Annotated in this window: 41 protein-coding genes (1 of these 41 running past the window's edge); 22 read left to right on the forward strand and 19 right to left on the reverse strand. The window is 65.1% G+C overall.

The features are described from left to right. The coding region (locus H977_RS0124165; RefSeq protein ID WP_029110278.1) for a non-ribosomal peptide synthetase at nucleotides 1-8906 on the forward strand (8906 nt) is incomplete at its 5' end. Between the two features lie 9 nt (nucleotides 8907-8915). Here the strand turns inward: H977_RS0124165 and H977_RS0124170 are convergent. From H977_RS0124170 to pks2, 3 genes are all read right to left on the reverse strand, one after another. Then, nucleotides 8916-9581, reverse strand: a complete 666-nt coding sequence (locus H977_RS0124170) for a methyltransferase family protein (RefSeq protein ID WP_029110279.1) — start codon at nucleotides 9579-9581, stop codon at nucleotides 8916-8918. A gap of 94 nt (nucleotides 9582-9675) precedes the next feature. Further along, nucleotides 9676-10497, reverse strand: a complete 822-nt coding sequence (locus tag H977_RS0124175; RefSeq protein ID WP_029110280.1) for a GAP family protein — start codon at nucleotides 10495-10497, stop codon at nucleotides 9676-9678. A 461-nt stretch (nucleotides 10498-10958) separates the two neighbouring features. Further along, nucleotides 10959-17246, reverse strand: coding sequence for a sulfolipid-1 biosynthesis phthioceranic/hydroxyphthioceranic acid synthase (gene pks2 / locus H977_RS0124180; protein WP_286162742.1), 6288 nt, complete (start codon nucleotides 17244-17246; stop codon nucleotides 10959-10961). Nucleotides 17247-17706: 460 nt separating this feature from the next. Here pks2 and H977_RS0124185 point away from each other — a divergent pair, with 460 nt between their 5' ends. The 6 genes from H977_RS0124185 (at nucleotide 17707) to H977_RS0124210 (ending at nucleotide 27186) form a co-directional block, all read left to right on the forward strand. Next, complete coding sequence (locus tag H977_RS0124185; RefSeq protein ID WP_029110282.1) at nucleotides 17707-19443, forward strand: AMP-binding protein; 1737 nt, start codon at nucleotides 17707-17709, stop codon at nucleotides 19441-19443. Nucleotides 19444-19466: 23 nt separating this feature from the next. Then, nucleotides 19467-20261, forward strand: a complete 795-nt coding sequence (locus H977_RS0124190; RefSeq protein WP_029110283.1) for an alpha/beta fold hydrolase — start codon at nucleotides 19467-19469, stop codon at nucleotides 20259-20261. Nucleotides 20262-20578: 317 nt separating this feature from the next. Further along, on the forward strand, nucleotides 20579-20989 hold the full coding sequence (locus H977_RS0124195; protein ID WP_029110284.1) for an MmpS family transport accessory protein: 411 nt from the start codon (nucleotides 20579-20581) through the stop codon (nucleotides 20987-20989). Next, entirely contained in the window at nucleotides 20986-23868 is a 2883-nt protein-coding gene (locus H977_RS0124200; protein WP_051289043.1) for an MMPL/RND family transporter, read from the forward strand. Before H977_RS0124195 ends, H977_RS0124200 begins: the two co-directional genes overlap by 4 nt. A 35-nt stretch (nucleotides 23869-23903) precedes the next feature. After that, on the forward strand, nucleotides 23904-26738 hold the full coding sequence (locus H977_RS0124205; protein ID WP_051289044.1) for an MMPL/RND family transporter: 2835 nt from the start codon (nucleotides 23904-23906) through the stop codon (nucleotides 26736-26738). A gap of 121 nt (nucleotides 26739-26859) precedes the next feature. Continuing rightward, nucleotides 26860-27186 (forward strand): hemophore-related protein, encoded by a 327-nt coding sequence (locus H977_RS0124210; RefSeq protein ID WP_029110287.1) that lies wholly within the window; start codon nucleotides 26860-26862, stop codon nucleotides 27184-27186. Nucleotides 27187-27197: 11 nt separating this feature from the next. Here the strand turns inward: H977_RS0124210 and H977_RS0124215 are convergent, their stop codons facing one another. Then, on the reverse strand, nucleotides 27198-28127 hold the full coding sequence (locus tag H977_RS0124215; protein ID WP_029110288.1) for an IclR family transcriptional regulator: 930 nt from the start codon (nucleotides 28125-28127) through the stop codon (nucleotides 27198-27200). Nucleotides 28128-28228: 101 nt separating this feature from the next. Here H977_RS0124215 and H977_RS0124220 point away from each other — a divergent pair, with 101 nt between their 5' ends. Genes H977_RS0124220 through H977_RS0124235 form a run of 4 tightly spaced genes read left to right on the forward strand, consistent with a single transcriptional unit; the run spans nucleotide 28229 to nucleotide 32375 of the window. Next, nucleotides 28229-29356 carry a hypothetical protein gene (locus H977_RS0124220; RefSeq protein WP_029110289.1) on the forward strand — a complete coding sequence of 376 codons (1128 nt, stop codon included), beginning with the start codon at nucleotides 28229-28231 and terminating at the stop codon, nucleotides 29354-29356. 3 nt (nucleotides 29357-29359) lie between these two features. Then, the gene (locus H977_RS0124225; RefSeq protein ID WP_029110290.1) at nucleotides 29360-30142 is read left to right on the forward strand and encodes an SDR family oxidoreductase; all 783 of its coding nucleotides are present in this window, start codon (nucleotides 29360-29362) and stop codon (nucleotides 30140-30142) included. Between the two features lie 31 nt (nucleotides 30143-30173). After that, nucleotides 30174-31319, forward strand: a complete 1146-nt coding sequence (locus tag H977_RS0124230) for a sulfotransferase family protein (RefSeq protein ID WP_029110291.1) — start codon at nucleotides 30174-30176, stop codon at nucleotides 31317-31319. A 15-nt stretch (nucleotides 31320-31334) separates the two neighbouring features. Beyond that, the gene (locus H977_RS0124235) at nucleotides 31335-32375 is read left to right on the forward strand and encodes a TIGR03617 family F420-dependent LLM class oxidoreductase (RefSeq protein WP_029110292.1); all 1041 of its coding nucleotides are present in this window, start codon (nucleotides 31335-31337) and stop codon (nucleotides 32373-32375) included. Between the two features lie 49 nt (nucleotides 32376-32424). Here H977_RS0124235 and H977_RS0124240 read toward each other — a convergent pair whose 3' ends face one another. The 3 genes from H977_RS0124240 to H977_RS0124250 form a co-directional block, all read right to left on the reverse strand. Then, the gene (locus H977_RS0124240) at nucleotides 32425-32904 is read right to left on the reverse strand and encodes a hypothetical protein (RefSeq protein ID WP_029110293.1); all 480 of its coding nucleotides are present in this window, start codon (nucleotides 32902-32904) and stop codon (nucleotides 32425-32427) included. After that, on the reverse strand, nucleotides 32904-34085 hold the full coding sequence (locus H977_RS0124245) for a 3-ketosteroid-9-alpha-monooxygenase, oxygenase component (RefSeq protein ID WP_029110294.1): 1182 nt from the start codon (nucleotides 34083-34085) through the stop codon (nucleotides 32904-32906). Before H977_RS0124245 ends, H977_RS0124240 begins: the two co-directional genes overlap by 1 nt. Before the next feature lie 108 nt (nucleotides 34086-34193). Then, nucleotides 34194-34829, reverse strand: coding sequence for a hypothetical protein (locus tag H977_RS0124250; RefSeq protein WP_036477053.1), 636 nt, complete (start codon nucleotides 34827-34829; stop codon nucleotides 34194-34196). A gap of 61 nt (nucleotides 34830-34890) precedes the next feature. Between H977_RS0124250 and H977_RS0124255 the strand changes: the two genes are divergently transcribed. After that, entirely contained in the window at nucleotides 34891-35415 is a 525-nt protein-coding gene (locus H977_RS0124255; RefSeq protein WP_029110296.1) for a gamma carbonic anhydrase family protein, read from the forward strand. Nucleotides 35416-35494: 79 nt separating this feature from the next. Here H977_RS0124255 and H977_RS0124260 read toward each other — a convergent pair whose 3' ends face one another. From H977_RS0124260 to H977_RS0124280, 5 genes are read right to left on the reverse strand one after another with little or no spacing between them, the layout of a single operon-like run. Next, complete coding sequence (locus H977_RS0124260) at nucleotides 35495-35914, reverse strand: nuclear transport factor 2 family protein (RefSeq protein ID WP_029110297.1); 420 nt, start codon at nucleotides 35912-35914, stop codon at nucleotides 35495-35497. A 1-nt stretch (nucleotide 35915) separates the two neighbouring features. Beyond that, nucleotides 35916-36794 carry a TIGR03619 family F420-dependent LLM class oxidoreductase gene (locus tag H977_RS0124265; RefSeq protein WP_029110298.1) on the reverse strand — a complete coding sequence of 293 codons (879 nt, stop codon included), beginning with the start codon at nucleotides 36792-36794 and terminating at the stop codon, nucleotides 35916-35918. 2 nt (nucleotides 36795-36796) lie between these two features. Further along, nucleotides 36797-37987 carry a thiolase family protein gene (locus tag H977_RS0124270; RefSeq protein ID WP_029110299.1) on the reverse strand — a complete coding sequence of 397 codons (1191 nt, stop codon included), beginning with the start codon at nucleotides 37985-37987 and terminating at the stop codon, nucleotides 36797-36799. A gap of 4 nt (nucleotides 37988-37991) precedes the next feature. After that, complete coding sequence (locus H977_RS0124275) at nucleotides 37992-39053, reverse strand: thiolase family protein (RefSeq protein ID WP_196808315.1); 1062 nt, start codon at nucleotides 39051-39053, stop codon at nucleotides 37992-37994. 39 nt (nucleotides 39054-39092) lie between these two features. Beyond that, nucleotides 39093-40103 (reverse strand): Zn-ribbon domain-containing OB-fold protein, encoded by a 1011-nt coding sequence (locus H977_RS0124280; protein ID WP_029110301.1) that lies wholly within the window; start codon nucleotides 40101-40103, stop codon nucleotides 39093-39095. Nucleotides 40104-40161: 58 nt separating this feature from the next. Here H977_RS0124280 and H977_RS0124285 point away from each other — a divergent pair, with 58 nt between their 5' ends. From H977_RS0124285 to H977_RS34975, 4 genes are all read left to right on the forward strand, one after another. Next, nucleotides 40162-41193: an LLM class F420-dependent oxidoreductase gene (locus H977_RS0124285; protein WP_029110302.1), complete on the forward strand. Its 1032-nt coding sequence runs from the start codon at nucleotides 40162-40164 to the stop codon at nucleotides 41191-41193. A 117-nt stretch (nucleotides 41194-41310) separates the two neighbouring features. Continuing rightward, on the forward strand, nucleotides 41311-41991 hold the full coding sequence (locus H977_RS0124290; RefSeq protein ID WP_051289055.1) for an acetoacetate decarboxylase family protein: 681 nt from the start codon (nucleotides 41311-41313) through the stop codon (nucleotides 41989-41991). Beyond that, entirely contained in the window at nucleotides 41988-43193 is a 1206-nt protein-coding gene (locus H977_RS0124295) for a cytochrome P450 (RefSeq protein WP_029110304.1), read from the forward strand. Before H977_RS0124290 ends, H977_RS0124295 begins: the two co-directional genes overlap by 4 nt. Before the next feature lie 148 nt (nucleotides 43194-43341). Continuing rightward, entirely contained in the window at nucleotides 43342-43680 is a 339-nt protein-coding gene (locus H977_RS34975) for a hypothetical protein (RefSeq protein WP_231396057.1), read from the forward strand. A gap of 132 nt (nucleotides 43681-43812) precedes the next feature. Here the strand turns inward: H977_RS34975 and H977_RS0124305 are convergent, their stop codons facing one another. Continuing rightward, nucleotides 43813-44613, reverse strand: coding sequence for a crotonase/enoyl-CoA hydratase family protein (locus tag H977_RS0124305; protein WP_029110305.1), 801 nt, complete (start codon nucleotides 44611-44613; stop codon nucleotides 43813-43815). A gap of 33 nt (nucleotides 44614-44646) precedes the next feature. Here H977_RS0124305 and H977_RS0124310 point away from each other — a divergent pair, with 33 nt between their 5' ends. The 4 genes from H977_RS0124310 (at nucleotide 44647) to H977_RS0124325 (ending at nucleotide 49267) form a co-directional block, all read left to right on the forward strand. Continuing rightward, complete coding sequence (locus H977_RS0124310) at nucleotides 44647-46335, forward strand: acyl-CoA synthetase (RefSeq protein ID WP_196808316.1); 1689 nt, start codon at nucleotides 44647-44649, stop codon at nucleotides 46333-46335. Next, a complete protein-coding gene (locus H977_RS0124315) occupies nucleotides 46332-47453 on the forward strand; it encodes an NAD(P)H-dependent flavin oxidoreductase (protein WP_029110307.1) in 1122 nt (373 codons plus the stop codon). Before H977_RS0124310 ends, H977_RS0124315 begins: the two co-directional genes overlap by 4 nt. Before the next feature lie 88 nt (nucleotides 47454-47541). After that, nucleotides 47542-48375, forward strand: a complete 834-nt coding sequence (locus H977_RS0124320) for an amidohydrolase family protein (RefSeq protein WP_029110308.1) — start codon at nucleotides 47542-47544, stop codon at nucleotides 48373-48375. Nucleotides 48376-48430: 55 nt separating this feature from the next. After that, entirely contained in the window at nucleotides 48431-49267 is an 837-nt protein-coding gene (locus tag H977_RS0124325) for a class I SAM-dependent methyltransferase (protein WP_029110309.1), read from the forward strand. An 81-nt stretch (nucleotides 49268-49348) separates the two neighbouring features. Here H977_RS0124325 and H977_RS0124330 read toward each other — a convergent pair whose 3' ends face one another. Next, a complete protein-coding gene (locus tag H977_RS0124330; RefSeq protein WP_029110310.1) occupies nucleotides 49349-50902 on the reverse strand; it encodes a succinic semialdehyde dehydrogenase in 1554 nt (517 codons plus the stop codon). Between the two features lie 127 nt (nucleotides 50903-51029). On the opposite strand from H977_RS0124330, the gene H977_RS0124335 reads away from it, so the two are divergent. Then, nucleotides 51030-51425, forward strand: coding sequence for a VOC family protein (locus tag H977_RS0124335; protein WP_029110311.1), 396 nt, complete (start codon nucleotides 51030-51032; stop codon nucleotides 51423-51425). Here H977_RS0124335 and H977_RS0124340 read toward each other — a convergent pair. After that, on the reverse strand, nucleotides 51362-52087 hold the full coding sequence (locus H977_RS0124340) for a helix-turn-helix domain-containing protein (RefSeq protein ID WP_029110312.1): 726 nt from the start codon (nucleotides 52085-52087) through the stop codon (nucleotides 51362-51364). The two genes, H977_RS0124335 and H977_RS0124340, sit on opposite strands and share 64 nt — an antisense overlap. Nucleotides 52088-52111: 24 nt before the next feature. Between H977_RS0124340 and H977_RS0124345 the strand changes: the two genes are divergently transcribed. Further along, nucleotides 52112-52684 carry a TetR/AcrR family transcriptional regulator gene (locus tag H977_RS0124345; protein ID WP_231396054.1) on the forward strand — a complete coding sequence of 191 codons (573 nt, stop codon included), beginning with the start codon at nucleotides 52112-52114 and terminating at the stop codon, nucleotides 52682-52684. On the opposite strand, the gene H977_RS0124350 is transcribed toward H977_RS0124345, so the two are convergent. From H977_RS0124350 to H977_RS0124365, 4 genes are all read right to left on the reverse strand, one after another. After that, on the reverse strand, nucleotides 52670-53644 hold the full coding sequence (locus H977_RS0124350; RefSeq protein ID WP_029110314.1) for an NAD-dependent epimerase/dehydratase family protein: 975 nt from the start codon (nucleotides 53642-53644) through the stop codon (nucleotides 52670-52672). The two genes, H977_RS0124345 and H977_RS0124350, sit on opposite strands and share 15 nt — an antisense overlap. A 329-nt stretch (nucleotides 53645-53973) precedes the next feature. Then, nucleotides 53974-55485 carry a long-chain-fatty-acid--CoA ligase FadD17 gene (gene fadD17, locus H977_RS0124355; RefSeq protein WP_029110315.1) on the reverse strand — a complete coding sequence of 504 codons (1512 nt, stop codon included), beginning with the start codon at nucleotides 55483-55485 and terminating at the stop codon, nucleotides 53974-53976. A 2-nt stretch (nucleotides 55486-55487) separates the two neighbouring features. Then, entirely contained in the window at nucleotides 55488-56585 is a 1098-nt protein-coding gene (locus H977_RS0124360; protein WP_029110316.1) for an acyl-CoA dehydrogenase family protein, read from the reverse strand. Nucleotides 56586-56598: 13 nt separating this feature from the next. Then, nucleotides 56599-57671, reverse strand: the 3' portion of a protein-coding gene (locus H977_RS0124365; RefSeq protein WP_029110317.1) for an acyl-CoA dehydrogenase family protein. It continues 106 nt past the right edge of the window; only the last 1073 of its 1179 coding nucleotides appear in the window; its start codon lies beyond the right edge, outside the window — the gene reads right to left on this strand; it ends in the stop codon at nucleotides 56599-56601.

Below are 57671 nucleotides of genomic sequence, written 5' to 3' on the forward strand. Positions count from 1 at the left end.
AACTGTCGCAGCGGTTGCCGGGTTATATGGTGCCCGCCGTAGTGATGGTGGTTGAGGCGATTCCGTTGACGGTAAACGGGAAGCTGGATCGGCGGGCCCTGCCGGCCCCGGATTACGCCGACACCGACAGCTACCGCGCCCCGTCCACCACGGTCGAGGAGATCCTTGCCGGCATTTACGGCAAAGTTCTGGGGTTGGAGCGGGTCGGGGTTGATGACTCGTTCTTCGACCTGGGCGGCGACTCCCTCTCTGCCATGAGGTTGATCGCTTCGATCAATGCCGGCCTGGATGTTGATATCGCCGTGCGTACGTTGTTCGATGCACCCACGGTGGCACTGCTGGCTCCACGCATCGACATGGCTACCAGCGGGCTTCCCGCTCTGACAGTCCAACAGCGGCCCGCCCTTATCCCGCTGTCCTACGCGCAGAACCGGATGTGGTTCCTCAACCGGTTCGACAGTGGCGCAGCCACATACAACATGCCGACCGCGTATCGGATCAGTGGACGACTCGACACCGACGCCCTCGCAGCGGCGTTGGCTGACGTGGTGGGCCGCCACGAGAGCCTGCGGACATTGTTCCCCGCGGTTGACGGTGTACCGCGGCAGGTTGTAGTGCCCGCAGACCAGACCGACATCGGGTGGGAGGTCGTTGACGCCTCCGGCTGGTCCACGGAGCGGCTGCGGGAGGTGATCCACGAGATCATCGGGTACAACTTCGACTTGTCCGCTGAAACACCGCTGAGGGCAACCCTTTTCCGGGTGGCCGCGGACGAGCACGTGCTGGTGGCGGTGGTCCATCACATCGCCGGCGATGGCTGGTCGATCGGGCCTCTGGTACGTGACCTGGGCATGGCGTATGCATGCCGGTGCGCGGGACAGGCACCCGGCTGGGCACCGTTGCCCGTGCAGTACGTCGACTACACCCTATGGCAGCGCGAGCATCTGGGCGATCTGACCGACCCGGACAGCCGCATCGCCGGGCAACTGGCCTACTGGGAGGAGGCGCTGGCCGGGCTGCCCGAGCGGTTGGAGTTGCCGACCGACCGGCCCTATCCGCCGGTGGCGGACCACCGCGGCGCCACCGTGATGGTCGATTGGCCGGCCGAGTTGCAGCAGCAGGTCGCGCGAGTGGCCCACGAGCGCAACGCCACCAGCTTCATGGTGGTCCAGGCCGCACTGGCCGTGTTGCTTGCCCAATTGAGTGCCAGTTCCGATGTGGCAGTCGGGTTCCCGATCGCTGGGCGCCGCGATCCGGCGCTCGACGAGTTGGTCGGGTTCTTCGTCAACACGCTGGTGCTGCGGGTGGATCTGGGTGGTGACCCCACGGTCGCAGAGGTGCTCGAGCAGGTGCGTCAGCGTGCGTTGGCAGCCTTCGAACACCAGGACGTGCCGTTCGAGGTGCTGGTCGAGCGGCTCAACCCGACCCGCAGCCTGGCCCATGAGCCTGTGATCCAGGTGATCTTCGCCTGGCAGAATCTGCCCGGCCTGGACAATGATGCGGCGACCGCGCTCAGTCTGGGTGATGTGCAGGCCGCCCCGCTGGAGGCTGATACCCAGACTGCCCGCATGGATCTGGTGCTTTTCCTCCGAGAACACTGGACCGACGCCGGTGAGCCTGCTGGAATCTGGGGCTCGGTGGAATTCCGGACCGATGTGTTCGATGCGGCGAGCATCGAGACCCTGATCGAGCGGTTGCGCCGGGTGTTGGTGGCGATGACGTCTGATCCGGGTCGTCGGCTGTCGTCGGTGGACCTGCTCGATGCGTTTGAGCAGGCGCGTTTGGACGAAGTCGGTCACCGGCGTGTGTTGGCCCGCTATGGCACGGAATCATCGATTCCTGAGCTGTTTGCCGGCCAGGTGGTGCGGGCTCCTGATGCGGTGGCGGTGCGGTTCGACGACCGGTCGTTGACTTACCGTGAGCTTGATGAGGCATCGAACCGGTTGGCACACTCGCTGGTTGGGGTTGGTGCCGGCCCGGGGCGCTGTGTCGGTTTGTTGACAGGCCGGTCGGCCGATGCGGTCGTCGCGATTATGGCTGTGCTGAAGTCGGGGGCGGCGTATCTGCCGATCGACCCGGCCCATCCGGAAGCGCGTGTGCAGTTCATGCTGGCCGATGCTGCGCCGGTGGCGGTCCTGACCACGGCTGGTTTGGTTGATCGGATGGCAGGCTGTGGTGTCCCGGTCCTGCGGATTGATGATCCCCGCATCGACTCCTTGCTCGGCACGCCTGTGGCGTCGGCTCCGGCGGCTGACGACGTGGCCCACATTATCTACACCTCGGGCACCACGGGCGTGCCCAAAGGTGTTGCCGTCACTCATCAGAACGTGACGCGACTCTTCGATGGTCTGGACGTGGGTCTCGAGATGGGCCCGGGGCAGGTGTGGGCTGCGTGTTCGTCGTTGGCTTTCGACTATTCGGTATGGGAGATCTGGGGCGCCCTACTGCACGGTGGGCGTTTGGTGGTGGTGCCCGAACAGCTGACGCGGTCACCGCGCGAGCTGCAGGCGTTGCTTGTCGACGAGCGGGTGACGGTGTTGAGTCAAACTCCGTCCGCGGTGGGGATGCTCTCGCCGGAAGGACTGGAATCGGTGTCGGCGTTGATGGTGGCCGCCGAACCGTGCCCGCAGAAAGTGGTGGAGCGGTGGGCGCCGGGCCGGGTGATGATCAACGGCTACGGCCCGACCGAGACAACGGTGTACGCCACGATCAGCGCTCCGCTACAGGCCGGGGCGGGTGTCGTCCCGATCGGTGTGCCGGTCCCGGGCGCCGGGTTGTTCGTGTTGGACCAATGGTTACGCGAAGTCCCGCCAGGTGTGGTGGGGGAGCTGTATGTAGCCGGTCGGGGCGTCGGCCTCGGTTATGTGCGCCGGCCGGGGTTGACCGGGTCACGTTTTGTCCCTTGCCCGTTCGGGATGCCGGGGACCCGGATGTACCGCACCGGGGATCGGGTTTCCTGGGGAGCCGATGGGCAGCTGCGGTATGCCGGTCGCGCGGACGAGCAGGTCAAGATCCGCGGCTACCGCATCGAACTCGGCGAAATCCAGTCGGTGTTGGCGTCCCATCCCCGCGTCTCCCAAGCGGTGGTCGTCGCCCACACCACCACGTCCAACGCGAGCCAGGGTGAGCCGACCGCCGACAAGCGGTTGGTGGCCTATGTCGTCCTGGACCCGGAGATGATGCTGGTCCGCGAGTCTGCCCGCGAAGCGGAACTCGTAGACCAGTGGCAGGGCGTGTATGAGGGCCTGTACTCGGGGGAGTCGTTCACCACGGGCACGCCCACCGAACTGGGCGAGGACTTCGGGGGCTGGAACAGCAGTTACACCGGCGATCCAATTCCATTGCCGCAGATGACCGAATGGCGTTCGGCTGCGGTAGACCGAATCCTGGCGCTGCGACCGCGCCGAGTGCTGGAGATCGGTGTGGGCTCGGGGCTGCTGCTTGCGCACGTGGCCCCGGAGTGCGTCGAGTATTGGGCAACGGACTTCTCGCCACCGACGATCCAGACATTGCGGACGAAAGTGGCCGGGCAGCCCTGGGCGGACCGGGTACGGTTGCGGGCGCAGCCGGCCGACGCCCCCGATGGGATTCCACAGGGCCACTTCGATGTAGTGGTCCTCAATTCAGTCATCCAGTATTTCCCGAGTGCGGGCTATCTGCTCGATGTTCTGGCCCTGGCGATGCGGTCATTGGCGCCCGGCGGAGCCCTGTTCCTCGGCGATGTGCGCAACCTGTCGTTGTTGCGGGCGTTCACTACCGGGGTGGTATGCGCCGGCGGTCAGGACGGGCGTGACAGTGAGGACACCGCTGCGGCAGTAGGTGAGCGGGTGCGTCGCGAGATTCTTGCCGAACAGGAGCTCCTGGTGGCTCCCGAGTTCTTTGCCACACTGCCACAACATCTCGGCGACATCGCCGCCGTCGAGGTGCGACTCAAGGACATGCAGGCGGTCAACGAACTCAGCGGCTATCGGTATGAGGTGGTGCTACGCAAGGGGCCGATCCCTGTGCGCTCGGTTGCGAACCTACCGTGCGAACCATGGCAGCGGTTCGGGGGCCTGGCGAGGTTGGGCGAGTATCTGCGGTCCGAAGGGTTACCGGAGCTTCGCATCTCCGGGGTTCCTCATGCCGGAATCTGGCAGGACGTCGAGCTGGTACGCGAGCTGGACAAGGCGGGTGACCGCGAGTATGTCAGCGAATTACGTTCCGGCATTTCGGCTTCCGAGGCAGTGTTACCGCATGACTGCTTACAGCTGGGCCGGGAGCTCGGGTACGCCGCGGCCGTGACCTGGTCGCCGTGTGATGGTCTGGTCGACCTCATCTACACGCGTGCCGCCGCGTCATCGGGCGACGGTGCCGTGCTGGCGCTGTCGGATCTTTACCTGCCCGGCACTGCAGCGGGCTCGCTGGCCGCATACGTCAATGACCCGTCTGCGATCGAACGAGCCGGGGAACTGCGTCGTTTCGCGGGGGACAAGCTGCCCGAATACATGGTGCCCACGGCGATCATGGTGTTGGACGCCCTGCCGCTCACCGTCAACGGCAAACTCGATCGCCGGGCACTGCCGAACCCGGAGTTCAACAGTGGGGTGGCCTACCGGGCTCCTCGTGACCAGCGCGAGCGGGCTCTGGTCGCCCTGTTCGGTGAGGTTCTGGGGGTCGCCCGAGTCGGCATCGACGACGGGTTCTTCGACCTGGGCGGACACTCCCTCACCGCGACGCGATTGGTCGCGCGAACCCGGGCCGAGCTGAACGTCGAGGTGACGATCCGGGCTTTGTTCGATGCCCCCACCGTGGCCGAACTGTCCGAGTGGATGAGCGCACATGCCGGGGATCGGGCCGGCGCGGCGCTGACCGTCCAGGAGCGGCCCGCGGTGCTGCCGTTGTCGTATGCCCAGCAGCGGTTGTGGTTCCTGGACCAGTTGCAGGGCCCCTCACCGGTTTACAACATGCCTACCGCCTACCGGATCACCGGGACGTTGGATAGCGAAGCGCTGGGGGCGGCGCTCACCGATGTGGTGGCACGCCACGAGAGCCTTCGTACCGTCTTTACGGCGGTCGATGGGCTACCGCAGCAGGTCGTGATTCCCACGGAGCGGGCGCAGTTCAGTTGGCAGGTGGTGGATGCCCGCGGGTGGCCGGAGTCGCGGCTACGGGAGGCTGTCGACGCGACGGTGCGGCACTGCTTCGATCTGGCCGGCGAAGTCCCGGTCCGGGCAACGCTTTTGCGCGTCGACGAGAGTGAGCACGTACTCGTTGTCGTGGTCCACCACATTGCTGCCGACGGTTGGTCGATCGCGCCGATGGTGCGCGATCTCGGGATGGCCTATGCCGGCCGATGCGTGGGCCAGGTTCCCGACTGGTCGCCACTACCGGTGCAGTACGTCGATTACACGCTGTGGCAACGCGACCAACTGGGCGATCTCAATGATGCCGACAGTCCGATCGCCGCCCAGGTGGCGTACTGGGAGCAGGCGTTGGCGGGGCTGCCCGAGCGGCTGGAGTTGCCGACGGATCGGCCGTATCCGCCGGTCGCCGACTACCGCGGAGCCAGCGCGGCGGTGGAGTGGCCGATTGAACTGCAGCAGAGTATCGGTCGACTGGCGCGCGAGCACGATGCCACCAGCTTCATGGTGCTGCAGGCGGCACTGGCGGTGCTGCTGTCGAAGCTGAGCGCCAGTTCTGATGTGGCGGTGGGTTTCCCAATTGCGGGGCGGCGCGATCCGGCGCTCGATGATCTGGTGGGATTCTTCGTCAACACCCTGGTGCTACGGGTGGACCTCGGCGGAGACCCGACCTTCGCCGAGCTCATGGCCCAGATACGTCAGCGCAGCCTGGCCGCCTACGAGCATCAGGACGTGCCCTTCGAGGTGCTGGTGGATCGGCTCAACCCGATCAGGAGCCTGACCCATCACCCGTTGATCCAGGTGATGTTCGCCTGGCAGAACTTCGTCTCAGGAGACAGCGGTGATTCTGGCGCCGATCCGCTTCTGAGCGACGTGCAGGTGACCCCACTTCCTGCCGACACGCAGGCTGCCCGCATGGATCTGGCCTTCTCGCTCGAGGAGCGCTGGACAGGGAGCGGAGCGCCGGACGGAATCGTCGGCTCCGTCGAGTACCGCACCGACGTGTTCGACGCAGACAGCATTCGGAAACTGATCGAACGACTGGAGCGCGTGGTGTCGACCTTGACCACCGATGCCCATCAGCGGGTGTCGTCGGTGGACGTGCTCATTGCCGGCGAGCGGGATTGCCTGGACGAGATCGGCAACTGTGCGGCACTCGCCACCTCCACGATGGTGTCGGTCCCGACGTTGTTCAGTGAGCAGGTGGCCCGCGCACCGCAGGCGGTGGCGGTGACGGATGCCGGCGTTCCACCCCAGTCCCGTCGAAGCCGCACGAAGACCTATCAGGAACTCGACGAGGCGTCGAATCGGTTGGCGCACTTGCTCGAAGGTATGGGTGTCGGGCCGGGGCAGAGTGTCGCGCTGCTGTTCAACCGTTGCTCCGAGGCGATCGTGGCGATGCTGGCTGTGCTCAAGACCGGAGCGGCCTATCTGCCGATGGACCCGGCACACCCAGAAGCACGGATCGCTTTCATGCTCGCCGACGCCGCGCCGAGTGCCGCGATCACCTCCGCAGTGCACCTCGATCGCCTGGCCGCAGCCGGCATGGCCGTCATCGACATCGATGACCCTCGCATCGACGGCCACCCGAATACGGCGTTGCCGCCACCGGAGGCTGACGAGATCGCCTACCTGATATACACCTCGGGCACCACCGGTACCCCCAAAGGCGTAGGCATTACGCACCACAACCTGACGCACCTCGCCGCCTCGATGCCGACCGGACTGCCGGCCAATCAGGTATGGACACAGTGTCATTCGTACGCATTCGACTTCTCGGTGTGGGAGATCTGGGCGGCGCTGTTGACCGGCGGACGGCTGGTTGTCGTGCCGGAAGAGGTAGTCGGCTCACCGGAGATCTTCCACGATGTGCTGGTTTCAGAAGCCGTCAATGTGCTGACCCAGACCCCATCGGCAGTGGCCGCTCTCTCGCCGGAGGGCTTGGGATCGACTGCGCTACTGCTCGGCGGTGAATCCTGCCCGAGTGACGTGGTGGACCGATGGGCGCCCGGGCGCGTGGTGATCAATGCCTATGGTCCGACCGAGACGACGGTGTACGCGTCGATGAGCGCGCCCTTGACGACGCCGGACTCGGCGGGACCGCGGGTGGTCCCGATCGGTGCCCCGGTGACCACGTCGGCGTTGTTTGTGCTGGATCAATGGCTGCACCCGGTCCCCGCCGGGGTGGTGGGCGAGTTGTACGTGGCAGGCCGTGGTGTGGCGTGCGGGTACATCGGCCGGTCCGCATTGACCGGGTCGCGGTTTGTGGCCTGCCCGTTCGTCGGGCCGGAAGATCCCGCAACCCGGATGTACCGCACCGGTGATCTGGTGTGTTGGGATGCCGGCGGCCAGTTGCGCTACTTGGGGCGTGCCGACGAGCAGGCCAAGATCCGTGGCCACCGCATCGAACTCGGGGAGATCCGAACAGCATTGGCCGATATGGACAGAGTAGGCCAGGCCGCGGTGGTGCTCCGGGAGGACCATCCCGGAGACCAGCGCCTGGTCGGCTATGTCACCGAGTCTCTGGCCGGCGCGGTAAACCCGGGTCAGGTGCGAGCGAGGCTGGCCGAACGGCTGCCGGTCTATATGGTTCCGGCGGCGGTCATGGTCGTGGATGCACTTCCTTTGACCTCCAACGGAAAACTCGATTTGCGCGCTCTGCCGGCACCTGAATACGAGGCCGGCCAATACCGGGCCCCCGAGACTCCCGTCGAAGAGGCCCTGACCCGCATCTACGCTGAAGTGCTCGGTCTGGAGCGCGTCGGGGTCGACGACTCGTTCTTTGACCTCGGCGGCGATTCTCTGCTGGCGATGCGGGCCGTCGCCGCGATCAACAAGGCCACGGACGCACACCTGGCCGTACGCGTGATGTTCGAGGCGCCGAACGTGAGAAGCCTGGCTCAGCGGATCGGAAATGTGGACAGTGCTGAGGAAGTGGTCCCCGTCGACGTCCTCAGGGCGGGCTCAGGCGCTCCCGTGGTCTGCATTCACGACGGTTTCGGGTTGAGCTGGTCGTATCGGGCACTCGGCGAATACCTGGACTGCCCGATCATCGGAATCAATCAAACGACGACAGCCGACCAGGCAGATCCCGTATCGATAAACAACCTGGCAACGATCTATGCGGACCGCGTTCAAGCCCTTCACCCGGATGGCCCCTACAAGCTCCTCGGCTGGTCGTTCGGTGGCGTCGTCGCACAGGCGCTCGCCGTGGAGCTACAGCGCCGAGGATGCGAAGTCCAGCGTCTCGTACTCCTGGACGCCGCATTGAGGACGAACAGACTCACGACCGGCGCCGACAGGCTCGTCGCCGAGAACCGGGTGCTGGCCGAAGGTCTCGTGTTGGAATACATCTTGCAGACCAACAACATCGACGTGCCACCGCACCGGAGGCCCATCGACTATCAGCGGGCGGAAGAACTGATTCGGGAACAGGGTGCGCTGGGGTTCGCTCTCCCGCCAAAGCCGTTGCTGGAGTTCATGGCCCAAAATCTCAACGATAACCAGCTCCGCCTGCTCGATCACGCGCCCGAGGTATTCGATGGCGATGTCGCCGTTTTGATGGCCACGCGGCACCGAAGCAAAGACGGCGCACCAGGACTACGGTCCCGCTGGCATGAGATGCGGAATCGGCGGGCCGCTCGGACCCATCTGCAAAGCTGGCGGCCGTGGATTGCCGGCGAGATCAACGCGCACTCGGTCGACTGCACGCACTACGAGATGTTTACGCCCAGGGCGCTCAAAGAGTACGGAAGCCGACTCAGACTGTTATTGGACAGCTGACAGAACCGGTCACCATATCCCCGGCAGCATGCGGTATCGAACCTTCTGCATGTAGTCGCGGTATCCGTCCAGCTCTGCCGCGAGGAACTTCTCCTCATCCTGGATGCGTAGGGCGAACAGCAGGATGCCCGGGATCAGAAACATGAGGCCCCAGAAGGAACCGAGCGCAAGGGGTATTCCGGTCAGAAGCAGCGCGTTGCAGGTGTACATCGGGTGCCGCACGAAGCCGTACAGGCCAGTGGAGACAAGCCGTTGATTCGCCTCCACCCGAACCGTCACGGCCGCATGGCTGTTCTGAACGAGCACCAGGCAAATCGCAGCCAGTCCGAGCGCGACCAGCACATCGCCGGCCAATGAGACCTCTGTGGCGACGACCGACCATTCGAAGCGGTGATCGACCGCGCTCACGACGAGCATTGCCGCCCAGAGCAATAAGACACCAACGACAATGACCTTCTGCTGTGGTCGTTCCTCGGTCGTGGGCAACCGCCGCAGCAGCACCGCGGGGTTCTTGCGCAGGAAATAGACCGCCGACACCCAACCCGAGACCACGAGTACTGCGAGAAACACCCAACCTCGCCAGTAGTCGAATGTGCCTGCCGAAGCAAATATAACCAGCCCGGTCAGTGTCATGCCGATGGAACTTGAAACCAGCATTCTGATAACGGTTTTCATGGGCCCTCCCGACGCTGAGCCATGACCCTCAGCTAACAGGATACGCCGTCGGCTCCCACTTCGGCGGAATCAAGATCGTCGGCCGATGTTCGGATCAGAGGCCGCCCATGCCCCTGGCCAACAGCGAGAGTCCGACAACTGCCAGGACCGCCGCCACGAACTTCTGGTGATGCGCACGGCCCCATTCATGCAACTTACGCAGTGCGGCTTGGGTTCTCGCGGGTATAACCACATTGCTGACGAGAATGATCTCCTCCACCAAGAGCACGCCGAAGACGAATATGATCGTTGTGATCACCTGGACGTCGAACGAGGCTCCTGAGGCCACGATGATGGCCAGTGCGAAGAGAACCCCATCGAGCGGTGGGAGCACTATGAGGCCGATGACGAAAGGAATCCAAGGGGACCCGTTCTGCCACGCGTCACGCGCGCGGCCCAGTAGCCGCCGGGGCAGAGACTTTTCGTCCCCGTCTGCATCGGCCGACTTCTCGGCGGGATGCAGGAACCTTGTGATGACTGGTGGTGCACCTGAATCGAGTACGAGTGTCGTGGTGCCGTCACCGTTGCCCCCCGCCTTGCGGTGGGCACCTGCGGGAGCAGGTGTCCGTAACACGCTGCGTGCCGCCATGAACGCACCGATCGCCAGCAGAAGCACACCCATCCCGATTGCACTGCGCTGCGCGACCGGATTCTCGGTGGGGTTGGCAAAATTCTTGGCGAAATCAGACGACGCCGGCGTGGAGTGGAGCACGAACAGTGGAATCAGGAGGGTGGTGAGCCCAACCAGCACCGCGCCCGTCCAGTAGGCGAGCAGGTTCTGCATGGGCCGCGGCCTGGAGAGCACCAGGATGATGATGCCGAGGCGCACAGGATTGATCGTCGTCAAGAGTGCCAGCACCGCCAACGAGCCCCACATGATCGGAATGCTACCTCGAATTCGTTTGCTGTTCTGTCATTTTGATGAACTTCTGTGAGAGCTGTCGGAGATCATTCGGCCGTACGAAAAGCAGGGCCGTGCTGGTCGTGGTGGCCGATACCTGGACTGCGTGAGACCCATCACGCATTGCCTCCGCGGACTTGATGGTGCCCTGCTTCTCTCTCCTGTCATGCTGATATCGATGCGATGAGATCAGTTGTCAAATAATCGGTTTCGTAACGAACGTGTGGCCGGACACCGAACCGGCGACCAAGAACCGTCCATCGCTTCCGGGTATGCGAGGACCTGTGGACGCCGAGTGGCCAGGCGGCGGCGAGGAGAAGGCCCGCCCTGAACGGGGATCAGGACCTCGCGCGGCCGATCCGCCGGTAGGGCAGCTCGGGGGCCCGGTCGGATGTTTGCTGATGGAGGCTCGCCCGAGTTTGTCGTTCCGCAGCATGTCAGACCGCTCCTGCGGGCAGGAGCTTTTCGCACAGCAGATCTGCCAAACCGTGCACGGTCGTGATTCCGGTGGCCGAGATCCGTATGCCTGTTTCGTTTTCGATGCGGGTGCGTAGTTCGAGTGCTCCCAGCGAGTCCATGCCGTACTCGGACAGCGGGCGGTCCGGATCGACGCTGCGGCGCAGGATCACGCCCACCTGATCGGAAATCACATGCCGCAGTTTGGCGGCCCATTCCTCCGGGGGCAGCTCATCGAGTTCGGCGTGTAATTTGCCGGTGCCCGTCGAGTTCTGGCTCGTGGATCGGAATGCCTCGCCGAAGGGGCTGCGTTCTGCGAACACGCTCAACCAGGGTGCGCCCGCGATCGGCGCGTATCCGGTGTACGCGCGGTCGTGACGCAGCACCGCCTCGAACGCATACGCGCCCTCGTCAGGAGTAATGGCGATTCCGGCGCCCTCTGCGAGTGCGGTACCGCGGCCGATCTGCCCCCAGGCGCCCCATGCGATGGCTGTGCCGGGCAACCCCTGGGATCGGCGCCACAAGCTGAAGGCATCCAACCAGCTGTTGGCGGCAGCGTAGGCGCCCTGCCCAGGGGAACCGACCAGTGCGGCCGCCGACGAGAACGAACAGAACCAGTCCAAAGGCTGGTCTGCGGTGGCCGTGTGCAGATTCCAGGCGCCGTAAACCTTTGGTGCCCAGTCTCGCTCGATGAGCTCATCGGTGATGTTGGTCAGTGCGGCATCCTCGATCACACCCGCCGCGTGCAATACGCCGCGGACTGCCTGCCCATCGGCGGTCGCCACTGCCACCAACCGCTCTGCGGTGCCGGACTCGGCGATGTCGCCGCACTCGACGAGCACGTCGACGCCGGTGGCGCGGATGCGCTCGAGGATCTCCGATGCCCGGGCGGTCGGCTGTGTCCGTGAGGACAGCACGATCCGACCACATCCGCCGGCCGCCATCTTCTCGGCGATGAACAGCCCCAGGCCTCCGAGGCCACCGGTGACGATGTACGCGCCGTCGGGCCGGAACACCTGCACCTGGGACGGCGGCACCACGAGCCGACTCGAACCGGTGTGTGGAATGCCGAGCACGAGCTTGCCGGTGTGCTGCGCGCCGCTGATCATGCGAATCGCGTTGGCAGCGTCGGCAAGTGGGTAGTGGGTGACCTCCGGCATCGGCAGATCGCCCTCCGCGGTCAGCAGATACACCGTTTCCAGCAACTCCCGGAGCCGGTCCGGATGGCTGACGGACATCAGCGCCAGATCGACGGCGTAGAACGACAGGTTGCGCCGGAAGGGGAAGAGTCCCAACCTGCTGTCGCCGTAGATATCCCGCTTGCCGATCTCCACGAATCGCCCACCGAATGAGAGCAGTTCGAGGCCGGCCCGCTGGGCCGCACCGGTCACCGAATTCAGCACGATGTCTACGCCGTAGCCATCGGTGTCCTGACGGATCCGATCGGCGAACTCCAGGCTCCGCGAGTCGTACACATGCTCAACACCCATGTCGCGCAGCAGTTGTCGACGCTGCTCGCTACCGGCGGTGGCGAAGATCTCCGCACCGGCGGCGCGGGCGATGGCCATCGCCGCCTGGCCGACCCCGCCGGTGGCGGAGTGGATCAGCACCTTGTCGCCGGACTTGATCCGGGCCATATCGTTGAGCCCGTAGTAGGCGGTGGCGGTCGCAATGGTCAGTGCGGCCGCCTCGGCGTCCGTCAGGCCGGCCGGCAAGGTGGCAGCCAGGCGTGCGTCGCAGGTGACGAACGTGCCCCAACATCCGTCGGCACACAGACCTCCGACCCGATCACCGACTTTGTGGTCGGTCACGTCGGGCCCGACCGCGGTGACCACTCCGGCGAAGTCGATACCGAGTTGGGGCAGGTGCCCGTCGAAGGCCGGATATCGGCCGAAGGCGACGAGCACGTCGGCGAAGTTGATGCTTGATGCGCTGACAGCGACCTCTATCTGCCCCGGTCCTGGCGGAACATGCTCGCAGGCGACAAGTTCCATCGACTCCAGGTCACCCGGGGTACGGATCTGCAGCCGCATCCGGTCGCGTTCGAGATGGGCGACGGTGGTCTGCCGCTCCTCGGGGCGCAGCGGGGCGAGGCACAACCGTGCGATATACCACCGGCCATTGCGCCACGCGGTTTCGTCCTCGTCGGATCCGCTGAGCAGCTGCTGTGCCAACTGATCCACGTCGGTGGCCTCGTCGACATCGATCTGGGTGGCGGTCAGGTGCGGATGTTCGGTACCGATGACCCGGATCAGGCCCCGTAGCTCGGCCTGGTCGAGATTGGCCACATCACCGGCCACCACCGTCTGGGCGTTACGGGTCACGACGTACAGACGAGGTAGTTCCCCGCTCATCTCCGGTAGTTCGCGGGCGATATGCACCATATGACGCACGTACTCGCGACCCAGCAATGGCGACTGGTCGTTGTGATCACCGTTGTTCGGCGACGTCAGGACCACCACGGCGGTGAATCGACCGGCCCGCAAATGGTTGGCGAGCTGTGCGCAGGTCAGTGAGTCGTCGGCTTGATCGGGCCAACTCATCGTGGTGCACTGTGCGCCGCGGTCTTTCAGAATGCTGCTCAACTTGTCGGCGACCACGTCGGGACCGTCGGACGCGCCGATGAGAAGCCAGGACCCGGCTTCGGCATATTCCACCTCAGGTAGCTCCCGTTGTCGCCACTCGACGGTCAGCAGCCGTTCGCTGAAAACCTGATCATCGTGTCCGCTGGCGGAGGCACCGGTGCCCAGGCGAAGTCCCTGCACGGTCAGCAGTACTGTGCCGTCCTTGTCGAGCACATCGATGTCGGCCTCGATACCGGTGGCATCGGCCTTGATCAATCGCGTGTGGCAGTAGTGCGCATTGCGAGCCGAGCCGTAGCTGCGTAGCCGTCGCACGCCCAGGGGCAATCCCAGCACGTCCCCGCCGAGTGCCTGAACCGCGGGATGTGCCTCGACCGATTGGAAGCAGGCATCCAGAAGTGCCGGATGCACTCCGTACGCGTCCTGCTGGGAGCGGATCGAGCGGGGGAGTGCAACCTCGGCGAGCACAGTGCGGGCCTCGGCCTCGCCGGTGAGTACGGTGACCAGACCGGTGAATGCGGGTCCGTACTGAATGCCGTGCCGGCCCACGCGATCACGCACCTCGGCGCCATCCTCGTCGCAAGGATGGGCGGTGATGACGGCGGACATGTCGTACGCAGGCGGTTGCTCGTCCACCGCGGTGTGCAGGACCGCGGTCGCGTGCCGCGCTTGCCGGCCCTCCTCGTCGGTCTCCACGGTGAACGCGGCAACTCCCGGAGACGACACCGAAGCTGAGGCTCCGACCACGGTCTGTTCGTCGAGAAGCAGCGCCTGCTCGAACCGGATGTCACGGACTTCGGAAGCCTCACCGAGCACGGCACTGGCCGCTGCCAGCGCCATCTCGCAGTACGCCGCACCCGGAAGCACTGCAACAGTGCGTATTTGGTGATCGGCGAGCCACGGCTGGGCGGCAGTGCCGACGTCTGCCTGCCACACGTAGCGTTCCGGTTCCTCGTGCAACCGGACGTTGGCGCCCAGCAGCGGGTGAACCGCGATGGTGCAACCGCCATGGGTCGGATGTTCCTGACCACCGCCGCTGAGCCACAGTCGGCGGTGTGTCCACGTCGGCAGTGGTGCCTCCACCAGCTGACCGTCGGGGCAGGCGACAGAGAAGTCGACGGCTGCGCCGGCACTGTGGAGATCAATCAGGAGTCCCCGCAGTCCATTCGGCATCGCAAGCTGCCGGCGCATCGCGGCCAGCGCGGCCATCGGCGTTTCGCGGCCGGCAGCCGTCTGTTCGAGGGCCCGGGTGAGCAGCGGATGTGGCGAGAGCTCGGCGAACACGCGGTAGCCGTCCTCCAGCGCGGCTTGTACCGCGGTGGCGAAACGCACCATCCGGCGCATGTTGGTCACCCAGTAGGCGGCATCGCACACCGGCTGCTCGCGCGGGTCGAACAAGGTCGCCGAATAGAACGGGATCTCCGGTGTCATCGGTTCGAGGTAGGCGAGCGCCTCGGCCAGATCTCCGACGATCGGCTCCACCTGTGGCGAGTGGAAGGCGACATCGACGGGAACCTCGCGAGCCATCACCCCGCGTTGTTCCCAGTCCGCTACCAGATCGCGCACCTTTTCCGTGGTGCCGGCGATCACGGTGGACTGTGGCGAAGCCACCACGGCCACCACGACATCGTTGATGCCGCGGCCGGTCAACTCCGAAAGTACTTGCTTGGCAGGTAACTCCACCGCTGCGGTGGCACCCTTGCCGGAAATCCGGGACATCAGCCGTGACCGGCGGCAGATGAGGCGCAGTCCGTCCTCCAGCGAGAGCGCCCCCGCGACGACAGCAGCAGCGGCCTCGCCGAGGGAGTGGCCGATGACGGCACCGGGGCGCACCCCGTGCGCTTTCATGGTGGCGGCCATGGCGACCTGCATGGTGAACAAGGTCGGCTGCAACCGATCCTGACCGGTGACGACGTCCGCCGCCGACATTGCCTCGGTCACCGAGAATCCCGACTCGGCGGCAATGATCGGCTCGGCCTGTGCCACCGTGGCGGCGAACACCGGTTCGGTCACCAAGAGCTCGGCGCCCATTCCCGCCCATTGCGAACCCTGCCCGGAGAACACCCAGACCGGTCCGCGGTCGTCGCGCCCGACCGCTGCTTGATAGGGAGTGTCGCCTCCGGCGACCTCACGCAACGCTGCAACGAGTTCCGGTCGGCTGTCCGCGCTGACGGCGGTGCGCACCGGTCGGTGTCCGCGCCGGCGCGCCAAGGTATACGCCAGGTCCGGCAGGGCGACATCCTCGTGTGCCTGCACCCAGTCGGCGAGCCGGCCCGCGGTGTTGCGCAGTTCGTCGGCAGACGTGGACGACAGCGGGAACAGCATCGGCGCCGCGATGGACGGGGATGGCGCGTCTGCAGCTGTGGGTTGAGATGCCGGTACCGGTGCCTGCTCAAGGATGGCGTGCACATTGGTCCCGGACAGGCCATACGATGACACCGCCGCCCGCCGGGGGTGATGTCCGTTGGTGCACCAAGGCGTTGTCGCCTGGGGCACAAAAAGATTGGTGTGAATCTCGGCAAGCTGATCGGGCAGCCGAACGAAATGCAGGTTCTGCGGAACCACGCCGTGCTGCACCGCGAGGACCGCCTTGATCAGCCCGATGGCTCCGGAGGCTGCCTGGGCGTGCCCCATGTTCGTCTTCACCGATGCGAGTGCACAGGGGCCGTCGACGCCGTACACCTTGGCCAGACTGGAGTATTCGATCGGGTCTCCCACCGGCGTGCCGGTGCCGTGCGCCTCGACCATGCCGACGGTGGCGGGGTCAACCCCGGCCGCGGCCAACGCCGCCCGGTACACCGCGGTCTGTGCGGCATCCGACGGCGTCGCGATGTTCACGGTATGACCGTCTTGATTTGCGGCCGTGCCGCGCACCACGGCCAGGATCCGGTCTCCGTCGCGTAATGCGTCGGGTAACCGCTTGAGCAACACCATCACGCAGCCTTCGCCACCTACGAACCCGTCGGCCGCGGCATCGAAGGCGTGGCAGCGTCCGGTCGCCGAGAGCATCCCCTCGGCTGAACCCGACGCGAACTTGCGCGGGTCCAGCGCCAACGTGGCGCCGCCGGCCAGGGCGAGATCACTCTCTCCCTCGTGCAGGCTGCGGCATGCCAGGTGTACTGCGGTCAGGCCGGACGAGCATGCGGTGTCCACCGTGAGCGCCGGGCCGTGCACCCCGAGCGCGTAGGCGATCCGCCCGGACGCCAGGCTGAAGTTGTTGCCGCTGAAGCCGTATGCCGCTTCCAGGGCTTGAGCATCTGCGGCCAGCATCTGGTAGTCGGCATGCGTCAGTCCGACGAACACCCCCGTCAGCGAGTCGGCCAGCGCATCCTGCGTGAGGCCCGCGTGCTCCATGGCTTCCCAGGAGGTCTCGAGCAACAGACGATGCTGCGGATCGAGCGCGGTGCTCTCGCGTTCGTTGATACCGAAGAATTCGGCATCGAAGCCGGCGACGTCGTCGATGAACGCGCCCCACTTCGACACCGACCGACCGGGCACCCCGGGCTCCGGGTCGTAGTATTCGTCGGCATCCCACCGGTCAGGCGGAACCTCGGTGACCAAGTCATCGCCCCGCAGGAGCGACTCCCACAGGCGCTCGGGAGAGTCGATGCCACCGGGAAGCCGGCACGACATGCCGATGACCGCGACCGGGGTGACAGTTGCGGCGGATGCGGGAGGGGAGAATATGCCGGCATCTGTGCCGGAGCGCTCTCCGCGCACAATTTCGGATGCAGTCAACTGCCCCTCCTCCCGGCGGGCCTTTCAGCGGTTCGACCGCTGTCGGGCTCGGTACCCTGCATTCGTGCGTTGAGCCGCGCAATTGTCTCGGTGTTTCCCAGGCACCGGCACGTGGCCCACTGCCCCCAGCGGGTCGTCACAATCAACCACACTAAGTTCGCTGCAGGTAGTTGTCCCAGAATCAGGACAATCCACGGTTGAGATGCAATCGATTTCAAATACTTCGTGCTCGGCCTTTCGGCAATATCGCTGTTGACGAGGTCAGGGGCCATGTGGTGAGCCGAGGCAGTTGATTGTCCGGCGTGAAACATCGGACGTAATGACGCCGGTGTGATTTACCCAGTCGGACAAATTCAGTTTGCTGCCAATTCCGATATGTGGCTGCTATTGCCGAGATACCCTGATGCCCGTGAGCGAGGCATCTATTTTGACGTTGCTATGTGAACGCGCCGGCCTGCAGGGCGACGACACGGCGATGACATTTGTTGATTATGAAAGCAATTGGGATGGCTCGCCGGAGAGTCTCACATACTCACAGCTTTATCGGCGCACCTGCGCACTCGCGCACGAACTGGAAGATCTCGGTTCGCCGGGTGACCGTGCCCTGATCCTGGCACCCCAGGGGCTGGACTACATCGTGGCCTTCTTCGGCGCGCTGCAGGCGGGGCGGATCGCCGTTCCGCTGGCGGTTCCGCTCGGGGGTGTCAGCGATGAGCGCGTCAGCTCGGTGCTGCTGGACGCGGCGCCAACGGCCATTCTCACCACCTCGGCGGTCGCCGGAGTGGTGGCCGACTACGTGAGATCGGACTCCGGGACAGGTCCGGCGATCGTCGAGGTCGACACGCTGGATCGCGGTGCCCCGGCACGGATCGGGCTGCAGGGCGAAAGTGTCACGGACACCGCCTATTTGCAGTACACCTCAGGATCGACTCGCCGGCCGGCCGGGGTGATGATGTCGCACCGAAACCTGCTGGCCAACTATGAACAATTGACCTCGGGCTACTTCGCGGAATTCAACAATGTCGTTCCCGAAGGCTCCACCATCGTGTCTTGGCTGCCCTTCTATCACGACATGGGCTTGTATCTGGGCGTGTGTGCGCCGGTGCTCGCCGGAGTGCCGGCCGTGCTGATGAGCCCAGTGGCGTTCCTGCAGAGGCCCGCCCGGTGGATGCAGATGCTGGCCATGAACGGTCGCACCTACACGGCCGCACCGAACTTCGCGTTCGAATTGGCGGTGCGCAAGACGTCCGACGAGGACATGGCAAGGCTCGATCTGTCGAATGTGCTCGCCATCATCACGGGTAGCGAGCGAGTGCATCCCGCAACGCTGGAGCGTTTCACCCAGCGCTTCGCCCGGCTGAACCTCGGCGCGTCGGTGATACGACCGTCCTACGGTCTTGCCGAAGCCACCGTGTACGTCGCAACCCGCGAATCGGGAGAACCGCCGGCGATCGTGCGCTTCGACTCCGAGTCGCTGACAGCGGGCACCGCGCGGCGGTGCCAGAACGGAGCGGGCACACCCCTGGTCAGCTACGGCACCCCGATCTCGCCGACGATCCGGATCGTCGATGCCGAGACGCGGACCGAGTGTCCGCCCGGAACCGTAGGGGAGATCTGGGTGCACGGGGACAACGTCGCAAGCGGTTACTGGCACAGGCCGCAGGAGACCGAATCCACCTTCGATGCGAGGCTTGTCGCTCCGTCGGCCGGTACGCCCGAGGGGCCATGGCTGCGAACCGGGGACTCGGGATTCATGTTCGACGGCGAGTTGTTCGTCATCGGCCGCATCAAGGATCTGCTGATTGTCTATGGGCGTAACCACTCTCCCGACGACATCGAGGCGACGATCCAGGAGATCAGCCGGAGCCGGTGTGCCGCCATCGCGGTCCCGGACGGCTCTACCGAGAAGCTCGTCGTCATCATCGAGGTCAGGAAGCGGGTCGAGGCGCCCGAGACGCCCGAGGACCAGCTCACTGCCGTCAAGCGCGAAGTGACGTCGGCGATCTTCAACACGCACAGCCTGGGCGTCGCGGATCTGGTTCTGGTGCCGCCTGGTTCGATTCCGATCACGACAAGCGGCAAGGTCCGGCGCGCGGCGTGCGTCGATCAGTACCGGCAGGGCGAATTCGCCCGCCTGGACGCCTAGGTTGCTGTGTGGGCGGACGGGAAGTGAACCTGGCCTACGAAGACCGTGGCGACGGTGAGCCTGTCCTGTTCATCGCCGGTCAAGGGGGAGTCGGCCGCACGTGGGATCTCTATCAGGTGCCCGCGTTCCGCGCTGCCGGCTATCGGGTGATCACCTTCGACAACAGGGGGGTTGGCGCGACGTCGGACACCGGCGGTTTCACCTCCGCGACGATGGTGGCGGACACCGCGGAGTTGATCGAGCGACTCGATATCGCACCCGTCCGGGTGGTGGCAGTCTCGATGGGCTCATATATCGCACAGGAATTGATGCTGTCCCGCCCCGAATTGTTGGGTCGGACCGCGCTGATGGCCACCCGCGGGCGGCATGACTGCACGCGCGAGTTCTTTCGTATCGCCGAACGTGATCTTGCCAATTCCGGTATTCAGCTGCCCGCCACGTATGAGGCGAAACTGCGCCTACTGGAGAGTTTTTCACCGAAAACCTTGAACAACGAGGATTTGGTGCGGGACTGGATCGATATGTTCACACGGTGGCCCGCGAAGCTGACGCCGGGGATCCGCGCCCAGTACGGCGTGGCCCCACAGAACGACCGCAGGGCCGCCTACCGGACGATCACCACACCGGTGCTGGTCATCGGATTCGCCGATGACCTGGTGATGCCCCCGTTTCTCGGAGCGGAGGTGGCAGATGCCCTGCCGAACGGGCGATATCTCGAGATCGCCGACGCCGGTCATCTCGGATTCCTGGAAAGGCCGAAAGCTGTGAACTCGGCCATCTTGAATTTCTTTGCAGAGTCAAACAATGACCATTCATGAGGTGATGACCGTTAGCCGCGGTAAATTCCGTTCCGCGTCGGAGGCCCCGCCAAATGCATTACGATCCCGTATCACGTTGGGAATGGACAGATATGGAGGTCGCCTGAATGCTCTACTGGTCAGGTTCGGATTATCCTGCTCGAACTGCCGCGTGTATGCCGTGACCCCGCGCCAAGGTCGGTCTTGGATGCGTACCGCATTCGGGTTGCCGGTACCTCGTGGGCGGCGGAATATGCACCGCCGCGGTTCTCGCAACGTGGATTGTCCGGACTAGGCCACGGATTCAGGGGGTTCGTGCTGTGGGGGTTCTGAAGCGGGTGTGGATTCCGCTGCTGGTATTGGTCGTCCTCGGTGCCGGCGGATTCACCGTCATGCGGCTGCACGGTGTCTTCGGCTCCCAGACCCGCCCCGCATACGCCGACACAGAGCTCGAGAAGCGTAAGCCCTACGACCCCAAACAACTGGTGTACGAGGTGTTCGGGCCTCCCGGGACCGTCGCGAACATCAGCTACTTCGACGTCGATGCGGAGCCGCGGTTCGTCGAAGGGGCAAGCCTGCCATGGTCGTTGAAGTTCCCGATGACCGAGGCCACGGCCATGGTCAATGTCATTGCGCAGGGCGATAGCAACAGAATCGGCTGCCGCATCATCGTGGACGACGAGGTCAAGGCGGAAAAGGTCGAAAGCGGCGAAAGCGCCTTCACCTATTGCCTTCTGAAGGCCGCATGAGTAACCAGGCGACCACCGTCAAACCGCCGTTCATCGCGCGGGTCATCCGTCTGCTTGCAGTGCCCATCATCCTCGGGTGGCTGGTGATCGCCTATGTCCTCAGCGCGATCGTCCCGCCGCTGGAACAGGTGGAGAAAGAGCACTCCGTATCGCTGATCCCCAACGATGCGCCATCGTTCGAGGCCATCCAGCGAATGGGCAAGAACTTCGGTGAAGCCACCTCGAACAGCGTGGCGATCATCGTCCTGGAGGGTGAACAGCCCCTCGGCGATGAGGCGCACCGCTATTACAACGATCTGGTTCGTCAGCTGAAGGCAGATCCGGCGCATGTGCAGCATGTGCAGGATTTCTGGGGGGATCCGCTCACCGCCGGCGCCGCGGAGAGCGCCGACAACAAGGCCGTGTACGTCCAGATGGGTCTCGCGGGTGACCTCGGCCAGTCACTGTCGAATGAATCCCTGGAAGCGGTCCGGGGCATCGTCGAGCGGAGCACGCCACCGCCGGGCATCAAAGCCTATGTCACCGGTCCAGCGGCCATAGTTGCCGATCTGAGTGCGAGCGGCAACCGGACAGTCCTACTGGTCACAGGGCTGAGCCTCGCGGTGATCCTGACGATGCTCCTGTTCTTCTTCCGGTCGATCTTCACCGCCGTGATTCTGCTGCTCTTGGTGGGCATCCAATTGCAGGTGGCGCGAGGGGTCGTCGCACTTCTCGGCGATCAGGGGGTCATCGGTCTTTCCACCTATGCCGTCAATCTTCTGGTGACACTCGGCATCGCGGCGGGCACTGACTACGGCATATTTTTCGTCGGGCGCTATCAAGAAGCGCGTCAGGCCGGCGAGGAACGGGAAGCGGCCTTTTACACCACGTATCGCAGCGTGGGCAAGGTGGTGCTGGCCTCTGGACTGACCATCGCCGGCGCGGTCTTCTGCCTCAGCTTCACCCGCCTGCCCTACTTCCGGACCCTGGGTATCCCGTGCGCTCTGGGCATGGTGGTGGCGGTAGCGGTGGCACTGACGCTCATCCCGGCAGTTCTGGCGCTGGGTAGCCGATTCAAATTGTTCGAACCCAAACGCAAGATCAGCGTCCGTCGATGGCGCCGGATCGGCACAGCGATCGTTCGCTGGCCCGCACCCATTCTGGTGGCCGCCTGCGCTGTGTCGCTGATCGGCTTGTTGGCACTGCCTGCCTACCAGCCCGGCTACAACGACCAGCAGTATCTGCCCAAAGACATTCCCGCCAATGCCGGATATGACGCTGCCGCCCGGCATTTCACGCAGTCGCTGATGGCGTCGCCCGACGTTCTGCTGGTCGAGGCCGACCACGACATGCGCAACCCGGCGGACTTCCTGATTCTCAACAAACTGGCCAAGGGCGTGTTGTCGGTTCCCGGGGTTTCCCGGGTGCAGTCGGCGACTCGGCCCGAGGGTATTCCCCTCAAGCACACGACGATTCCGTTCATCATCAGTGCCTCGAACGCGGGCCAACTGCAGCTCTTGCCTTTCCAGAAGGCCCGCATGAACGACCTGCTCACTCAGGCCGACGAGATTTCGAAAACGATAGCCACGATGCAGCGCATGTACGAGTTGATGCAGCAACTCGCCATCACGACCAGCAGCGTGGTCAGCAAGACCCACGACCTGGAAGATGTCACGCTCGAGTTGCGGGACCACATGGCGGATTTCGATGACTTCTGGCGGCCGCTTCGCAACTATCTGTACTGGGAGCCGCACTGTTTCAACATCCCGCTGTGCTGGTCCATCAAGTCCCTGTTCGAAGCGCTTGACGGTGTCGACAAGCTGACGGTGACGATGCACCGGCTGATCGGAAACCTCGATCAGCTCAATGCGCTTCTGCCGCAGATGATCGCCCAGTTTCCGGCCATGATCGCAACGATGCAGAGCACGCGGACCATGATGCTGTCGATGCGCAGCACCATGTCGGGGATCCTCGCGCAGATGGATGAGATGTCCGATGGCGCCACAGCTATGGGCAGAGCCTTCGACGACGCCCAGAACGACGATTCCTTCTATATCCCGCCTGCCGTTTTCAAGAACGCCGACTTCAAACGGGTCATGGACGTTTTCTTGTCACCGGACGGGAAAACGGCGCGCCTGCTCATCTCCCAGCGAGGCGATCCCGCGACACCCGAAGGTATCGCGCGGGTCGTTCCGATCAGAACGGCTGCTGAGGAGGCGCTCAAGGGAACGCCGTTGGAGAACGCCAGGCTCTACCTCACCGGGAGTTCGGCGATGGCGAAAGATCAGGTGGACGGGTCGACCTATGACCTCATGATCGCCGGAATAGCCGCGCTGTGCCTCATCTTCATCATCATGCTGATCATGATTCGCAGCCTCGTCGCGGCCATGGTGATCGTGGGGACGGTGGCACTGTCGCTCGGCGCGGCTTTCGGTATGTCGGTACTGATCTGGCAGCACATTCTCGGATTCCAATTGAACTGGATCGTGCTCGCGATCTCGCTCATCATTCTTTTGGCCGTCGGTTCTGACTACAACCTGCTGCTGGTGTCCCGGATGAAAGAGGAGATCAGAGCGGGCATCAATACGGGCATCATCCGCGCCATGGCCGGGAGCGGAAAAGTGGTGACGGTGGCGGGCCTGGTGTTCGCCTCGACCATGTTGGCGTTGCTGGCCAGCGACGTGCGCACCATCGGTCAGGTGGGTTCCACGATCGGTATCGGCCTTCTCTTCGACACCCTGATCGTGCGTGCGTTCATGACGCCGTCCATAGCGGCGCTGCTGGGCCGTTGGTTCTGGTGGCCACTGCACGTTCGGCAGAGGCCAGCCAGTGCGCTTCTGCGGCCGACCGGGCCTCGCCCGCTGGTCCGTTCCCTGTTGCTGAAACCCGACGAACGCTGACCGCGGTGAGCACCAAGCCGCCGTTTACTGCCAGGATGATCCACCGCCTGGCGGTGCCGATCATCCTCGCTTGGCTGTTGATCGTCGCGGTGCTGACTTTCGCCGTTCCGTCGCTCGAACACGTCGGGCGACAGTATTCGGTATCGCTGGTTCCCAAAGAATCGCCGGCGTTTCAGGCCATGCAGCGCATGGGCAAGAACTTCGGTGAGTCGGATTCCGACAGCGTGGCAATGATCGTCCTGGAGAGCGATCGACCACTCGGGGACGAAGCACACCGCTACTACAACGATCTGGTTCGGCAGTTGAAAGCCGACACCCGCCATGTCCAGCACGTGCAGGATTACTGGGGGGACCCCCTCACCGCGCCCGCGGTCCAGAGTGCCGATGACAAAGCCGTTTACGTTCAGCTGAATCTGGCGGGGAACCAAGGCGAATCCCTTGCGAACGACTCCGTGGAGGCCGTCCGAGACATCGTGGATCGGACACCGCCGCCCCCGGGGTTGAAGGCGTACGTCACGGGCGCCGCTCCGCTGGTCTCCGACATGAACCACGCCGGAGACAAATCCATCATCAAGATCACCGTGGTCTCGCTCGTGGTGATCTTGACGATGCTGCTCCTCGTCTACCGATCGATCGTCACGGCGGTCCTTCTTCTCATCATGGTGGGGATCCAGGTTCAGGCCGCTCGAGGAGTGGTCGCGTTACTCGGTGAGCATCAGCTCATCGGGCTGTCGACGTTCGCGGTGAATCTGCTGGTATCACTGGGGATCGCGGTCGGAACCGACTACGGCATATTCTTCCTCGGGCGCTACCAGGAGGCGCGGCAGGCGGGCGAGGATCGGGATTCCGCCTTCTACACCACATATCGAAGCGTGGCCAAGGTGGTCCTGGGTTCCGGGATGACCATTGCCGGAGCGATTTTCTGCCTGAGTTTCGCCCGGTTGCCGTATTTCCAGACGATGGGTGTTCCGACCGCCGTGGCGATGGTCGTCGCGGTCGTGGTGGCGCTCACCCTGGTTCCGGCTGTGCTGGTGGTAGGCGGTCGTTTCGGGCTGTTCGAGCCCAAGCGCAAGATCATCGTGCGGAGGTGGCGGCGGCTGGCGACGGCGATCGTCCGATGGCCGGCACCAATTCTCGTCACGGCCTGCGTGATCGCGCTCATCGGCTTGTTGGCGCTGCCGGCTTATCAGACGAGCTACAACGATCGCCTCTATGTGCCTGCCGACATTCCCGGCAATATCGGATATGCGGCCGCCGAGAGGCACTTTCCGCAGTCCCGTATGACGCCTGACGTCCTCATGCTCGAGGCCGACCACGACATGCGAACTCCCGCAGACCTGTTGATATTGAACAAGGTGGCCAGGGCGATTTTCGCCGTTCCGGGAATATCGCGGGTGCAGGCGATAACCCGGCCCGAGGGCAACCCGATCGATCGGACGTCGATACCGTTCCTGCTCAGCTTGCAGAATGCCAATCAGGAGCAGGTCATGCCGTTCCAGCGGGATCGCATGGAGGACCTGTTGAAGCAGGCGGACGACATGACCACGATGATCAATATCACGCAGCGCCTCTACGGCGTCGGCCTGAAATTGTCCAACACGACGCATCTGATGACGCAGGACACGCGTGAATTGGCGACCGTCACCGACGAGTTGCGCGACCACATCGCCGATTTCGACGATTTCTTCCGGCCCATTCGCAACTATTTCTACTGGGAGCCGCACTGCTTCGATATTCCGTTCTGCTGGTCGACGAGATCTCTGTTCGACGCACTCGACGGGGTCGACGCGGTTGCCGAAGGAGTGTTCGACCTCAGTGCGGAGACCGATCGGCTGGATGTGCTCATGCCCCAGATGATCGCCCAGTTCCCGAAGATGATCGAGAGCATGAGGGCGATGAGGGCCGCCATTCTCACCATGCACAGCACCATGGCGGGTTCCATCGCCATGATGGACGAGGTGAGCGAAGACGCCACCGCGATGGGTCAGGCGTTCGACGCGGCGCGAAACGACGACTCCTTCTACCTTCCGCCCGAAGTGCTGGAGAACAAGGACTTCAAACGCGCGATGAACCTGTTCTTCTCGCCGGACGGGAAGTCGGTCCGTTTCATCATCTCCCACCGGGGGGATCCCGCCACGCCCGAAGGCATCTCACGGGTCGAGGCGGTGCACAGGGCGGCCGAAGAGGCGCTCAAGCTGACGCCTCTGGAGAGCGCCAAGATCTACCTGGCCGGTACCGCCCCGACATTCAAGGACATGCGTGACGGCTCGACATACGACCTGCTGATCGCGGGCGTCGCCGCGCTCTGCCTGATTTTCGTCATCATGCTGCTGGTCACGCGAAGCCTGATCGCCGCGCTGGTCATCGTGGGTACGGTGGCGCTGTCGCTCGGTGCCGCGTTCGGATTGTCAGTGCTCATCTGGCAGCACATCCTCGGCATAAATCTCCATTGGCTCGTGCTCGCGATGTCTGTGATCGTTCTCTTGGCCGTCGGTTCCGACTACAACCTGCTGCTGGTGTCCCGGATGAAGGAAGAGATCGGGGCGGGGATCAACACCGGCATCATCCGGGCCATGGGCGGTAGCGGCAAGGTCGTGACGGCCGCGGGTCTGGTGTTCGCCTTCACCATGATGTCGATGGTGGCCAGCGATCTTCGCATCATCGGCCAGGTGGGTTCCACGATCGGTATCGGCCTGCTGTTGGACACCCTGGTCGTCCGTGCGCTCATGACGCCGTCCATTGCGGCACTACTGGGTCGCTGGTTCTGGTGGCCGCAGGTGGTTCGCCAGCGGCCGGCCAGTTCGATGCTGCGGGACACGGCTTCGCGTCCGGTTGTCCGGTCGTTGCTGCTGAGGCCAGAGGACACCTGACGCCGGCAATGCATTTTCCTAGGCAAATGCATAGCTGGGAGATCTGCGCAGCAAATTCTCAAAACCCTGGGCGGTTGACGCTGCGCGAGTAAAGTCCGGTCTTGGGGGAGGAGGTCCTCACATGACGAAGCGTTCGTTGGTCAAACTGGTTGTCGCAGTCGGTGGTCTGGCGTTGTCGGTGTCTGCCGGGGCAGGCGTCGCATCCGCGGATCCCAGGATGGACTCGGCTGTCAACACCACCTGTAGTTATCCGCAGGTGATGGGCGCTCTCAACGCGCAGAGCCCCATGGCCGGCGCATCGCCGGCAGTCCAGGATGTGTTGCGTCAGTTTCTCGGCTCGCCGCGGGACCAACGACAACGCATGGCCGAGGGCATAGCCGCCCAACCGGCCAACCAGCCGTACCTAGGGTTGCTGCAGACGGTGTTCGACACCTGCAACAACTTCTGAGCGCACCGCCGTCAGTACGTCGCCTTGGTGCCGCCGAGCTGCTTGGTCAATGCGTCGGCCGTCGCCACCAGTGCGCGGGCGCGATCGCTGATCTCCTTGTCCGTCAAGGCCGTTCCGATGTGCAGTGAGACCGCCATGACCTGGCGCTGATAGTGGTCGAACACCGGCGCGGAGATGACGCTTATATCCGAGCGGGCACTGCCGTGGCGTCCTTCGGTCTCACCCTCGTCGCGCAGATACACCCGCTCGCCGATATCGGACACCAACTCACTCAGCAGCGCGCGCAGTTCGTCGGGCAGATTGGTCGACATCCCCGCCATCAGCGCATAAAGCCTGCGGCCACCAGGGGTCAGTCGTTCCACCAGATAGCCATCAGCGCGGCAGCTTTCGATCACCCGGTGCAGCCGGGCGGATTCGGTGCGCAGCGGGATGGTCGGCACCTTGGCCAGCCAGGCGCGCAGCGCGTCGTCGTCCCACAGCACGAACATCAAGCCGACCGGCGGTGCGAACGGATAGCTCTGACCGACGCGCACCCCGGGGTCCCGGCCAGGCGGGCCGACCAGTTCCAGCACGGTGATCCGGTCGTCGACGACGGCGGTCAGTCCCGCGGAAGTGTCGAAAGCAGCTGACAAAGCCCGTAATTCGGCCCGGGCGGCCGGGTTGACGCGCATCGACTCCTGCGCCGTCTGGCCGAGCGAGATCAGAGCAGGCCCGAGGCGATAGGACTTGTCTCGGCTGTTCTCCCCGGTTTCACAAACCAGGTAGCCCGATTGGGTGAGTGTGCTGAGGATGCCGAGGCATGTCGGCTTGCTCAGCCCGACGCGGCGGGTGATCTCGGAAAGTCCGAACCGCTCCTGTGGATGGCGGGACAGAAAATCCAGGATGGCCACCACTCGTGCTGTGGGTGGTGAGGCACGACCGGCCGGCTCGGCTTCTGGCATCTGACCTCCAGGGGCGTTGACGCGAATTGGAACGCGTTCTAGTGTCAGGTAGGAAACTCTACCACTGCGGTCCAATATTGGACCGAGAGAGCTGGGGTCGTATGTACTCGCAACCATTGGCCGACGCCATCGCTGAGGCAGAAGCCCTCGTCACGGCAGCGCCGTTCATCGAATCCGAGGCGGATCTCCTGGAAGGTCTGCAGTACCTGGCCGGCTGTATCGCGGCCTGCACCCACGTCGCCTTCGATTACGACCGTGACCATCCGTTCCTGCACAGCGGAACAGGGCCCTTCACCAAGATGGGGCTGGACAATCCCGACACCATGTATTTCGGAACCCGGGTGCAGCCCGGCCACGAGTACGTCGTGACCGGTCGGCGTGGCACCACGACCGACGTCAGCTTCCAGCTCCTCGGCGGTGAGTACACCGACGACAACGTGCCCGACAGCGAGACCGCGTTCGACGACCGAAAGCTGGACATCGCCGCCGATGGCACGTTCGAGTGGCGGTTCACTCCCGCGGTGCCCTCGCAACTGGTGATTCGTGAGGTGTACAACGACTGGTCGGCGCAGCGCGGCACATTCGCGATCGCGCGTACCGATACCGCCGGGACGGCGCCGGCCCCCCTGACCCGCGAACTCATCGAGAAGCGTTACGCCACTGCGGGTAAGCAACTCGTGCAGCGCGTCAAGACGTGGCTGCAGTTCCCGAAGTGGTTCTATGACAACCTGCCGGTCAATACGCTGACCGCACCGCGCCTGACGCCCGGCGGGCTCGCCACCCAGTACTCGTCGGTCGGGCATTACGACATGACACCGGACCAGGCGATGATCCTCACGCTGCCGGTGTCGGACGCGCCCTACCTGGGCTTCCAGCTGGGCAGCCTGTGGTACATCTCGCTGGACTACATCAACCACCAGACCTCGCTGAACGGCACTCAGGCGCAAGCCGATCCGGACGGCAAGATCCGGATCGTGGTGTCGGAGAACAATCCCGGGGTCACCAACTGGTGCGAGACGCTGGGCCATGGCAAGGGCTATCTGCAGTTCCGCTGGCAGCGGGTGTCGCGTGAATTGAGCGCCGAGGACGGGCCGACCGCCGAACTGGTGGACATCGGCACTGTGGCCGAGAAGCTGCCGTACTACGAGAGCAACAAGATTTCCGACGACGATTGGCGAGCGCGGATTGCGCTGCGTCAGAAGCTTATTGGCGAAAGGATGGTGGGCTGACCGATGGCCGGACTGCTGGATGGCAAGGTAGTGGTGATCAGCGGGGTCGGACCCGGGCTCGGGACGACGCTGGCCCGCCGATGTGCGGAGAACGGCGCCGACCTCGTGCTGGCCGCCCGCACGGTGGAGCGGCTCGAGGATGTCGCCAAAGCGGTGACGGCACTGGGCCGTCGCGCGCTCGCGGTGGGCACCGACATCACCGACGAGGAGCAGGTCGCCAACGTGGTGGCCCGCACCATGGAGGAGTACGGCAAAGCCGACGTGTTGATCAACAACGCGTTCCGGGTGCCGTCCATGAAGCCCTTCGCGAACACCACTTTCGAGCACATGCGGGATGCGATCGAGCTGACCGTGTTCGGCGCCCTGCGCATGACCCAGGGCTTCGCTCCAGCCCTGGAAGCCGCCAAAGGCTCGGTGGTGAACGTGAATTCGATGGTCGTGAGGCACTCGCAGGCCAAGTACGGTGCCTACAAGATGGCCAAGTCGGCCCTGCTGGCCATGTCGCAGACCCTGTCCACCGAGCTGGGGGAGAAGGGTATTAGGGTCAACTCGGTGCTGCCCGGCTACATCTGGGGTGAAACTCTGGAGGGCTACTTCAACCATCAGGCGCAGAAGTACGGCACCACCGTGGAGCAGATCTACAACGCGTCGGCGGCGGGATCGGACCTCAAGCGACTGCCGACCGAGGACGAGGTCGCCTCGGCGATCCTGTTCATGGCCAGTGATCTGTCGAGCGGTATCACCGGTCAGGCCCTCGACGTGAACTGCGGAGAATACAAGGCATGACTTGGCAGCGAGCAGCGAAGGCGGATCGAGCATGAGCCCCCGTACCGATGTCGGCACAATAGAGGATCTGCATGCCTCGGCGGTAAAGGCCTGCGGTTTGGATGATTTCGGCACCGACGACGACAATTACCTGGAAGCACTCGGCGTGCTGCTGGAGTCCTACCAACGCGACGCCGATCTGACCGAGCTCGGCAGCAAGATGCAGCGCTTCTTCACCCGTAACGCGCTGGTGGCCCGCCTTGTCTCGGAAGCCGCGTTCAAGCAGTACCCGCAGCACGTCGACGTGCCGATCGAGCGGCCGATCTTCGTCACCGGTCTGCCGCGGACCGGAACCACGGTGATCCATCGGTTGCTGACCGCGGACCCGATGCACCAGGGCCTGGAGATGTGGCTGGCGGAATTCCCGCAGCCGCGGCCCCCGCGCGAAACCTGGCCTGACAACCCGGTCTTCAGCGCCCTCGACGCGCGATTCAAGCAGGCCCATGAGGAGAACCCGGATTACACGGGCCTGCATTACATGACCGCCGACGAGGTGGAGGAATGCTGGCAGTTGCTGCGCCAGTCATTGCACTCGGTGTCCTACGAGACGCTGGCCCATGTTCCGACGTACTCGCGGTGGCTGGCCCGTCAGGACTGGACCAAGCCGTACGCGCGGCACCGGAAGAATCTGCAACTGATCGGCCTCAACGAGCCCGAGAAGCGTTGGGTGCTCAAGAATCCCAGTCACCTGTTCGCCCTGGATGCGCTGTTCGCGACGTACCCGGACGCACTGGTGATCCAGTGCCACCGCCCGGCAGAGACCATCATGGCCTCGATGTGCTCACTGGCGCAGCACACCACCGCCGGCTGGTCCAATACGTTCACCGGCAACGTCATCGGCGAAGACTCCATGGAAACCTGGTCGCGCGGACTTGAGTTGTTCAATGCCGAACGGGCCAAGCATGATCCGGCGCAGTTCTGCGACGTGGACTATTTCGAGTTCGTCGAGGACCCGATCGGTGCGGTGGAGGGCATCTACCGCACGTTCGGTCTGGACTTCACCGACGCCGCGCGACAGGCCGTGACCGACAGTCACACCGCCAGCAAGCAGGGGCCGCGCGCACCGAAGCACACCTACTCACTGGCCGACTACGGTTTGACCGCTGAGACGGTCAAGGAGCGGTTCAAGGGGCTGTAGGGTCAAACCCCTGAGATGAAGGTCTATCTGGCGCTCGACCCGCGGATGCCGCTGACCGCCACCGCGGACTATGCGCGGCGGGCCGAGCGCCTGGGCTGTGACGGCCTGCACGTCGCTGAGACCGTGCACGACTCCCTCGCGGTCTCCCTTCTGGCTCTCGAACACACGTCGCGCATCACCGTGCGTACCGCGGTGACACTGGCATTCGTGCGCAGTCCGACGCTGACGGCGTACACAGCCTGGGATCTGTCGGTATTGTCCGGCGGGCGATTCGAGCTCGGCCTGGGCACGCAGATCAAGCAGAACATCCGGGACCGCTACGGCATGCCGTGGAGCGATCCGATCGCCCGCCTCAGGGATTACGTGGGTGCGCTGGACGCCCTGTTCGACGCGTTCCGCACCGGGGACACAGTGCGTTTCGAGAGTGACAACTACCGGCTGACCCGGATGCAGCCGTACTTCAATCCCGGCCCGAGTGACGCGGTGCGCCCGCCGATCTGGCTGGGTGCGGTCAACGCCGGAATGTGCGAACTCGCCGGCAGCGTCGCGCGCGGGATCGTCACCCACTCGACCAACTCGGACCCGGACTACCTTCGCGACGTGGTGCGCCCGGCATCGGCGCGGGGTGCCCGGGCTTCGGGCCGGGCAGACGAACCGCTCGTCGTCGCCTCGACGGCCATCGCCACCGGCCGGACCGACGAGGCGGTGACCAGAGAACGCGAACGGCAGCGCCGGATGTTGGCATTCCTGTACTCGACGCCCGCGTATGCCACCGGCCTCGCCAGGCGCGGCCTGGCTGAGCTCCCGGACCAGCTGCGGTCATTGGTCAGGACCGAGCTATGGGACGAATTGCCCTCGGTGCTGACCGATTCCATTCTCGACGAGCTGCTGGTGTGCGGCCGTCATGACGAGATCCCGGCCATCCTGAAGGCCAGGTTCGGCGATGTCGCCGACGGCATCGTGCTACCGCCGCTGGGCACCGCGGACGATGATGAATCGCTGGGTGCCTGTGTGGAGGAGTTGGGGCGGGGGAGTGCCGCACCGAGATTGCGCTGAGGTACAGAAATAACGCTTCCCCTGTCCGTGACTGCAGTTTGGATGTGAACTATCCGTCGCCGGGGGAAGGCGCGGAGGACACCTCTTCCAGGCAACCTTCGGCGACAGCGTGCTTGATGCTGTCGGCCAATCGCGGGCATGACCGGGCCCGGGCCGGATCTCCGCCGGCGGACCGGATCTCCTCGAACGTCGCGCAGCGCCGGACCGCCTCGGAAGACCACTGCACGGAAGTGTGTTCCGCGCTGAGCTTTTTCACCTGAACCGCCACGTGGCAGAACCGGCAGTCCACCGACACCAGGCCTGATGTCAGATAGCGCTCGCGGTCGCGTGCACTGGCGTCGCGGACTGCGGCGGCACGCTGCGGGTCCGAGGCGAAATCCGGTGCCTTGGCCCATGTTCCGGTAGACGAACCTCCACCGGCGCCGCCGGCGTGATGATCGTCATCGTCGTGTGCGCCGTGCAGAAGCAGCATCGAGCGGGCCAGGTCATCGACATCTGGCGCCTGGCTCCGCTCGTTGCGTGGTGTCATCAGCTGGACTGCAGTGTTTCTGTCTCGGCCGACTTCTCTTCAGCTTTGAGCCTCAGGTTCTCTTTCGCCCGCAGATTTTCTTGAACCTCGTCGGCCCACTTCTCGTTGGCCGCGGTGGTGTCGATCTCCATCTCGAAACGGTCGGTCATGTCGGGCGTGATATCGGCGACGTCGACGTAGAACTGCTGGTACCAGCGGCGCATCTGGTAGACGGCGCCGTCCTCCTCGACCAGCAACGGGTTGTCGATGCGGGTCTTGTGCTTCCAGATCTCCACGTCCTGCAGGAAGCCCTGGCTGACGCCGTCGGTCATCGCGTCGGCCAACTTCTTGGTCGTCTTGTCGTCCATGCCTTTTGGCTTCTGGACGATGACGCCCCACTGCAGCATGAACGAATCCTGGCTGACGGGGTAGTGGCAGTTGATCAGGATCGACTCGGCCTTGTAGCCGCTGTAATTGTTGTGCAGCCAGTTGATCATGAACGACGGCCCGAAATAGGAGGCCTCGGAATCCAGGTGTGACTCACCGTATTGGGTGCCCATGCCGCCGATGTCCTGACGGCCCACGTTGTGCAGGTACTGCGACGCGATGTGTCCCTCGAAGACGTTCTTGAAGTACGTCGGCAGGCCGAAGTGGATGTAGAAGAAGTGCGCCATGTCGGTGACGTTGTCGATGATCTCGCGGCAGTTGCTGCCCTCGATCAGCATCGAGTTCCACTGCCACTCGGTCCACTCGTCGCTGTGGGCCTCGGGGATCTCGGGGACCCGGACCTCGGGCTGCGGGTCGTTGCCCTCATGGTCGTGCCAGACGAACAGCAGGCCACCACGCACGTCGGTGTGCCAGGCCCGGGTGCGGGCCAGACGGGGGGTGCGCTTGGCGTAGGGAACGAGCTTGCACTTGCCGTCACCGCCCCAGCGCCAGTCGTGGAACGGGCAGGCCACCTCGTCGCCCTTGATGGTTCCCTGCGACAGATCGCCGCCCATGTGCCGGCAGTAGCCGTCGAGGACCTTCAGGTCGCCTTGCGAATCGGCGAACACCACCAGCTTGGTGCCGAATATCTCGACAGAGTGCGGCTGACCGTCAAGGAAATTCTTGACCGGTCCCAGGCAGTGCCAGCCCCGCGCATAGCGGTCTGGCAGGGCGCCGGTGTCGATCTCTCTGATGCCGGCATGTTCGGTAGTCACGGTGGGCCTCCCGTATCGGTGCTCTCTAACTAGAACACGTTACAGTTTTTGGAGCCCTCATGGCAATAATTGAGGCGTGACCTGCGGCATACCCGTTGTGATCGGGGGTTACTCCCGCTCCGGAAGGCCGATTCGCAACGCGATCTGCTGCATGCGGCCGACACTGGCCACTGTCTGCGGCGACACCGGATCTTCTGGCGTGCTGTCGAACTCGATGCGCACCACCGCACGGCCCTGGGTGTACATCAGCAGGGTGACGGCCTTGGAGCCGTCGGGCGCCGTACCCGCGATGACGGTGCCGTTCGAACCCACCGGGACCGGCTGCGGCGGGCCACCGGTCACCATGGTGCTCACCGCCGCGGAGGCTTGTTTGAGCGTCGCCGCCGCGGTCGCCGCGTCGGGATAGATCAAGATGGTGTCGGCGATCGCCCGGGTGTCGTCGGCGTTGACGAACAGCGCGCTGGCCCCTGACTGGCCGTCGGGGTTGACGTTGCTGGACCGCTCGGTGAACGTATCCGGCGGAATACTGACGTCCTCGGCCTGCAGCAGCAGGTGGCTGTAGTCGGCCGGCTGCGATTTCGGCGATTTCGGTGCGGCCGTGGGTGATGACGAGGTCGGTACGGGAGCCCAGGGCGTGGGCGGTGAATCCGCGGCCGGCGTGCACGCGCCGGCCGCGCCGATGACGGTCGCGGCAACGCCGATGGTGATCAAGAACCTGGGGTGAATGGGTGTCGTGAGCGACATAGTTACTGTTCAGGGTACGCGTCGCTGCGCCAGGGGCGGTTTCCTGCGGTATATGTGGACGATGCCGATGTATTCGTTCGAGGGCCGGGCGCCCGTGGTCGACCCGAGCGCTTTCGTGGCCCCGACGGCAACACTGATCGGCAACGTGACGGTTGAGGCCGGTGCCTCGGTGTGGTTCAACACCGTGCTGCGGGGCGACTTCGCCCCCATCGTCATCCGCGGGGGCGCCAACGTCCAGGACGGCTCGGTGCTGCACGCACCACCGGGAATCCCCGTCGACATCGGCCCTGGCGCGACGGTCGCCCACATGTGCGTAGTACACGGCGCACACGTGGGCGAAGAGGCGCTGATCGCCAACCACTGCACGGTGCTCGACGGAGCGGTGATCGGCCGCCGCAGTCTGATCGCGGCGCATTCGCTGGTGGTCGGGGGCACCAAGATTCCCGACGAGGTGCTGGTCACCGGTGCACCCGCGAAGATCCGGGGACCGATCGCGGGCACCGGCGCACAGACGTGGATACAGAGCAACCCGGCGGCCTACCGCGAGCTCGCCGAGCGCTACCTCACGGGCCTCGTCGAGCTCTAGCTTGCCTTCGCCGAAATGGCATTCCAGCAGGTCCCTACTCGCACTTCGTCTGCTGGAATGCCGTTTCGGCAGAAGTTGGTCAGCTTTCGATCTTCTCGGCGGTCGCGCGGTCCACTTCCCAGAAGGCGCGCAACGCCACCAATTGCCCCGCATCGTTCGCCCGATAGGTGAACACACCCGGGGTGGTGATGCGGTGCCCGCCCATCGTGGTGACGATGCTGCCGACGTTGGCTTCCTCGTTGCCGCACTGGAACGTGTCGACGAAGTTGAACTCGAGGTTGTCTGTCGGGGCGATGGCCTTGTCCCAGAACGCCGCGATGGCTTCCTTGCCCTGGTGGCCGTTGCCGTCCGGGTCGAAGAACGACGGACCGATGGGGTCTTGCACAATCGCGTCGTCGGCGAAGTTGTCCAGCCACGTCTGCTTGTCCCGCGCGGCAACCGCGTCCCGGGATCGCTTGCCCGCCAGGTGGGCTGGATGTCGAGGATCGGTGACGGTCATGTCAGCCCTGCCAACCGGAGTGGATGTAGGTGTCGGCGAACCGCTTGAGCGAGTCCTGCTTCTTCTCCAGCGGGGCGTCGAAGCCCAGGCCCTCGAGCATCCACGGGATGACGATGTTGTCGGTGATGCCGGCCTCGGCCAGCTCGCGATGCCCGTCCAGATCGAACTTGTCGATGCACACCGCCTGGAACTCGAACGGCTCATCGGCACGGCCGTATTCGGCCCTCAGCTTGTTGATCGCCGTCACGGTCTCGGCCAGCTGCGCACACGTCATCATCGCGCTGGTCCAGCCGTCACCCACCCGGGCCGCCCGCTTGAGTGCGACCGAGGTGTGCCCGCCGACGTAGAACGGCACGGGCGCCGACGGGGCCGGGCTCATCTGCAGACGCTCGAAATCGTAGAACTCGCCGTGGAACTCGACCATGCCGCCGCCGAGCACGAGCTTGAGCACCTCGATCATCTCGTCGACGCGCGCGCCACGCTTGGCGAACGGAACCCCGCACCATTCGAATTCCTCTGGTGCCCAGCCGATCCCGACACCGAAACCGAACCGGTTGTTGGTCAGGTTGGCCACCGAACCGACCTGGCGGGCCAGCAGCAGCGGATTGCGCGAGCCGAGCTTCATCACATTGGTGTAGAAGCGCAGCGTCGAGGTGACCGCACCCATCGAGGCGGCCGCGATCAGCGGATCCACCCACGGGGTCTCGGCGTTCCACATCCGAGACCCGTCCGGCGTGTACGGATAGTCCGCGGCCTGCTTCTCCATGTAGAACAGCGAGTCGGGCAGCGCGATCGAATCGAACCCGACTTCCTCTGCGGTGCGGGCCAATCCGGTCAGGTGCTCCAGCGGGCCCATGGCCACGCTGAGGGTGTACTTCATGGTCATGAACGGGCTGCCGGCTTGTCGGCACTGACCACCCACATGGAGTAGTACTGCGCGCCACCGCCGTAGGCGTGGCCCAGAGCCTTGCGGGCTCCCTCGACCTGATGGTCGCCGGCCTTGCCCATCACCTGTATCGCCGACTCGGCGAACCGGATCATGCCGGAAGCACCGATCGGGTTGCTGCTCAGCACACCGCCTGAGGCGTTGAACGGGATCTTTCCACCGATCGCCGTCTCCCCGGCCTCGGTGAGCTTCCAGCCCTCGCCCTCGGCGGCAAAACCGAGATTCTCCAACCACATCGGCTCGTACCACGAGAACGGCACGTACACCTCGGCCGTGTCGATCTCGTCGATGGGGCTGGTGATGCCGGCATCGCGCCACAATGCCGCCGCCGCGTCGCGGCCGGCCTGCGGGTTGACCTGATCGCGACCCGAGTAGGCCAGCGGTTCGGTGCGCAACGCGGTGGCGTGGATCCAGGCCACGGGATGCCCGTTCGACAAGTGCGCTTCCGCTGCTTCCTCATTGCCGATCACCATGGCCGCCGCGCCGTCGGACGACGGGCAGGTTTCGTCGTAGCGGATCGGATCCCACAGCATCGGGGAGGCCATCACCTTCTCCAACGTGATATCCGGCTGGTGCAGGTGTGCCAGAGGGTTCTTCGCGCCGTTGAGCCGGTCTTTGACCGCCACCATGGCGCCGATGTGATTGGGAGCGCCCGACCGGCGGATGTAGGCACGCACGTGCGGTGCGAAGTACCCGCCCGCGCCGGCGCCGACCGGCTTGGTGAAGGGCACCGGAATGCTCAACGCCCACATGGCGTTCGATTCCGACTGCTTCTCCCACGCCATCGTCAGCACTCGCTTGTACTTGCCGGACTGCACCAGGCTGGCCGCCACGATCGCGGTCGAACCGCCGACCGAACCGGCGGTGTGCACCCGGATCAACGGCTTGTTGGTCGCGCCGGTGGCATCGGCCATGAACAGCTCGGGCATCATGACGCCTTCGAAGAAGTCGGGCGCCTTGCCGACCACCACAGCGTCGATATCGTCGAACGTCGATCCGGAATCCGCCAGCGCTCGATCGATGGCCTCGCGAACCAGGCCGTTCATCGACACGTCGTGCCGCTTGGCGACGTATTTCGTCTGCCCGGTTCCCAGCACCGCGGCCAAGTTCTTTGAAGTGCCAGCCATCTCGTTACTTCCCTTCCAGAACGGCGACGAGATTCTGTTGCAGCGCAGGGCCGCTCGTGGCATGCGCCAGGACGCGCTGCGCGGAACCGTCGAAGATGTGCTGCGCGGCGAAACCGATGCGTTCCAGTCCGGCCGAGAACATCGGGTTGGCGGCCAGGGCGCCGCCCGACGGATTGACTTTCGTCGACGAGCCCAGCCCGATCGCCTCTGTGAGGATCAGTTGCTGGTGCGTGAACGGGGCGTAGATCTCCGCGATATCGATGGAGCCGAGGTCACCACCGGTGGCTGCCTTGGCCGACGCAGCGGTCGACGGCGAGGTGGTCAGGTCCCGTGCGCCCAGGATCGGTGTCTCGATCCGATGCTCGAATCCGGTGATCCAGGCCGGGTTTTCGCGAAGTTCACGCGCCTTGTCGCCGGCGGCCAGCACGATCGCGGACGCGCCGTCGGTGATCGGGGCGATGTCGTGACGCCGTAGCGGATCGGCGAAGTACGGCTGGGCCAGCAGCTCTTCGATGGTTCCGGTGACCTGCTCGGAGTCGGTACGTCCCGCTGCGGCAAAGGAATCCAGGGCTACCTGAGCCATCTGCTCGGCGGTCCACTTGCCGGAGTCCAGGCCGGCCCGTGCCTGCAGGCCTGCCATCGACACCGAGTCCGGCCACAGCGGCGCAACGGTGTACGGGTCGGTCTGCAGAGCGAGCACCCGGCGCAGCGTGCCTGCCGAGGACTTACCGAAGCCGTACACCAGCGCGGTCTCGACCTGGCCGGTCAGCAGCTTGATATAGGCCTCGTACAGCGCCCAGGCCGCGTCCATCTCGACGTGGGACTCGTTGATCGGCGGGATTGCGCCGATCGAGTCGATCGCGGAGATGAACGAGAATGCGCGTCCCGCAAGGTAATCCGACGATCCGGAGCACCAGAACCCGATATCGGTCTGCTTGAGGCCGAGTTCTTCGTAGAGTTTGTGGAAACACGGCATCAGCATCTCGACGCCGTTGGTGGTGCCGTCCGTGCGACGGACGTGGGGAGCGTGTGCGAAGCCCACCACTGCGATATCAGTCATGCTCAAGTCCTCTGCTCTTCGCGCAAGCGCTCATCGGGCGCACCTTTACAGGTGGTGCTTGTAGGAGTCGTACTCGGCATCGGGTTCGCCGGTGGGCTTGAAGTAGTCGATGTTGTCGATACCCAGGCCCCATTCCTCGCGGGGCTTCCACACGGCCTGCACGCGCATTCCCATCCGCACGTCCGCCGGATCGATCTCGGTGATCAGGTGCAGGAACGGGATGTCCGCGCCGTCGAGCAGTACGTACGCCGCGACATAGGGCGGCTTGATGCGCTGGCCGGAGAACGGGATGTTGATGATCGCGAACGTGGTGACGGTGCCCTTGTCCGGCAGCTCGATGAACTCGTCGAGCGCCAAACCGGTCGCGGGATCGGCTTCCTTCGGCGGGAAGTAGACCTTGCCGGGCTTACCGTCCCGGCCATTTCTGGTCCGGCCGCCGAGCAGCTTGCCCTCTTCGAGAGCCTTCAGGAACGTGGTCTCGGGTAGGGACGCGGTGTGCTGGATCTCGATGAAGCTGGGCGTCACCTGCACCGTGACCGGCTCGCGGTCGTCGGGACGGGAGGATGCTTCCACTGGTTCCTCGGTATCGCCGGGCACGAAATAGGCGATGTCGGTGATTGCGCCGACCGGCTCGTCGATCCAATGCGCATGTACGCGGTCGCCACTTTTCAGCGTGCCCTCGGGGGCATCGACGGCGTGCAGCAGCGCAGTGTCCGCGCCGTCGAGCTTGATCAGCGCCCAGGCGAACGGCCGGTCCAGCGGCTGACCTTCCAGCGGCGTCGACTGCCAGGTCCACGACTGCACCGTGCCGACCGCGCTCACGGGCACGACCTCGGTCAGAGCCGCGTAGGTGATCGGGTCATACTCAGCGGGTGGTACGAGCACCCGTCCATCTGACCCGCGTACGCCGACGATGCGTCGATCGCGCAGTGCGGTGAAGAACTGGGACAGGAGCGGTCCGACTGAACGGGTGTAGTCGAATGCAAGCTTCAGCGGCGCCGAGAGGGGCCGTTCATGCTTGTCGATCTGCACCGGGCTGCTTTGGCCTGTGGTCACAGCATCGAGTAGAACAGGTTCTAAGAATGGTTTCAACCGTGTGTGGAAAGGCGAGCTAATGAAGTTGGGTCTTCAACTCGGTTACTGGGGCGCACAGCCGCCGACCAACCACGCCGAACTCGTCGCGGCCGCCGAGGCGGAGGGCTTCGACACCGTGTTCACCGCCGAGGCGTGGGGCTCGGACGCCTTCACCCCACTGGCCTGGTGGGGCCGGGAAACGACCCGGATGCGGCTGGGGACCTCGGTCATCCAGCTGTCCGCCCGTACCCCGACGGCGTGCGCGATGGCGTCACTGACACTGGACCACCTGTCCGGTGGTCGCCACATTCTCGGCCTCGGTGTGTCCGGGCCGCAGGTGGTCGAGGGTTGGTACGGCGCGAAGTTCCCGAAACCGCTGGCCCGCACCCGCGAGTACGTCGACATCCTGCGTCAGGTCTGGGCGCGTGAGGCCCCGGTACACAGCGACGGCCCGCACTACCCGCTGCCGCTGACCGGAGAGGGCACCACCGGCCTGGGCAAGAACCTCAAGCCGATCACCCATCCGCTGCGCGCCGACATCCCGGTGATGCTCGGGGCCGAGGGTCCCAAGAACGTCGCGATGGCCGCCGAGATCGCCGACGGATGGCTGCCGATCTTCTATTCGCCGCGCATCGCCGGCATGTACAACGAATGGCTCGACGAGGGCTTCGCCCGCCCGGGTGCCCGGCGTACCCGCGAGACTTTCGAGATCTGTGCGACCGCACAGGTCGTGGTGACCGATGACCGGCCCGCGATCATGGAGCTGATGAAGCCGCACCTGGCGCTGTACATGGGCGGAATGGGCGCCGAGGACACCAACTTCCACGCCGACGTGTACCGCCGGATGGGTTATGCGGAAGTCGTCGACGACGTCACCAAACTTTTCCGCAGCGACCGTAAGGACGAGGCCGCCAAGATCATTCCCGACGAATTGGTCGACGACTCCGCGATCGTCGGGAACCTCGACTACGTCAAGGAGCAGATCAAGGCCTGGGAGGCCTCCGGCGTGACCATGATGGTCGTCGGAGCCCGCTCCGTCGAGCAGATCAAGGATCTGGCTGCCCTGGTCTGAGCTTGAGTAGACACTTTGTTGCAACCTGTCTACTCGAGGTTCTAGATTTATGGCGTGAGTCACAGCGCGCCCTCTTCGGGACCCTCGCAACACAACGTCGCCGGCACCGTTCTGACCATGCCGGTGCAGATCCGGACCGCCGAACAGCACATGGCGATGATCTCGGTGGACGCCGACGCCGCGCAGCGCATGATCGATTACAGCGGTCTTCGCGTGTACCGGCACCGGCCGCACCGCGCGATCGCCGTGCTGATGCTGATGCGTTACGTCGACGGAGATCTGGGCCCGTACCTGGAGTACGGCACGAACATCATGGTGAACCGGCCCGGGTCGGAGGAGTCCGGTCTGCGCGGCCTGGGCTCGGCGGGCGCCTTCGTGCACCACCTCCCGGTGGACGGCGAATTCACGCTGCAGGCCGGTCGGCAGATCTGGGGCTATCCGAAAGTCCTGGCTGACTTTACGGTTCGTGACGGCAAGCCGTTCAGCTTCGACGTGAAAATCGACGGCCAACTCGCGGTGGGGATGGATTTCAAGCCCGGGCTTTCGGTGCCGTCGGCCTTCACCGCCAAGCCCCAGGTCCAGTCCACCTTCTCCTACCTCGACGGCGTCCTGCGCGAAACCGAGGGGGAGATGCGGCTTTCCGGCGTGCGCTACCGGCCGGGCGGGGCCCGGATCCGGCTCGGTGACCATCCGTACGCCAAAGAACTCGCGGCCCTGGGCCTGCCCAAACGGGCATTGCTGTCCAGTTCGGTCCGCAATGTGCAGATGACATTCGCTGATGCCAAGGAGATCTCGTGACCCAAGTCCTGCTCAAGCCCGACGTGGACCTCACCAACGGCAATTTCTACGCCGATGGTGGTGCCCGGGAGGCCTACCGCTGGATGCGTGCTAACCAGCCGGTGTTCCGCGATCGCAACGGGTTGGCGGCGGCCACCACGTACGCGGCCGTGATCGACGCCGAGCGTAACCCCGAGCTGTTCTCGAACACCGGCGGTATCCGGCCCGACCAGCCCGGCATGCCGTACATGATCGACATGGACGATCCGGCACATGTGTTGCGCCGCAAGCTGGTCAACTCCGGCTTCACCCGCAAGCGCGTGATGGACAAGGTGCCGTCCATCGAGAACCTGTGCGACACACTGATCGACGCGGTGTGCGAACGCGGGGAATGCGACTTCGTCCGCGACATCGCCGCCCCGCTGCCGATGGCGGTGATCGGCGACATGCTCGGCGTGCTGCCCACCGAACGCGACATGCTGTTGAAGTGGTCGGACGATCTGGTCTGCGGGCTGAGTTCACACCTCGACGAAGTGGCCATCGGAAAGCTGATGGAGACCTTCGCCGCCTATACCGCGTTCACCATGGACGTGATCGCCAAGCGTCGCTCCGAGCCGACCGATGACCTCTTCTCGATCCTGGTCAATGCCGAGGTCGAGGGACAGCGGATGACCGATGACGAGATCGTGTTCGAGACGCTGCTCATCCTCATCGGCGGTGATGAGACCACCCGGCACACCCTGTCGGGCGGCACCGAACAGCTTCTGCGCCACCGCGATCAGTGGGACGCGCTCGTCGCGGACCGGGACGGCCTGCCCGGCGCGATCGAGGAGACGCTGCGCTGGACCTCGCCGGTGAAGAACATGTGCCGCACGCTGACCGCCGACACGGTGTTCCATGGCACCGAGTTGAAGGCCGGCGAGAAGCTCATGCTGATGTTCGAGTCCGCGAACTTCGACGAAGCCGTTTTCGAGGACCCCGACCAGTTCCGGTTCGACCGGAACCCGAACAGCCACTTGGCTTTCGGATTCGGGACTCACTTCTGCCTCGGTAATCAGCTGGCGAGACTGGAGCTGCGGTTGATGCTCGAACGGCTGCTCACCCGGTTGCCCGATCTGCGGTTGGCCAACGACGACGCGCTGCCGTTGCGTCCCGCCAACTTCGTCAGCGGGCCCGAGGCCATGCCGGTCGTCTTCACCCCGACGGCTCGGCTGGGGGCCTAGCTTCGGTCTTGTTGCGGCCCTGGCTGTGTGTCCCTATGCGGTACTTAAGTATTCGCTGTGCAAGGTGATTCACAGGTTTCGCATAGCCCATCTAATTAGATAACCTTCGGAAATCGGGGATGACGCGACGATCGAAGGGGTGCAGGTTATGGCACGACATCTGAATGGGCGAACTCTGATGAGCGGAATGCTGCTGAGTGGAGCACTGTTGGCCGGGGCCATCGGAATGGCGGGCCAGGCCGGTGCGGCGCCGGTCCCGGCGCCGGCGAGCCTGCAGGCCGCCGGGCCGGCCCCGGTTTTCCTACCGCCGGCTCCGCCGTTGCGGCCGTGGGGTCCACCTCCGCCGCCACCTCCGCCGCCGTTCTGGGGGCCGCCGCCCCCGCCGCCGTTCTGGGGGCCGCCTCCGCCGCCGCCGCGGTTCTGGGGCCCGCCGCCCCCGCCGCCGCCGGGGCATTGGGGTCCGCCGCCGCCCAGGCATTGGCGCTGAGTACATGAAAAAACTGAGTGCATGAAAAAACTGAGGCCCTGCTCGAAACATCGAGCAGGGCCTCAGTTTTGGCTCGTGAAAGCAGTACCGGCGACAACGCGGCGGCCGCAGGGCTCTCCCGAGGGGCGAGTACTACTTCATCTGGAACTTGGGTGCGCGCTTCTCCTTGAAGGCCAGCGGGCCTTCCTTGGCGTCCTGGGACAAGAACACCGGGATGCCGTTGGCGGTATCGGGCTTGAACGCCTCGTTCTCGTGCATGCCCTCGGTCTCGCGGATGGTCTTCAGGATGGCCTGCACGGCCAGCGGGCCGTTGTTGTTGATCACCTCGGCGATCTCGAGCGCCTTGTCCAGCGCGGTGCCGTCGGGCACGACGTGACCGATGAGTCCGTACTCGAGGGCCTGGGCGGCGGTGATGTGCCGGCCGGTCAGCAGCATGTCGCAGGCGATGGTGTACGGGATCTGGCGCACCAGGCGCACCGCTGAGCCGCCCATCGGGTAGAGGCTCCACTTGGCCTCGGAGATGCCGAACTTGGCGCTCTCACCGGCGACGCGGATGTCGGTGCCCTGCAGGATCTCGGTGCCACCGGCGATGGCTGGGCCTTCGACCGCGGCGATCAGGGGTTTGGTGAGCCGGCGGCCCTTGAGCAGGCCGTCGATCCGTGACGGGTCGTAGCTGCCGTCCTTGAACGAATCGCCCGGCGGCTTCTTGGTCGCGCCCTTGAGGTCCATGCCGGCGCAGAAGTACCCGCCGGCGCCGGTGAGGATGCAGGTGCGGATCTCCGGATCGTTGTCGACGCGGTCCCAGGCCTCGACCATGATCGAGAGCATCTCGGTGGAAAGCGCGTTACGCGCCTCCGGCCGGTTCAGCGTCAGGATCAGGGTGTGTCCGCGCTGCTCAATGAGGGCGTCGGGCCCTTTTTCAGACTCGCTCACCAGTGCATTCCTCCATGCTCGATAACCCCGGACTTGTATCGAAATGTAACACGTTCTAGTTTAGGTTCTGTGGCTCTGAATATTGCTGATCTTGCCGAGCACGCCATCGATGCTGTGCCGGACCGTATCGCGCTGATTTCCGGCGACGAGCAGTTGACCTACGGGCAGTTGGAGGAGAAGGCCAACCGCCTGGCCCACTATCTGATCGATCAAGGTGTGAAGAAGGACGACAAGGTCGGCCTCTACTGTCGCAACCGCATCGAGATCGTGATCGGGATGCTCGGCATCGTGAAGGCCGGCGCGATCTTGGTGAACGTCAACTTCCGCTACGTCGAGGGCGAGCTGAAGTACCTCTTCGAGAACTCGGACATGGTCGCGCTGATCCATGAGCGCCGCTACGCCGACCGGGTGGACAACGTGCTGCCGGAGACGCCGAATGTGAAGACCGTCCTGGTGGTCGAGGACGGGTCGGATGACGACTACCAGCGCTATGGCGGCGTGGCCTTCGAGGATGCGCTCGCCCAGGGGTCTCCGGAGCGGGACTTCGGGCCCCGCAGCGCCGACGACATCTACCTGCTCTACACCGGCGGCACCACCGGCTTCCCCAAGGGCGTCATGTGGCGTCATGAGGACATTTACCGTGTCCTGTTCGGCGGCACGGACTTCGCGACCGGCGAGCCGGTGGCCGATGAATACGACCTGTCCAAGCAGGCCGTTGCCAACCCCCCGATGATCCGGCTGCCCATCCCGCCGATGATCCACGGCGCCACCCAGTCGGCCACATGGATGTCGCTGTTCTCCGGCCAGACGGTGGTGCTGGCACCGGAGTTCGACGCCGATGAGGTGTGGCAGATGATCCACGACCACAAGGTCAATCTGTTGTTCTTCACCGGTGACGCGATGGCCCGCCCGCTGCTGGATTCGCTTCTGGCGCATCAGGAAAAGGGCAACGAGTTCGACCTGTCGAGCCTGTTCCTGCTCGCCAGTACCGCCGCGCTGTTCTCCACCAGCCTCAAGGAGAAGTTCCTCGAGCTGCTGCCCAACCGGATCATCACCGATTCGATCGGCTCGTCGGAGACCGGTTTCGGCGGCACCAGCATCGTGGCCAAGGGCCAGTCGCACACCGGTGGCCCGCGGGTGACCATCGACAAGAACACCAAGGTGCTCGACGAGGACGGCAACGAGGTCAAGCCCGGATCGGGCGTGCGCGGCATCATTGCCAAGTGCGGACACATCCCGGTCGGGTACTTCAAGGACGAGAAGAAGACCGCCGAGACGTTCCGGACCTACAACGGGGTTCGCTACGCCATTCCCGGTGACTACGCCGAGGTCGAGGCCGACGGCAGCGTGACCATGCTGGGCCGCGGCTCGGTGTCGATCAACAGTGGTGGCGAGAAGATCTACCCCGAAGAGGTCGAGGCCGCGCTCAAGGGCCACCCGGACGTGTTCGACGCGCTGGTGGTCGGGGTTCCCGACGAGCGCTTCGGTCAGCACGTCGCCGCCGTCGTGCAGCCGCGTGAGGGCGCCCGTCCGACGCTGGCCGAACTCGACGCGTTCGTGCGCAGCGAGATCGCCGGTTACAAGGTGCCGCGCAGCCTGTGGCTGGTCGACGAGGTGAAGCGCTCGCCGGCGGGCAAGCCCGACTACCGGTGGGCCAAGGACCAGACCGAGGAGCGGCCCGCCGATGACGTGCACGCGAATCATGTCGGAGCGAAATCATGAAAACTGATCTGTGCGAACGGTTCGGGATCGAGTACCCGATCTTCGTGTTCACCCCTTCGGAGAAGGTGGCGGCCGCGGTCAGCAAGGCCGGTGGCCTCGGCGTGCTGGGCTGCGTGCGGTTCAACGATGCCGACGACCTCGAAGAGGTCTTGCAGTGGATGGATGCCAACACCGGCGGCAAGCCCTACGGCGTCGACATCGTGATGCCGGCGAAGATCCCCACCGAGGGGACCGCCGTCGACATCAACAAGCTCATCCCGCAGAGCCACCGCGACTTCGTCGCGAAAACCCTTGCGGATCTCGGTGTTCCGCCGCTGCCCGAGGATGAGGAGCGCAACGAGGGTGTGCTGGGCTGGCTGCACTCGGTGGCTCGCAGCCACGTCGAAGTCGCACTCAAGCATCCGATCAAACTGATCGCGAACGCACTCGGTTCTCCGCCCAACGACGTCATCGAGCAGGCCCATGCCGCCGGTGTCCCGGTGGCGGCGCTGGCGGGCAGTGCCAAGCACGCGCTGCGCCATGTGGAGAACGGCGTCGACATCGTCGTCGCGCAGGGCCACGAGGCCGGTGGACACACGGGTGAGATCGGCTCGATGGTGCTGTGGCCGGAAATCGTTGATGCATTGGATGGTAAGGCTCCCGTACTGGCTGCCGGTGGGATCGGCACCGGCAAGCAGGTGGCCGCCGCCCTGGCGCTCGGCGCGCAAGGTGTGTGGATGGGTTCGGCGTTCCTGACCTCGGCCGAGTACGACCTGGGTCACCGTCTGCCCGGCGGCACCTCCACGATCCAGGAGGCGCTGCTCAAGGCGACCACCGCCGACACCGTGCGCCGCAAGATCTACACCGGCAAGCCCGCGCGGCTGCTCAAGACCAAGTGGACCGACGCCTGGGACGCCCCGGACGCCCCGGAGCCGCTGCCGATGCCGCTGCAGAACATCCTGGTCAGCGAAGCTCATCAGCGGATGAACGAGTCGGACAATCCCGACACCGTGTCCATGCCGGTCGGTCAGATCGTGGGACGCATGAACGAGATCCGGCCGGTCGCCGACATCATCGGTGAGCTGGTGAGCGGTTTCGAGGCGGCCACCAAGCGCCTGGACGACATCGCCGGCAGCTGATTTTCTCCGGCGAACAGACATGAAACTGCCCCTTTTCACGTGAAAAGGGGCAGTTTCGCGTCTGCTCGTGAGGCAGGATCGAAGCACTATGGCGGTCGACGTATGGATGCAGCACCCGACGCAGAGGTTTCTCGCCAACGACATTTTCGCCTCGTTGCGGCGCTGGACCGGTGGGGCGATCCCCGAAGACGAGATTCCCCTCGACTTCACCTTGGCCGCGATGGACGCAGGCGGCGTCGAGACCGGGCTGCTCAGTGCGTGGCGGGGTCCCAACGGACTTGACCTGATCTCCAACGACGAGGTCGCCGGATGGATTCGTTTACACCCCAAGCGATTTGCGGGCCTGGCCACTGTCGACCTGGACCGCCCGATGGAGGCGGTCCGGGAGCTGCGGCGCCTGGTGCGTGACGACGGTTTCGTAGGTCTGCGGGTGGTGCCGTGGCTGTGGAACGCACCGCCCACCGACCGGCGGTACTACCCGCTGTTCGCCGAATGCGTCGAACTCGGAGTGCCGTTCTGCACGCAGGTCGGCCACACGGGACCACTCCGCCCCTCGGAGACCGGCCGCCCGATTCCCTACATCGACCAGGTGGCGCTGGATTTCCCCGAGTTGGTGATCGTGTGCGGTCACGTCGGCTACCCGTGGACGGAGGAGATGATCGCTGTCGCGCGCAAGCACGAGAACGTCTATATCGACACGTCTGCCTACACCACCAAACGTCTGCCACCCGAACTCATCAGGTTCATGAAAACCGGCACCGGTGCGCGCAAGGTGCTGTTCGGCACGAATTACCCGATGATCGCCCACGGGCACGCCCTTGACGGCCTTGATGAGCTGGGTCTGGTCGACGAGGGCCGCGCGAATTACCTGCGCGGCAATGCCGAACGCCTGTTCAACCTGAGCGGTCCGGAAAAAACCTAGCGGGACTTCCTCGTGCGGACCGGTATGGTCGCGGCGGCGAGGAAAGGATCAGCTGGTGAACGAAGCCGACGCTCTTGCGGCCAACCGCGCGAACTGGGACGAGCGGGCCGATGTGCACGCCCAGTCCCAGATGTATGACGTACCAGGGTTTCTGGCCGATCCCACGGACATCTCATGGGTGGTGCGCAATGACCTCGAGGTGCTCGCGCCGCACCTGCCGGAAAGCGGTGTGAGAGGCCGCTCGCTACTGCACCTGCAGTGCCACATCGGAACCGACACCATCTCCTGGGCCCGGCTCGGTGCTCGCGATGTGCACGGCGTCGACCTGTCGCCGAATTCGCTGCGGCACGCGGCCAGGATCGCCGAGGCCGACGGTCGGGAGATCACCTGGGTAGAGGGCGACGCGCGGTTCGCGTCGACGTTGATCCAGCGACGCTTCGAGACCGTGGTGACCAGTACCGGAACCATCGTGTGGCTGCCGGAGCTGGCCAGCTGGGCCCGATCGATCCACGACCTGCTCGAGCCGGGCGGAGTGTTCCTGATCCGCGACGACCATCCGATCCTGAGCGCGATGGACTACGAACCGTGGACCATCACCGACGACTACCTCAGCGGTGGCGGCGCCCGAACCTATGACGACGCAGGGACTTACACCGAGAACTCGGCCGGTCAGATCACCCAGGTGCGTAACCACGAGTGGTGCCACGACCTGTCCGAAGTGGTCACGTCCTTGCTGCAGGCCGGACTCGTCATCGAGGCATTGACCGAACTGCCCTACATGGACTGGCAGGCGTTCCCGGCCCTGGTGCCCTGCCCTCAAGGCTGGGCCCTACCCACAGGGGTGCCGCGGATCCCGCTGAACTTCGCAGTCGTCGCGCGGCGCCCCGGGTAGGGACACAGCGCAGCGCGAGCGTGCGTACAGATCGCGCTTTCGCGTGTTTCCGCGATCTGTACGCACATTCGGTCACGGCATCTAGCGGCCGGGCAGTTTCTGCAGCGCCCGGATCATCGGGGTCAGCGCCTTCTGCCATATCGTCTGCGAAATCCCCAGCGGCGGATCGAGATTGATCACCCGTGCGGTGGAGACCGTCTGGGACTCGGTGTACTTGAGGATGCCGTCGGCGCCGTGGCGGCGTCCCACGCCGGAGGCCTTCATCCCGCCCATCGGGGCCGCGGTGCTGCCGAAGGCCAGGGCGTAGCCCTCGTCGACATTGACCGTGCCGGAGTTGACGCGGGCGGCGATCGCCTCACCCTCGGACTTCGACCCGGCCCACACGCTGGCGTTGAGGCCGTACTCGGTGTCGTTGGCCTTCTCGATGGCCTCGTCGACGGAACCGACGGGGTAGATCGACACCAGCGGACCGAAGGTCTCGTTACGTGCGCATTCCATCTCGTCCGTGACGCCGGTCAGCACGGTCGGCTCGAAGAACAACGGGCCGATGTCCGGACGTGCATTGCCACCGGCAACGACCTTGGCGCCCTTGGCTTTCGCGTCGTCGACGTGGCCGGAGACGGTCTTGATCTGATCTTCGGAGATCAGGCTGCCCATGTCGGCGGTGAAGTCGTAGGCCGCGGACAGGTTCATGTTGCGTACCTGCTCGGCGAACTTGGCGGTGAACTCGTCGGCCACCGGCTTCTCGACGTAGATCCGCTCGATCGAGATGCACAGCTGGCCGGCATTGGAGAAGCAGGCGCGGGTCGCGGCTTTGGCGGCCACCTTCAGGTTGGCGCCCTTGGTGACGATCATGGGGTTCTTGCCGCCGAGTTCGGCGGAGAAGCCGATCAGGCGCCGGCCGCACTGTTCGGCCAGTGCCCGCCCGGTGGCCGTCGAACCGGTGAACATCATGTAGTCGCAGTGTTCGACGATCGCGGTGCCGACCACCGAGCCCGGCCCGGGCACGACCGCGAACAGATCGCGCGGCAGTCCGGCCTGATACAGCAGTTCGGCATTGGCCAGCGTGCAGTACGGGGTCTGGCTGTCAGGCTTGACCACCACGGCGTTGCCGGCCAGCAGGGCCGGGATGGAGTCCGAGATCGACAGGGTCATCGGATAATTCCACGGTGAGATGACGCCGATGACGCCTTTGGGGTGGTGATTGACCACGGTCTTGACGAACCCGGGCAGCAGACCCTGCACTCGCTTGGTCGAGAGCAGCCGAGCCGCCTCGCGCGCGTAGTAGTTCGCGTTCAAGATCATGTCGACGATCTCTTCCTGCGCGGCTGAGCGGGCCTTGCCGGTCTCAGCCTGGGCCACATCCATCAGGAAGTCCCGATTCTGGACGAGCAGGGTGCCGAAACGCTTGATGATGGCGGCGCGTTCCTTGACCGGACGCTTTGCCCACTGCGTCTGTGCGGCGCGGGCTTTGGTGAAGGCGGCGGTCACATCGTCGGCGGTTCCGACCGGGATGGTGGTCAGCTCCTTGCCGGTGAACACCTCGTCGATCGGCTTGGACTGCCGGGCTTCGACGTCGTCGATGGCGACGAGCGCGCGCAGGCGGGCGAAGTCGGCGGCGGACGGAGCGGGCATCGGGGACTCCCTACTGGCAAGTAACTAACAGTCATTGCCAACCTACTCGGTACCGGCAGTCCGACAAAGACACAGCTTGTCCGATCTGTTCACGACAGGCGGTGGTCGATCGTCCTAACCTGCGGTTATGGCTTTGAACCTGAACACGGTGGTCATCGAGATCGTCACGAAAGACCTGACCCGATCCCTGGATTTCTACCGGCTCCTCGGGCTGGCGGTGCCCCGGCCGGATGGGCCGCACGTCGAGGTGGCATTGCCGGGCGGAAACCGCCTCGCGTTCGACAGCGAGGACGTGATCGCCGGAATGCACCCCGGCTGGACGCCTCCGACCGGGCCAGGACGGGTCGCGCTGGCCTTCGGGTTGGACTCACCGTCCGACGTCGACGAACTCTATGAGCGACTCGTCGGCGCCGGCCATCCGGGAACTCTCAGGCCGTTCGACGCGCCATGGGGACAGCGCTACGCGACCGTCGAAGATCCCGACGGCACGTCGGTCGACCTGTTCGCCGCATTGGGCGGTTGACGCAGTTCGCGAATGCCCACTCCGGTCAGCGCGCGGATCTCGCGGTGCAGATGTGGCTGATCGGCATAGCCGGCCCGCGCGGCGACCGCGCCGGCGCTCAGACCGGTGCTGAGCAGCCCGACCGCGCGACGGAACCGGAGGATGCGACGCAGCGTCGCCGGCCCGTATCCGTAGACCGCCGCACATTGCCGCTGCACGGTCCGGGTCGACCAGCCGACATGACGTGCCGTCGCAGCGACCGATTCGCCGGCCGCCAGCCGGCCTGTGACGTCACGAAGCACCGGCAGGGGCCACGGCGCGGTTTCGGCGCGAGTCGGGCCGGCGGCCAGCGCCACGGCCAGTGTTTCGAGTGGGCCACTCCGGTCGATGCGGCACAGTTCACGCAGATCGACCCGCGAGTTGCGCAGCTCGTCCGCGGGGACGCCGAGCAGCCGCGGTAACGCTCCGGGCCGAAACCGTAATCCCTGTACCGGATCCCGGCTGCCGGCAGCGATGAATGCGGTGGTGTCCGGCCCGGCGACGACAACCTTGTCGTCCATCTCGATCAGATCCATGCAACCGTCGGGCAGGACGCGGCCGGGCTGCGGACTGCCGGTGCGTACCCACCGGCACTCCACGAGGTCGCTCAGTGGTGGCGGTGGATCGTATTCGCGGTAGCCCACGTCGCCGACGCTACCCCTGCCGGCATGCGGTTGAATCGGGTGATGGCCGGGCGACCACGCGACACGTCGATCGACGAGCGGGTGCTCGCGGCCACGCGTGAGCTGCTGGTCGAGGTCGGCTGGGATGACCTCAGCGTGCGGCTGGTCGCGGCGCGCTCCGGGGTGGGCAGGTCCAGCCTGAACCGGCGCTGGGCGTCCAAGGCCGATTTGGTGCTACACGCGATACTCGGCGAATCACCCGATATGTCACCGTTTTCCGGCACCGACCTGGCCGGCTGGATCGACTGGGTGGTACGCGGCAGTCACCAGTTGTTCAGCCGCCCTGATGTGAGTGAGGCGGTGCCCGGGCTGCTGCTGGCGCTGCGCGAAAATGCTGCGTTGCGCAAGGCGCTGTGGAACGGGTTCAGCGGGCCGGCGATCGAGATGTTCGCCGCCAGGGGATACGGATCGGAATCTGACGCGAAGGCTGTGCTGTCCATGGCGGCGGGTGCGGCGCTGTTCACCACCACGGTGGCGACCGACGACGATTCGCCCGAACTGCAGCAGCAGCTGGTGCGGCTGCTCAGCCAGGCCCTGGGTGTGTCACCTGGCGAATGACGCCAGCATGGCGTCCTGCGGCGAACGCCACGCCGCGATACCGAGATCGGCGAGGGTGCTCTGGTCGTCGGTCGGGGTGGCGGCTGTGAGCAGCATCGCGGCCTCGTGGCTGATCCCGTCTCCCAGTGGCAGTACCCCGCCGAGCAGATCCGAGCACCAGCCGATGCCACGGAAGGCCGCCGCAGACAAGGGGATTCGGCGGATCTTGCGTCCCGAGCCCTGTTCCAGCACATCGATCATCTCGTTGAACGACACCATCACGCCGCCGCAGACATACCGCTTGGGCCCGCGGCCGGGGGCCATCAGCCGCTCGTGCACCAGCGCGACGTCGCGCACGTCGATCATCTGCATGCCACCGGTCATCCGCGGAGCCAGACCGGCTTTGGCGATCGGGGCCCAACCGCGCTCGGTGACCCCGGCAGCGGTGAAGTAGGCCGGACCCACCACGCTCGATGGATAGGTGACCACAACCGGGGCTCCGGCATCCTGCAGCCTTCGGGCCACCCGATCGGCATACGCCTTGGTCTGGGCGTAGGGGCTGCGGCCCGGCGCCGGGGGAGTGTCGGCGGAGATCACCCCGTTGGGCGGCGGGAACAACGAGCTGTAGCTGCTGACCGAGACGATCGGATCGAGTCCCGCCTCGACGGCGCGGTTCAGCACCGATTCTGCTGCGTGGGCGTTGATCTCCCACATCAGCTTCTCGCGCCGGCGATCGGTGCCGACGATGCCCGCGGCGTGGATCAGGGCGTCGCATCCGGACAGCAGCTTTGCGACAGTGTCACCGTCACGGATATCGCCCTCGAGCACGGACATCTCGCCGAGCGCGTCAAGGCGGCCGATCACCTCGTCGGCACCGCAGCCCGGTGCGACGAGCAGACGGATGCGATGGCCGGCGGCCAGCAGCCTCCGCACGGTGTGGGCCCCGAGATAGCCGGTGCCCCCGGTCACTGCGATGTGCATGCTGCGCCTCCCTTATTTCGATGCCAATGGTATCGAAAAGGGTGGCGGTACGACCGGTCGGGTGCTTCGAGGTGTTTGCGGCGAGGATTGCGGTCACGGGTGTGGCTGCCCACTCCGATCGCAGTCTCGTAATCCAGCACGACCGCGCCAGTAACGCTACGGCGGAAAAATGCGCTTCAGGCCGCCGTGACGTTACTGGCGCGAATCGTGCATCCCAGATGAATAGTGTTGGCGCTCCCGTCATATCCGCTTCCCCGAAACCGGAGCGACAGTGTCGCTGCAATGCGGGGCACGTGAAACTTCGAGGCCGGGTGACAGCGCGAAGAAGGCTAGCGGGAGATGGGCCAGACCGGGTCGGCGCACTCCGTACCCTCGGCCGACAACTGCCGCTTGATCACCTTGAACGTCTCGGTGCGCGGCAACGCCGCGCCGACCCGCACATAGGACGGCCACTGCTTGGGTCCCAGATCGGACTGCTCGGCCAGGAAGGCCCGGAACTTCTGGACATCGAACGACGCATCGCCGCCCAATACCAGCGCGGCCATCACCTGATCGCCGACGTGGGGATCCGGTATCGGATACACCGCTACCTCGGCAACATCAGGGTGGCGCAACAGGATTCGTTCGATAGGTGCGGTACCCAGGTTCTCGCCGTCGACCCGCATCCAGTCGCCGAGGCGCCCGGCGAAGTGCGCGTAGCCGTCCTCGTCGAGGTAAGCCAGATCGCCGGTGTGGTAGACGCCGCCGGCCATGCGGACCGCCTCGGCGTCGGGATCGTTGTAGTAGCCGCGGAACCAGCCGGCGCCGGTCGGGTTCACCAATTCGCCGACCACGCCGGGCGGGCACGGTTCACCAGTCTCGACATCGACGATGGTGACCTGGTCGGTGAGCGGCCCGAGCGCACCTTCGGGGGTATCGGGGGTGCGGGCGATCGCGACACCGCCCTCGGTGGACCCGAACCCGTCCACCACCGTCACGCCGAACCGTTCGGCGAACCGGCTCAGGTCCCGCGGAGAACCCTCGTTGCCGTAGAGGATCCGCAACGGGTTGTCGGTATCATCGGGTGCAGGTTCGGTGGCCAGGATGTAGGACAACGGCTTACCGACATAGTTGGCGTACGTGGCGCCGAAACGCCGGATATCGGGCATGAACCCGGACGCGGAGAACCTGCGGCGCAACGCGATCGACGCGCCGGCTGCGACCGCGACGGCCCAGCCCGCCATGATCGCGTTGGAGTGGAACAGCGGCATCGACAGGTAGACCGTGTCGGCCGGACCCAGCCCGAAGCGGTCGGCCAGCATCCGCCCCGGGAACGCCACCTTGTCGTGGGTCACCCGCACGGCCTTGGGATCACCGCTGGTTCCCGAGGTGAAGATGAGCATGAACAGGTCATCCGCCGAAAGGTCGGCGAATGTCACCGGGGTGTCCCGATACGACGCGAGTTCCGCTGCCCAGTCGGCAGATTCGACATCGATGTAGTCGACCCCTGGCGGCACCGCGACCGACGAGTCGGCCAGTACCAGCTGGCAGTCGGCCTTGGCGATGTCGCGGGCCAGTGCCTCGCCGCGGCGGGTCTGGTTGAGCCCGACGGGCACCAGCCCGCTCAGCCCGGCGGCCACCAGCAGGCTGGAGAAAAACGTGGTGTTGCCGAGTAGCGCCCCGACATGCGGGGGTTTGGAGGGGTCCAGCCGTTTCCTCAGCGCCGCGGCCAATTGGGCACCGGCGGCGATGTGGTCGGCCCAGCTGACGAACGAATCCTCTTGGTAGAGGCCACGGTCGGTGACCTCGACCAGCGGGACCAGCAGCTCGGTGACGGTCGGGTTGACGGTTGGACCCCCCATCCCTAGACCGGGGTGTCGGCGAGTTCGCGGCCGATGCGCAGCAGCTGCCCTGTCGCCCCGCCGACAGCGAACTCGGTCTGCTTGGCGGCCAGGAAGTACCGGTGCACCGGGTGGTCCATGTCGATGCCGACGCCGCCGTGCACGTGGACGGCGGTGTGCGCGACGCGATGGCCGGCCTCGGCCGCCCAGAACGCCGCACTGGCGACATCGATGTCGGCGGGCAGGTCCTCGGACAACCGCCAGGCCGCCTGGGTCAACGTCAGGCGCAGGCCCTTGACGTCGATGTAACCGTCGGCAAGTCGCGACGAGACGGCCTGGAAGCTGCCGATCGGCCGGTCGAACTGCTCGCGCTCGCGGGCGTATTCAGAGGTGAGCTCCAGTGCCCGCTCCAGCACACCGAGCTGGAAGGCGCTGCGGCCCAATGCCGAATGCGTGGTCAGCCAGGCCGCGACTTCGGCGCCCCCGACGACGCGGGCGGCGTCCACCGTGGTGCCCTCCAGCTCAAGATGAGCGACGCTGCCCTTGCCGGTGGTGCTCAGCACACTGACCGTCACGCCCGGATCATCGCCGGAAACCAGGAAAACCACGGTCCCCGAATCGGTTTCGGCCGGAACCAGGAATGCGTCGGCGATCGGTCCGTAGTTGACCTGGGTGCGACTGCCCGTGAGTTTGTATGCCGCACCGTCGGTCTGAGCCTGGACCGGCCCCTGACCCATCTCGCCGTCCAACGCCACGGCCAGGATCTTGTCGCCGGCCACGGCAGGCGCCGCCCACTCGGTGCGCAGTTTCTCGGAGCCGAACGCGGCCAGCGCACCGGCTCCCAGCACCACCGAATCGAGGTAGGGCACGGCGGACAGCTGGCGGCCCAGCGCGGTCAGCACGGCGGCCTGCTCGAGCACGCCCAGACCACCGCCGCCCACCGACTCGGGAGCCGCGGCCGACAGCACGTCGGCCTCGATCAACTTGGCCCACAGATTGGCGTCGAAGCGTTGCTCGAGCCCGTCGAGCTCGCGCTGACGTTCTGGCGTGCACACGGATTCGGTGATCGTGCGCACCAGGCCGCCCAGGTCGGCGGCCTCTTCCGTTGTCTTGAAATCCATTGGTGTGCCGTCCTTACCGGTTCACTCGGGGCAGGCCGAGCGCGACCATGCCGATGATGTCACGCTGAATCTCATTGGTGCCGCCGCCGAAGGTCAGGATCAGCGCCGACCGATGGAACCGCTCGATGCGGCCACGCAGCAGCGCACCCCTGCTGTCCGGGCGCAGCGTCGCCGCGGTGCCCAGCACCTCCATCAGCAGGCGGTAGGCCTCGGTGGCCAATTCCGTGCCGTACACCTTGGCCGCCGACGCATCCGCCGGAGAAGGTGCGCCGTCCGCGGAGGCCAATTCCCAGTTGATCAGTTTGAGCACCTCGGCCTTGGCATGCACCCGGGCCAGGTTGAGCTGCACCCACTCGGAGTCGATGAGCCGCTTGCCGTGAACGTCCTTGGTGTTCTGCGCCCACTCGCGGACTCCGTCCAGCGCGACGTAGATCGGCTGCGACGACACGAGCGCGACCCGCTCGTGGTTGAGCTGGTTGGTCACCAGCTTCCAGCCCGCGTTCTCCTCACCCACCAGGTTGGTGGCAGGGATGCGCACGTCCTGGTAGTAGGTGGCGCTGGTATCCACGCCCGACATGGTGTGTACCGGAGTCCACGAGAAGCCCTCGGCCGTTGTCGGCATGATCAGCATCGAGATGCCGCGGTGCTTCTTGGCCTCGGGGTTGGTGCGGACGGCCAGCCACACATAGTCGGCGTACGCGATCAGCGACGTCCACATCTTCTGCCCGTTGACCACATAATCGTCGCCGTCGCGCACGGCCGTGGTGCGCAGGGCGGCCAGGTCGGTGCCCGCACCCGGCTCGGAGTAGCCGATCGCGAAGTGCAGCTCGCCCGCGGCGATCTTGGGCAGGAAGAACTTCTTCTGCTCCTCGGTGCCGAAGTGCATGATCGTCGGCGCGACGCTGTTGATGGTCAGGAACGGCACCGGGGCGCCTGCGATCGCGGCCTCGTCGGTGAAGATCAGTCCGTCCATCGGCGGGCGTTCCTGGCCGCCGAACTCCTTGGGCCAGCTCAGGGTCAGCCAGCCGTCCTTACCCATCTGCGCGACGGTTTCGCGGTAGACGTTGCCACGTCCCATCTCGCCTT

Source organism: Mycobacterium sp. URHD0025, from assembly GCF_000426065.1.
Lineage (GTDB): Bacteria > Actinomycetota > Actinomycetes > Mycobacteriales > Mycobacteriaceae > Mycobacterium.

Excerpts from the sequence above, each read along its gene's own strand:
- H977_RS0124170 (WP_029110279.1), bottom strand. The coding sequence starts at position 9,581 with ATGAAAACCGTTATCAGAATGCTGGTTTCAAGTTCCATCGGCATGACA.
- H977_RS0124175 (WP_029110280.1), bottom strand. The coding sequence starts at position 10,497 with ATGTGGGGCTCGTTGGCGGTGCTGGCACTCTTGACGACGATCAATCCT.
- H977_RS0124200 (WP_051289043.1), top strand. The coding sequence starts at position 20,986 with ATGAGTAACCAGGCGACCACCGTCAAACCGCCGTTCATCGCGCGGGTC.
- H977_RS0124205 (WP_051289044.1), top strand. The coding sequence starts at position 23,904 with ATGATCCACCGCCTGGCGGTGCCGATCATCCTCGCTTGGCTGTTGATC.
- H977_RS0124210 (WP_029110287.1), top strand. The coding sequence starts at position 26,860 with ATGACGAAGCGTTCGTTGGTCAAACTGGTTGTCGCAGTCGGTGGTCTG.
- H977_RS0124215 (WP_029110288.1), bottom strand. The coding sequence starts at position 28,127 with ATGCCAGAAGCCGAGCCGGCCGGTCGTGCCTCACCACCCACAGCACGA.
- H977_RS0124220 (WP_029110289.1), top strand. The coding sequence starts at position 28,229 with ATGTACTCGCAACCATTGGCCGACGCCATCGCTGAGGCAGAAGCCCTC.
- H977_RS0124225 (WP_029110290.1), top strand. The coding sequence starts at position 29,360 with ATGGCCGGACTGCTGGATGGCAAGGTAGTGGTGATCAGCGGGGTCGGA.
- H977_RS0124230 (WP_029110291.1), top strand. The coding sequence starts at position 30,174 with ATGAGCCCCCGTACCGATGTCGGCACAATAGAGGATCTGCATGCCTCG.
- H977_RS0124235 (WP_029110292.1), top strand. The coding sequence starts at position 31,335 with ATGAAGGTCTATCTGGCGCTCGACCCGCGGATGCCGCTGACCGCCACC.
- H977_RS0124240 (WP_029110293.1), bottom strand. The coding sequence starts at position 32,904 with ATGACACCACGCAACGAGCGGAGCCAGGCGCCAGATGTCGATGACCTG.
- H977_RS0124250 (WP_036477053.1), bottom strand. The coding sequence starts at position 34,829 with ATGTCGCTCACGACACCCATTCACCCCAGGTTCTTGATCACCATCGGC.
- H977_RS0124255 (WP_029110296.1), top strand. The coding sequence starts at position 34,891 with ATGCCGATGTATTCGTTCGAGGGCCGGGCGCCCGTGGTCGACCCGAGC.
- H977_RS0124260 (WP_029110297.1), bottom strand. The coding sequence starts at position 35,914 with ATGACCGTCACCGATCCTCGACATCCAGCCCACCTGGCGGGCAAGCGA.
- H977_RS0124265 (WP_029110298.1), bottom strand. The coding sequence starts at position 36,794 with ATGAAGTACACCCTCAGCGTGGCCATGGGCCCGCTGGAGCACCTGACC.
- H977_RS0124270 (WP_029110299.1), bottom strand. The coding sequence starts at position 37,987 with ATGGCTGGCACTTCAAAGAACTTGGCCGCGGTGCTGGGAACCGGGCAG.
- H977_RS0124285 (WP_029110302.1), top strand. The coding sequence starts at position 40,162 with ATGAAGTTGGGTCTTCAACTCGGTTACTGGGGCGCACAGCCGCCGACC.
- H977_RS0124290 (WP_051289055.1), top strand. The coding sequence starts at position 41,311 with ATGCCGGTGCAGATCCGGACCGCCGAACAGCACATGGCGATGATCTCG.
- H977_RS34975 (WP_231396057.1), top strand. The coding sequence starts at position 43,342 with ATGGCACGACATCTGAATGGGCGAACTCTGATGAGCGGAATGCTGCTG.
- H977_RS0124315 (WP_029110307.1), top strand. The coding sequence starts at position 46,332 with ATGAAAACTGATCTGTGCGAACGGTTCGGGATCGAGTACCCGATCTTC.
- H977_RS0124320 (WP_029110308.1), top strand. The coding sequence starts at position 47,542 with ATGGCGGTCGACGTATGGATGCAGCACCCGACGCAGAGGTTTCTCGCC.
- H977_RS0124330 (WP_029110310.1), bottom strand. The coding sequence starts at position 50,902 with ATGCCCGCTCCGTCCGCCGCCGACTTCGCCCGCCTGCGCGCGCTCGTC.
- H977_RS0124335 (WP_029110311.1), top strand. The coding sequence starts at position 51,030 with ATGGCTTTGAACCTGAACACGGTGGTCATCGAGATCGTCACGAAAGAC.
- H977_RS0124345 (WP_231396054.1), top strand. The coding sequence starts at position 52,112 with ATGCGGTTGAATCGGGTGATGGCCGGGCGACCACGCGACACGTCGATC.
- H977_RS0124350 (WP_029110314.1), bottom strand. The coding sequence starts at position 53,644 with ATGCACATCGCAGTGACCGGGGGCACCGGCTATCTCGGGGCCCACACC.
- fadD17 (WP_029110315.1), bottom strand. The coding sequence starts at position 55,485 with ATGGGGGGTCCAACCGTCAACCCGACCGTCACCGAGCTGCTGGTCCCG.
- H977_RS0124360 (WP_029110316.1), bottom strand. The coding sequence starts at position 56,585 with ATGGATTTCAAGACAACGGAAGAGGCCGCCGACCTGGGCGGCCTGGTG.